General features: G+C 72.9%; 52 protein-coding genes, 1 tRNA gene and 2 pseudogenes (2 of these 55 cut by a window edge). 26 read left to right on the top strand and 29 right to left on the bottom strand.

Annotation, left to right across the window (positions count from 1 at the left end; all coding sequences use genetic code 11):
* On the bottom strand, window positions 1-1,227 hold the 5' portion of the coding sequence (locus tag EV384_RS03285; RefSeq protein WP_130329988.1) for a sugar transferase. 279 nt of this gene lie to the left of the window's left edge; the window shows 1,227 of its 1,506 coding nt (coding positions 1-1,227); its start codon is at window positions 1,225-1,227; its stop codon lies beyond the left edge, outside the window.
* Between the two features lie 327 nt (window positions 1,228-1,554).
* A complete protein-coding gene (locus EV384_RS03280) occupies window positions 1,555-2,415 on the bottom strand; it encodes an Fpg/Nei family DNA glycosylase (protein ID WP_130329986.1) in 861 nt (286 codons plus the stop codon).
* Between the two features lie 133 nt (window positions 2,416-2,548).
* On the opposite strand from EV384_RS03280, the gene EV384_RS03275 reads away from it, so the two are divergent.
* Entirely contained in the window at window positions 2,549-3,817 is a 1,269-nt protein-coding gene (locus tag EV384_RS03275; RefSeq protein ID WP_130329984.1) for a glycosyltransferase family 4 protein, read from the top strand.
* A gap of 55 nt (window positions 3,818-3,872) precedes the next feature.
* Here the strand turns inward: EV384_RS03275 and EV384_RS03270 are convergent, their stop codons facing one another.
* From EV384_RS03270 to EV384_RS03250, 5 genes are all read right to left on the bottom strand, one after another.
* The gene (locus EV384_RS03270) at window positions 3,873-4,595 is read right to left on the bottom strand and encodes a CDP-alcohol phosphatidyltransferase family protein (protein ID WP_130329982.1); all 723 of its coding nucleotides are present in this window, start codon (window positions 4,593-4,595) and stop codon (window positions 3,873-3,875) included.
* On the bottom strand, window positions 4,573-5,637 hold the full coding sequence (locus EV384_RS03265; RefSeq protein WP_130329980.1) for an iron-containing alcohol dehydrogenase family protein: 1,065 nt from the start codon (window positions 5,635-5,637) through the stop codon (window positions 4,573-4,575). The genes EV384_RS03270 and EV384_RS03265 overlap by 23 nt, the downstream gene beginning before the upstream one ends.
* The gene (locus tag EV384_RS03260; RefSeq protein WP_130340189.1) at window positions 5,625-6,356 is read right to left on the bottom strand and encodes a phosphocholine cytidylyltransferase family protein; all 732 of its coding nucleotides are present in this window, start codon (window positions 6,354-6,356) and stop codon (window positions 5,625-5,627) included. The genes EV384_RS03265 and EV384_RS03260 overlap by 13 nt, the downstream gene beginning before the upstream one ends.
* An 80-nt stretch (window positions 6,357-6,436) precedes the next feature.
* Window positions 6,437-7,207, bottom strand: coding sequence for a hypothetical protein (locus tag EV384_RS03255; RefSeq protein WP_130329978.1), 771 nt, complete (start codon window positions 7,205-7,207; stop codon window positions 6,437-6,439).
* Window positions 7,204-7,653 (bottom strand): NUDIX hydrolase, encoded by a 450-nt coding sequence (locus tag EV384_RS03250; RefSeq protein WP_165439865.1) that lies wholly within the window; start codon window positions 7,651-7,653, stop codon window positions 7,204-7,206. The genes EV384_RS03255 and EV384_RS03250 overlap by 4 nt, the downstream gene beginning before the upstream one ends.
* A 111-nt stretch (window positions 7,654-7,764) precedes the next feature.
* Here EV384_RS03250 and EV384_RS03245 point away from each other — a divergent pair, with 111 nt between their 5' ends.
* On the top strand, window positions 7,765-8,157 hold the full coding sequence (locus EV384_RS03245) for a CBS domain-containing protein (protein WP_089012004.1): 393 nt from the start codon (window positions 7,765-7,767) through the stop codon (window positions 8,155-8,157).
* Between the two features lie 76 nt (window positions 8,158-8,233).
* On the opposite strand, the gene EV384_RS03240 is transcribed toward EV384_RS03245, so the two are convergent.
* The 8 genes from EV384_RS03240 to EV384_RS03205 form a co-directional block, all read right to left on the bottom strand.
* Window positions 8,234-11,230, bottom strand: coding sequence for a malectin domain-containing carbohydrate-binding protein (locus EV384_RS03240; protein WP_242623924.1), 2,997 nt, complete (start codon window positions 11,228-11,230; stop codon window positions 8,234-8,236).
* A gap of 290 nt (window positions 11,231-11,520) precedes the next feature.
* On the bottom strand, window positions 11,521-12,564 hold the full coding sequence (locus EV384_RS03235) for a glycoside hydrolase family 26 protein (protein ID WP_242623923.1): 1,044 nt from the start codon (window positions 12,562-12,564) through the stop codon (window positions 11,521-11,523).
* A 68-nt stretch (window positions 12,565-12,632) separates the two neighbouring features.
* A complete protein-coding gene (locus EV384_RS03230; RefSeq protein ID WP_242623922.1) occupies window positions 12,633-14,177 on the bottom strand; it encodes a lipopolysaccharide biosynthesis protein in 1,545 nt (514 codons plus the stop codon).
* Window positions 14,165-15,025 carry a sulfotransferase family protein gene (locus EV384_RS03225; RefSeq protein ID WP_130329976.1) on the bottom strand — a complete coding sequence of 287 codons (861 nt, stop codon included), beginning with the start codon at window positions 15,023-15,025 and terminating at the stop codon, window positions 14,165-14,167. Before EV384_RS03225 ends, EV384_RS03230 begins: the two co-directional genes overlap by 13 nt.
* Window positions 15,022-16,248, bottom strand: coding sequence for a hypothetical protein (locus EV384_RS03220; protein ID WP_130329974.1), 1,227 nt, complete (start codon window positions 16,246-16,248; stop codon window positions 15,022-15,024). Before EV384_RS03220 ends, EV384_RS03225 begins: the two co-directional genes overlap by 4 nt.
* A complete protein-coding gene (locus EV384_RS03215; protein ID WP_165439864.1) occupies window positions 16,248-17,717 on the bottom strand; it encodes an O-antigen ligase family protein in 1,470 nt (489 codons plus the stop codon). Before EV384_RS03215 ends, EV384_RS03220 begins: the two co-directional genes overlap by 1 nt.
* Window positions 17,714-18,709, bottom strand: coding sequence for a DUF3048 domain-containing protein (locus EV384_RS03210; protein ID WP_130329970.1), 996 nt, complete (start codon window positions 18,707-18,709; stop codon window positions 17,714-17,716). Before EV384_RS03210 ends, EV384_RS03215 begins: the two co-directional genes overlap by 4 nt.
* Complete coding sequence (locus EV384_RS03205) at window positions 18,706-20,487, bottom strand: Wzz/FepE/Etk N-terminal domain-containing protein (protein WP_242623921.1); 1,782 nt, start codon at window positions 20,485-20,487, stop codon at window positions 18,706-18,708. Before EV384_RS03205 ends, EV384_RS03210 begins: the two co-directional genes overlap by 4 nt.
* A gap of 274 nt (window positions 20,488-20,761) precedes the next feature.
* Here EV384_RS03205 and EV384_RS03200 point away from each other — a divergent pair, with 274 nt between their 5' ends.
* Window positions 20,762-21,646, top strand: coding sequence for a core-2/I-branching beta-1,6-N-acetylglucosaminyltransferase family protein (locus EV384_RS03200; protein WP_130329966.1), 885 nt, complete (start codon window positions 20,762-20,764; stop codon window positions 21,644-21,646).
* On the opposite strand, the gene EV384_RS03195 is transcribed toward EV384_RS03200, so the two are convergent.
* Window positions 21,637-22,626: a sulfotransferase family protein gene (locus EV384_RS03195; protein WP_130329964.1), complete on the bottom strand. Its 990-nt coding sequence runs from the start codon at window positions 22,624-22,626 to the stop codon at window positions 21,637-21,639. The two genes, EV384_RS03200 and EV384_RS03195, sit on opposite strands and share 10 nt — an antisense overlap.
* Before the next feature lie 207 nt (window positions 22,627-22,833).
* Between EV384_RS03195 and EV384_RS03190 the strand changes: the two genes are divergently transcribed.
* The 4 genes from EV384_RS03190 to EV384_RS03175 are packed head-to-tail and all read left to right on the top strand — an operon-like array spanning window position 22,834 to window position 25,779.
* Window positions 22,834-23,322 carry a glycosyltransferase family 28 protein gene (locus EV384_RS03190; protein WP_130329962.1) on the top strand — a complete coding sequence of 163 codons (489 nt, stop codon included), beginning with the start codon at window positions 22,834-22,836 and terminating at the stop codon, window positions 23,320-23,322.
* 56 nt (window positions 23,323-23,378) lie between these two features.
* A complete protein-coding gene (locus EV384_RS03185; RefSeq protein WP_130340181.1) occupies window positions 23,379-23,909 on the top strand; it encodes a glycosyltransferase in 531 nt (176 codons plus the stop codon).
* Window positions 23,897-24,868: a sulfotransferase family protein gene (locus tag EV384_RS03180; protein WP_130329960.1), complete on the top strand. Its 972-nt coding sequence runs from the start codon at window positions 23,897-23,899 to the stop codon at window positions 24,866-24,868. The genes EV384_RS03185 and EV384_RS03180 overlap by 13 nt, the downstream gene beginning before the upstream one ends.
* Window positions 24,865-25,779 (top strand): glycosyltransferase family 2 protein, encoded by a 915-nt coding sequence (locus EV384_RS03175; RefSeq protein WP_130329958.1) that lies wholly within the window; start codon window positions 24,865-24,867, stop codon window positions 25,777-25,779. Before EV384_RS03180 ends, EV384_RS03175 begins: the two co-directional genes overlap by 4 nt.
* 9 nt (window positions 25,780-25,788) lie before the next feature.
* Here EV384_RS03175 and EV384_RS03170 read toward each other — a convergent pair whose 3' ends face one another.
* Both EV384_RS03170 and EV384_RS03165 read right to left on the bottom strand, forming a co-directional pair.
* Window positions 25,789-26,946 carry a glycoside hydrolase family 26 protein gene (locus tag EV384_RS03170; protein WP_130329956.1) on the bottom strand — a complete coding sequence of 386 codons (1,158 nt, stop codon included), beginning with the start codon at window positions 26,944-26,946 and terminating at the stop codon, window positions 25,789-25,791.
* A gap of 99 nt (window positions 26,947-27,045) precedes the next feature.
* Complete coding sequence (locus tag EV384_RS03165) at window positions 27,046-27,861, bottom strand: 3'(2'),5'-bisphosphate nucleotidase CysQ (protein ID WP_130329954.1); 816 nt, start codon at window positions 27,859-27,861, stop codon at window positions 27,046-27,048.
* 203 nt (window positions 27,862-28,064) lie between these two features.
* Between EV384_RS03165 and EV384_RS03160 the strand changes: the two genes are divergently transcribed.
* Both EV384_RS03160 and corA read left to right on the top strand, forming a co-directional pair.
* On the top strand, window positions 28,065-29,159 hold the full coding sequence (locus EV384_RS03160; RefSeq protein ID WP_130329952.1) for an aminotransferase-like domain-containing protein: 1,095 nt from the start codon (window positions 28,065-28,067) through the stop codon (window positions 29,157-29,159).
* A gap of 421 nt (window positions 29,160-29,580) precedes the next feature.
* Complete coding sequence (gene corA / locus EV384_RS03155) at window positions 29,581-30,729, top strand: magnesium/cobalt transporter CorA (RefSeq protein WP_130329950.1); 1,149 nt, start codon at window positions 29,581-29,583, stop codon at window positions 30,727-30,729.
* 91 nt (window positions 30,730-30,820) lie between these two features.
* On the opposite strand, the gene EV384_RS03150 is transcribed toward corA, so the two are convergent.
* Entirely contained in the window at window positions 30,821-31,627 is an 807-nt protein-coding gene (locus tag EV384_RS03150) for a hypothetical protein (RefSeq protein ID WP_130329948.1), read from the bottom strand.
* Window positions 31,628-31,711: 84 nt separating this feature from the next.
* Here EV384_RS03150 and EV384_RS03145 point away from each other — a divergent pair, with 84 nt between their 5' ends.
* Window positions 31,712-32,242, top strand: coding sequence for a peptidylprolyl isomerase (locus EV384_RS03145; protein ID WP_130329946.1), 531 nt, complete (start codon window positions 31,712-31,714; stop codon window positions 32,240-32,242).
* A gap of 25 nt (window positions 32,243-32,267) precedes the next feature.
* Window positions 32,268-33,218, top strand: a complete 951-nt coding sequence (locus EV384_RS03140; RefSeq protein ID WP_130329944.1) for a rhomboid family intramembrane serine protease — start codon at window positions 32,268-32,270, stop codon at window positions 33,216-33,218.
* Window positions 33,219-33,256: 38 nt separating this feature from the next.
* Here EV384_RS03140 and EV384_RS03135 read toward each other — a convergent pair whose 3' ends face one another.
* On the bottom strand, window positions 33,257-33,691 hold the full coding sequence (locus EV384_RS03135) for a PH domain-containing protein (protein WP_165439863.1): 435 nt from the start codon (window positions 33,689-33,691) through the stop codon (window positions 33,257-33,259).
* A gap of 117 nt (window positions 33,692-33,808) precedes the next feature.
* On the opposite strand from EV384_RS03135, the gene EV384_RS03130 reads away from it, so the two are divergent.
* The 7 genes and pseudogenes from EV384_RS03130 (at window position 33,809) to EV384_RS03105 (ending at window position 39,660) form a co-directional block, all read left to right on the top strand.
* Window positions 33,809-34,981 carry a thiolase family protein gene (locus EV384_RS03130; protein WP_130329942.1) on the top strand — a complete coding sequence of 391 codons (1,173 nt, stop codon included), beginning with the start codon at window positions 33,809-33,811 and terminating at the stop codon, window positions 34,979-34,981.
* Window positions 34,982-35,659: 678 nt separating this feature from the next.
* Window positions 35,660-35,716, top strand: a pseudogene (locus EV384_RS36995) (hypothetical protein); the annotation flags it as partial.
* 84 nt (window positions 35,717-35,800) lie between these two features.
* Window positions 35,801-36,055 carry a hypothetical protein gene (locus EV384_RS36990; protein WP_341273662.1) on the top strand — a complete coding sequence of 85 codons (255 nt, stop codon included), beginning with the start codon at window positions 35,801-35,803 and terminating at the stop codon, window positions 36,053-36,055.
* 129 nt (window positions 36,056-36,184) lie between these two features.
* Window positions 36,185-36,697 (top strand): hypothetical protein, encoded by a 513-nt coding sequence (locus tag EV384_RS03120; RefSeq protein ID WP_130329940.1) that lies wholly within the window; start codon window positions 36,185-36,187, stop codon window positions 36,695-36,697.
* Between the two features lie 69 nt (window positions 36,698-36,766).
* Window positions 36,767-37,459 (top strand): response regulator transcription factor, encoded by a 693-nt coding sequence (locus EV384_RS03115; RefSeq protein WP_130329938.1) that lies wholly within the window; start codon window positions 36,767-36,769, stop codon window positions 37,457-37,459.
* Entirely contained in the window at window positions 37,452-38,993 is a 1,542-nt protein-coding gene (locus EV384_RS03110; RefSeq protein ID WP_130329936.1) for a sensor histidine kinase, read from the top strand. Before EV384_RS03115 ends, EV384_RS03110 begins: the two co-directional genes overlap by 8 nt.
* Before the next feature lie 55 nt (window positions 38,994-39,048).
* A complete protein-coding gene (locus EV384_RS03105; protein WP_130329934.1) occupies window positions 39,049-39,660 on the top strand; it encodes a hypothetical protein in 612 nt (203 codons plus the stop codon).
* 45 nt (window positions 39,661-39,705) lie between these two features.
* Here the strand turns inward: EV384_RS03105 and EV384_RS03100 are convergent, their stop codons facing one another.
* The gene (locus EV384_RS03100; RefSeq protein WP_130329932.1) at window positions 39,706-41,304 is read right to left on the bottom strand and encodes a ricin-type beta-trefoil lectin domain protein; all 1,599 of its coding nucleotides are present in this window, start codon (window positions 41,302-41,304) and stop codon (window positions 39,706-39,708) included.
* Window positions 41,305-41,733: 429 nt separating this feature from the next.
* Here EV384_RS03100 and EV384_RS03095 point away from each other — a divergent pair, with 429 nt between their 5' ends.
* A complete protein-coding gene (locus tag EV384_RS03095; protein WP_130329930.1) occupies window positions 41,734-42,441 on the top strand; it encodes a glycosyltransferase family 2 protein in 708 nt (235 codons plus the stop codon).
* 95 nt (window positions 42,442-42,536) lie between these two features.
* Here the strand turns inward: EV384_RS03095 and EV384_RS03090 are convergent, their stop codons facing one another.
* Together EV384_RS03090 and EV384_RS03085 are read right to left on the bottom strand one after the other, a co-directional pair.
* Complete coding sequence (locus EV384_RS03090; RefSeq protein ID WP_130329928.1) at window positions 42,537-43,433, bottom strand: transketolase family protein; 897 nt, start codon at window positions 43,431-43,433, stop codon at window positions 42,537-42,539.
* A 2-nt stretch (window positions 43,434-43,435) separates the two neighbouring features.
* Window positions 43,436-44,128 carry a transketolase gene (locus tag EV384_RS03085; protein WP_130329926.1) on the bottom strand — a complete coding sequence of 231 codons (693 nt, stop codon included), beginning with the start codon at window positions 44,126-44,128 and terminating at the stop codon, window positions 43,436-43,438.
* Between the two features lie 46 nt (window positions 44,129-44,174).
* Here EV384_RS03085 and soxR point away from each other — a divergent pair.
* A pseudogene (soxR, locus tag EV384_RS03080) lies at window positions 44,175-44,609 on the top strand (redox-sensitive transcriptional activator SoxR); the annotation flags it as partial.
* A gap of 85 nt (window positions 44,610-44,694) precedes the next feature.
* Here soxR and EV384_RS03075 read toward each other — a convergent pair.
* The gene (locus EV384_RS03075) at window positions 44,695-45,672 is read right to left on the bottom strand and encodes an NAD(P)H-quinone oxidoreductase (protein WP_130329922.1); all 978 of its coding nucleotides are present in this window, start codon (window positions 45,670-45,672) and stop codon (window positions 44,695-44,697) included.
* A 326-nt stretch (window positions 45,673-45,998) separates the two neighbouring features.
* Between EV384_RS03075 and EV384_RS03060 the strand changes: the two genes are divergently transcribed.
* Window positions 45,999-46,087, top strand: a tRNA-Ser gene (locus EV384_RS03060).
* 187 nt (window positions 46,088-46,274) lie between these two features.
* On the opposite strand, the gene EV384_RS03055 is transcribed toward EV384_RS03060, so the two are convergent.
* Window positions 46,275-46,727 carry a VOC family protein gene (locus EV384_RS03055; RefSeq protein WP_130329920.1) on the bottom strand — a complete coding sequence of 151 codons (453 nt, stop codon included), beginning with the start codon at window positions 46,725-46,727 and terminating at the stop codon, window positions 46,275-46,277.
* A 61-nt stretch (window positions 46,728-46,788) separates the two neighbouring features.
* On the opposite strand from EV384_RS03055, the gene EV384_RS03050 reads away from it, so the two are divergent.
* Window positions 46,789-47,430, top strand: coding sequence for a TetR/AcrR family transcriptional regulator (locus tag EV384_RS03050; protein ID WP_165439862.1), 642 nt, complete (start codon window positions 46,789-46,791; stop codon window positions 47,428-47,430).
* Between the two features lie 110 nt (window positions 47,431-47,540).
* On the top strand, window positions 47,541-48,074 hold the full coding sequence (locus EV384_RS03045) for a YbhB/YbcL family Raf kinase inhibitor-like protein (protein WP_130329916.1): 534 nt from the start codon (window positions 47,541-47,543) through the stop codon (window positions 48,072-48,074).
* Window positions 48,075-48,185: 111 nt separating this feature from the next.
* Here EV384_RS03045 and EV384_RS03040 read toward each other — a convergent pair whose 3' ends face one another.
* Window positions 48,186-48,896, bottom strand: coding sequence for a class I SAM-dependent methyltransferase (locus tag EV384_RS03040; RefSeq protein ID WP_130329912.1), 711 nt, complete (start codon window positions 48,894-48,896; stop codon window positions 48,186-48,188).
* Window positions 48,897-49,107: 211 nt separating this feature from the next.
* Between EV384_RS03040 and EV384_RS03035 the strand changes: the two genes are divergently transcribed.
* On the top strand, window positions 49,108-50,910 hold the full coding sequence (locus EV384_RS03035; RefSeq protein WP_242623917.1) for a DUF6311 domain-containing protein: 1,803 nt from the start codon (window positions 49,108-49,110) through the stop codon (window positions 50,908-50,910).
* Between the two features lie 43 nt (window positions 50,911-50,953).
* On the opposite strand, the gene EV384_RS03030 is transcribed toward EV384_RS03035, so the two are convergent.
* On the bottom strand, window positions 50,954-51,736 hold the full coding sequence (locus EV384_RS03030; protein WP_130329910.1) for a ferric iron reductase: 783 nt from the start codon (window positions 51,734-51,736) through the stop codon (window positions 50,954-50,956).
* 346 nt (window positions 51,737-52,082) lie between these two features.
* Here EV384_RS03030 and EV384_RS03025 point away from each other — a divergent pair, with 346 nt between their 5' ends.
* The gene (locus tag EV384_RS03025; protein WP_130329908.1) at window positions 52,083-53,615 is read left to right on the top strand and encodes a peptide deformylase; all 1,533 of its coding nucleotides are present in this window, start codon (window positions 52,083-52,085) and stop codon (window positions 53,613-53,615) included.
* 112 nt (window positions 53,616-53,727) lie between these two features.
* Here EV384_RS03025 and EV384_RS03020 read toward each other — a convergent pair whose 3' ends face one another.
* Entirely contained in the window at window positions 53,728-54,849 is a 1,122-nt protein-coding gene (locus EV384_RS03020) for a globin domain-containing protein (RefSeq protein ID WP_130329906.1), read from the bottom strand.
* A gap of 144 nt (window positions 54,850-54,993) precedes the next feature.
* Between EV384_RS03020 and EV384_RS03015 the strand changes: the two genes are divergently transcribed.
* Window positions 54,994-55,767, top strand: coding sequence for a CPBP family intramembrane glutamic endopeptidase (locus EV384_RS03015; protein ID WP_130329904.1), 774 nt, complete (start codon window positions 54,994-54,996; stop codon window positions 55,765-55,767).
* A 79-nt stretch (window positions 55,768-55,846) separates the two neighbouring features.
* Here the strand turns inward: EV384_RS03015 and EV384_RS35730 are convergent, their stop codons facing one another.
* A protein-coding gene (locus EV384_RS35730) for a hypothetical protein (protein WP_242623916.1) crosses the window boundary here: on the bottom strand, window positions 55,847-56,267 show its final stretch. Its footprint extends 1,154 nt past the window's final position; only the last 421 of its 1,575 coding nucleotides appear in the window; its start codon lies beyond the right edge, outside the window — the gene reads right to left on this strand; its stop codon occupies window positions 55,847-55,849.

Here is a 56,267-nt window from a genome sequence, read left to right as displayed (position 1 = left end):
CTCGTCCAGCGAGGAGGCGCGCAGGAAGCGGCCCACCGGGAAGACCCGGGGGTCCTGCTTCATCTTGAACAGCATGCCGTCGGTCTCGTTCTGGTCGACCAGGCCGGCCAGCCGATCCTCGGCGTCGACGTACATGGTGCGGAACTTCCAGACCCGGAAGGTCCGCCCCTCGTGGCCGACCCGGGGCTGGCGGAAGAAGACCGGCCCGCGGTCGGAGACCCGGATCGCGACGGCGACGGCGATGAAGAGCGGGGCCAGCAGCAGCAGGCCCAGCCCGGCGGCGACCCGGTCCAGCAGGTTCTTGACCAGCAGCGCCGGGCCCGACAGGGTCGGCTCCTCGACGTGCAGCAGCGGCAGGCCCTCGATCGGCCGGATATGCACCCGGGGACCGGCGATGTCGGTGAGCTGGGGGGCGACCACCAGGTCGACGCCGGAGCCCTCCAGCTGCCAGGCGAGCCGGCGCAGCTCGCCCGGCTCCGCGCTCGCCGAGCCGCAGACCGCGATCGTGTCCCCGCCGACCTCGCGGACCAGGGCGAGCACGTCCCGGCCGGCGTAGACCGGCACCGGGGTCTCCATGCCGCGGGCGGCGGCGTACCCGTCGGTGATGTGGATGGCCACCGGCACCAGGCCGGCGCCCGGGTTGCGGGTGACCGCGGTGTAGACCTCCAGCGCCTCCGGCAGGGTGCCGACCAGCACCATCCGGTGCCCGGCGTGGCCGGCCCGGCGGCGCACCGCGTGCAGCACGAACCGGGCCAGGAACCGGCCCAGCAGGATCAGCAGCAGGGCCCCGAGCAGGGCGAAACCGACCGTCCACCGGGACAGCAGGGTCCTCGTGGCGAAGGCGATGAACGAGACCGTTGCGGCCACCGCCACCCCGGCCCGGATCACCCGCTTGAACTCGTCCGGCCCGAGGCCGAGGTACCGCCGGTCGTAGGCCCGGTTGCCCCACAGGATGATCAACCAACCGAGCGGGAGCAGCAGGAACGCCACCGTGTGGAACCAGGATTCCTTGGCGTCCTGGAAGCCCGAGGCGGCCTGGTCGAAGGTCTGGATGGCGATCCAACTGGCCAGCGCCGCCGAACCGTAGTCGAGCAGCAGCAGCACCGCGATGTAGGGGCGGTGCCAGCGGGAGACGCGGCGGCGGGCACGGGCCCACGCCGACCGGGGTACGCCGTTGTGCGACGGCGGAGTCGGCGGCTGGATCTCGAAGCTGTCGACGTGCCGCACGCTCTTGCTCCGGCCTGTGTTGGTTACCGGGCGCTGGAGGCTTGTCGTCACCTCAACCCATGTCCTCCCGCATGACACGCGCCCTCACTCGCCGTGAGGGCCCGGGTCGCCCACCGTTCCAGTCTCCCACGCGGGCTCCGGGTCGGACGGCGACCCTAAGGACAACCCGCCCGGTGGTGCCTGCTTGGGATCCGGCCGGCTCCGCACCAGTTTCGAAGCCGGGGACCGAGCCACTATACCGATGGATGGCGGCCCCGGAAGAGCCGCGGACCGGGAGGTTCGACGCGCGCGGGCCGATTCCTCTCCGTAACCGGGAAGTGTCGTTACTCACCGTACGAGCCGGGACAACCGACGGTCAGCGAGCGGCTTGCCCCCGGTCTGGCAGGTGGGGCAGTACTGGAGGCTGGAGTCGGCGAAGGAGACCTCCCGCACGGTGTCCCCGCAGACCGGACACGGCAGCCCGGTCCGGGCGTGCACCTTCAAGCCGGAGCGCTTCTCGCCCTTCAGCTCGGCGGCCCGCTGGCCCATCGAGCGCCGGACCGCGTCGCCGAGCACCGTCCGGGTCGCCGCGTGCAGGGTGGCCAACTGGTCGTCGGTCAGCCGGTCGGTGATCGCGAACGGGGACAGCTTCGCGGCGTGCAGGATCTCGTCCGAGTACGCGTTGCCGACCCCGGCCAGCACCGACTGGTCGGTCAGCACCCCCTTCACCTGGCCGCGCCGGCTGCGCAACCGCTCGGCGAAGGTGGCCAGGTCGGCGCGGAGCGCGTCCGGACCCAGCTTCGCCACCCCGGGCACCTGCGCCGGGTCGGTCATCAGGTACGCGGCCAGCTTCTTCTGCGTGCCGGCCTCGGTCAGGTCGAAGCCGGAGCCGTCGTCGAGGCGTACCCGCAGGGCGACCGGGCCCTTGCCGGGGCGCAGCGGCGCGGTGGACGGGAACGCCTCCCGGTAGTGCAGCCAGCCGGCCCGGGCCAGGTGCACCACCAGGTGCAGGCCGCCGTCGAAGATCACGTCGAGGAACTTGCCGTGCCGGCCGGCGTCGACCACCGGCCGGCCGGCGACCGCGCTCGGCGCCGGGTCGTACGTCTTCAGGGCGCTGATCGCGGCGACCTCGACCCGGTCGACCCTGCGCCCCACCGCACGCTCACGCAGATATCCGGCGAGCGCTTCCACCTCCGGTAGTTCGGGCATCAGACAACGGTAGCCTTCTTTCCGGTGAGCGCGAGGAATGAGCTTGCGAGTCCCTCCGCGAGCGCGAGGAGTGAGCTTGCGAGCCCCGCAGTCGCGAGCAGAGGCAGGCAGTCGCGAACGAAAGGCGAGCTCCGTGAGAATCGTGGTGGCGCACAACCGGTACCGGGAAGCCCAGCCCTCCGGCGAGAACACCATCGTCGACGCGGAGATCGCCCAGCTCGCCGCGGCCGGGGTGGAGGTGCTGCCGTTCATCCGCAGCTCCGATGAGATCCCGACGATGCCGAAGGCGGCGAAGGCGCTGCTGCCGATCTCGCCGATCTACGCCCCGAAGGCCCAGCAGGAGCTCAGCCGCCTGCTCACCGAGCGCCGGCCGGACGTGCTGCACCTGCACAACCCGTACCCGCTGCTCTCGCCCTGGGTGGTGCGGACCGCGCACAAGCACGGCGTGCCCGTGGTGCAGACGGTGCACAACTACCGCCAGGTCTGCTCCTCCGGGCTGTACTTCCGCGACGGCGTGATCTGCCAGGACTGCCGGGGCCGGGCGCTGGGCGTGCCGGCGATCGTGCACCGCTGCTACCGGGGGTCCCGGGCGCAGAGCGCGTTGATGGCCACCACGCTCGCCGTGCACCGCCCGACCTGGAAGTCCGTCGACCGGTTCATCGCGCTCACCACGGCGGTCGCCGACCACCTGCGTGACTACGGCATCCCGGACGAGCGGATCGTGGTCAAGCCGAACGCCATCCCCGACCCGGGCCCGCCCGCCCCGCTCGGGGAGGGCTTCCTCTTCCTCGGCCGGCTCTCCCCCGAGAAGGGGCTGGACCTGCTGCTGGAGGCGTGGCGACGGCACCCGGACGGGGCGCTCGGCCCGCTGCGGATCGCCGGGGACGGCGAGCTGCGCCCGCTGGTCGAGGCGGCGGCCGCCGAACGCGCCGACGTCACCTTCCTCGGTCCGCTGGACCGTGCCGGGGTACGCGCCGCGCTGGACGCCAGCGCGGTGGTGCTGGCGACCTCGACCTGGCACGACGTACTGCCGACCGTGATCATCGAGGCGCTGGCCAGCGGCCGTCCGGTGCTCGGCACCGCGCTCGGCGGCATCCCGTACCTGGTCGGCGCGGACACCCCCCGCGAGCCCGCCGGCACCGGCCCGGCCGCCGTCGCCTCCGCCGTCCCCGGGGACGGCCGGGTCGCCCCGCCGGCCGGGATCGAGGCGGGCGAGGCCGGCTGGGTGGTGGCCCCGGAGCCGGCCGCGCTGGCCGCCGCCCTGCCCGTGGCGCGGGCCGGCGCCGCCGCGCTGGCTCCCGCCGCCCGCGCCCGCTACGAGCGCACCTTCCACCCCGACGTGGTCACCAAGCAGCTCATCGACATCTACGCCGGCGTCGCCCGCACCCCGACTCCCGCCTGACCCACCCACACCCCGCCCCGGGCTGGTTGATCAACTCCGGGTCGGGCCGGGGGGCTCAGCGGAGCGAGGCGCGGGCGGAGAAGGCGATGCTGGCGAGGAGGAAGCCGCCGTTGACGACGGTGAAGGCGACGATCACCCAGACCATCAGGGCGGGGGCGAAGGTCAGCACCAGGCCGGCCAGGAAGATCACCGCGCCGTAGTCGCGGACCAGCTTCACCAGGCGTACCGGCAGCGAGGTCGAGGTGACCATGCTGGCCGCGTTCGGGCCGGCCTGCATCACCGAGGTGACCAGGTTGACCATCCAGGTGCCGGCGAAGACCGCCACCAGCCAGGCCGGCGTCGACGGGCGCTGCGCCACGGCGGTCGCGCCGAGGGCGGTGACCAGCGCGATCTGGGCCGCCACGTCGCAGAGCACGTCGACCCGCGCGCCGGCGGCGCTGCCCTGCCCGGTCACCCGGGCGAGCTGCCCGTCGGCGCAGTCCAGGGCGTACGCGACCTGCCAGCCGACCAGCGCGACCAGCCCGACGACCCAGGCCGGGACGGACCCGGCGGCGACCCGGTCGGCCAGCGCCACCACGGTCACCGAGGCGGCCAGGCCGAGCAGCAGGTTGGCGACGCTCAGCGCGGTGGGGCGCAGCCCCAGCCGCTGGGCGGCCAGCGCGAAGGCCGCGCCCAGCCACTGGCTGATCGACTCGCTGAACAGGCCGCCGCCCCGGTTGACCCGGTGGAAGTCGGCGACGGTGGGGCGGGACGGCTCAGCCGAGGTGGTCGAGTGCACCGGCGTAGTCTGCCAGCCGCTCCCGCGTCTCGGTAGGCGACATCGCGAGGTGTTCGAGGATGGTGTAGCGGTCCGGCCGGGTGGCCGGGGCGAACTGCACCGCCTCCACGAACCGGTCGTCGGTCAGCCCCACGTCGGCCGGGAGCCGGGGCAGGCCGTGCCGGGCCAGGCAGGCCGACATCTCCGCGAAGCGCCGCTGGTCGCCGCGGAGGAAGGTGCAGAAGAGCGCCCCGAGGCCGGCCAGCTCGCCGTGCGAGGCGGTGCCGGGGAAGAGCGCGTCGACCGCGTGCATGATCTCGTGGCAGCCGCCGCTGGACGGGCGGCTGGTACCGCAGACCGCCATCGCCAAACCGCTGGAGATCAGCGCCTCGGCGAGCACGGTGACGAACGCGTCGTCGGTCATGTCGCCGCGGTGGGCGAGGACCGCCTCGGCGCCCATCCGGGCCAGCGAGGCGGCCAGCCCGTCGACCGGCTCGCCGCGCACCTGCCGGGCCAGCTCCCAGTCGGCCAGCGCGCTGATGTTGCTCACCACGTCGCCGATGCCCGCCCGGTTGTGCCGCTCCGGGCCGGCCTCCACGAAGTCCAGGTCGACGATCACCGCGATCGGGATGTGCACCCCGTACGAGCCCTTGATCCCGTCGGTGATGAGGCTGGCCACCGGGGAGGCGATGCCGTCGTTGGCCAGGCTGGTCGCCATGGTCACCATCGGCAGACCGCGCCGGGTGGCGGCGTACTTCGCCACGTCGATGGTCTTGCCGCCGCCGATGCCCACCACGGCGTCGTACGAGCGGGCCCGCAGCTTCGCGCCCAGGTCATCGGCGGCCTCCAGGGTGCCGCCGGCCACGGTGAACACGTCCGCCGAGCGCAGCGACGGCCGGATCAGCTCGGCGATCTGCTCGCCCTGCCCCGGCCCGACCACCACCGCCACGTCGCCCCCCGCGGAGATCCGCCCGTCGACGAGGATCGCGGCCAGGTCGGCCACCGCGCCCCGCCGCACGTCGATGTGCAGCGGGGTGAGGATCGTCCGGGCTAGTAGCGGCACGCGATCTCCCACGCCCGGGCCAGGTCGGCGTGGTTGTCGACCTCGACCCAGGAGACGTCGCCGATCGGCGCCGCCCGCACCTCGCCGCCCCGGTCGGAGAACTCCTGGTAGCCGTCCTCGTAGTAGAGGTTCGGGTCGCGCCGCCAGGTCGTCTCCAGCGCGTCGGCGAGCGCGTCGGCCACCTGCGGCTCGATCAGCGTCGCGCCGATGTACTCCCCGTACGCCTCGCCCGGGTCCATCAGCTTGGTGATCCGGGTGAGCTGGCCGGCGGCGTCGAAGGTGGTCTTCATCTCCTCCTCGGCCAGCACCTTGAGGGTGTCGATGGCCAGCAGGATGCCCGGCCCGCGCTGGGCCAGCAGGGTCTTCTCCACGCTCACCGGGTGCACGGTGTCGCCGTTGACCAGCAGCACACCCCGGGCGAAGTGCTCCCGGGCCAGCCAGAGCGAGTAGGCGTTGTTCCACTCCTCGGCCTTGTCGTTGTGCACCAGCGTGATCGTCACGCCGTACTTCTCCTCCAGGGCGGCCTGCCGCTGGACGACCGCGTCCGCCGCGTAGCCGACCACGATCACCACCTCGGTCAGCCCGACCTCGGCGAGGTTGCGCAGCGCGATGTCCAGGATGGTGGTGTCACCGTCCACCGGCACCAACGCCTTGGGCAGGGTGTCGGTGTACGGGCGCAGTCGGCGCCCCGCACCGGCCGCGAGCACCATCCCGATCATGCCGGCATCCTCCTCCGTACGACTCCGGGTCACCGGTGGAGGATAGCGCCGGGCGACTTCGCCGCTGCCGCCAGCCGTGGTCAGCCGGGCAGGGCCGCCAGGTCGGCGAGCATCGCCAGCCGCTCCTCCGCGCTCAGCACGACGTACGGCCCGGCGGCCCGGCGGTCGGTCTCCAGCTCGATCGCCAGCCGTTCCGCCCCGGACGGCAGCTCCGCGATGCTCGCCGCGGTGTGCCCCGCCGCCCGCCACGCCGCCGCGTGCGCGTCCGCCCGGTGGTACCGCAGGGTGCCCAGCCGGTTGAGCAGCAGCACCCCCGGCGGGGTGCCCTCCGGCTCGTACGGCGGGGCCATCGCGGCGAAGGCCGAGCCCGCGACCGCCGGCTCCGAGTCCGCCAGCACCAGCGCGTACGCGAGCAGCCGGCCGAGCGCCTCCACGAGGCGGACCACCCGGTCGTCGTGGCCGGCCCACAACTCCTCGGTCACCTCGGCGTGCACCTGGTAGATCCCGGCGAGGAAGGCGAGCCCGCGCTCGGTGGCGCTGAAGCCCCCGTCCGGGGCCCGGTGCAGCATCCCGTGGGCGACCTGCTTGTCCAGCGCGCGCCGGCAGGAGGCCGGGTCCCGATAGCGGGTCACCGCCGTGAAGCCCGGCCCGTCCACCGCCCCGCCGGGCGCGGCCAGTCGGGTGCGGAACTCGACCAGGAAGCCGGTCGCGGCCGGCCCGCCGTACCGTGAGCTCAGCTCGGCGCCGCCGCCGTCGCGGCCGGCGAGCATGCCGGCGACGAAGGCCCGGTCGACCGCCGGGGCGACCAGCCCGGCGAACCGGTGCGGCGCCAGCTCGACGCCGTCGCTCACAGACCGATCGACCGCAGCGCGGCGAAGCCGTTCTCGGCGATCCGCCGGATCAGCCCGTCGTTGACGTGGCGGTGCTCGTCGAGCAGCGCGACGTCGTCCTCGCCCAGCCAGCGGAACTCGGTGTGCTTGCCCGCCTCCAGCCGGGGCCGGCTGAGATCGCCGTCCACCCGGACCAGGAAGTCGGTCTCCAGCCGCTCCAGCCCGTCGTCGCCGGCCCAGCGGTACTCCCCGACCAGCCCGAGGACGTGCGAGACGCTCCAGCCGGTCTCCTCGGTGACCTCGCGGCGCAGCGCCTCCTCCACCCCCTCGCCCGGTTCCAGATGACCGCCGACGATGTCCCAGCAGTTGGGGAAGATGGCCCGGTCCGGGGACCGGCGCTGGATGAAGATGCGGCCGTCGTCGTTCACGATCAGCGCGCCGGCGCAGCGGAGAGGCTCGGTGGGCACGTGATGACAGTAGCGAGCCGGAGCCGATTTCGGCGATGCCCGGCCTTGTCCCGGTACGCATCGATGGTCCACCATGTCCGTACCGGTGCCGTCCCACAGGGGTGATGCGTGATGCAGGTTCGGGAAGCGATGTCCAGTGAGGTTCTCGTGGTCGGCCCGGAGCACACGCTCCGGCAGGCGGCCCGGATGATGTCGGCCCGCGGTGTCGGGTCGGCGGTGGTGATCGATCCGGACTCCGAAGGAGTCGGGATCATGACGGAACGTGACGTGCTCAACGCGATCGGCGCGGGGTTGGACTGCGACGTCGAACGCACCGCGGCCCACCTGACCTGGGACGTGGTCTACGCCGGCCCGGACTGGACGGTGGAGGAGGCGGCGGCGGCCATGGCCCGCGGCGGCTTCCGGCACCTGGTGGTCCTCGACGGCCGGGAGGTCGCCGGGGTTATCTCGGTCCGGGACCTGATGCGGGTCTGGGCCCGGGAGCACGCCCCGACGAGGGTCTGAAGCCGGGCCGCCCGGTCCGGGAACGGGCGAGGGCCCGGCCGATACCGGCCGGGCCCTCGCGGGGTGGTGCCTCAGGTCACGGGCCGACGAACACGGCCGTGCCCCGCCAGTCGACCCCGTCCTTGCTGGGACCGCTGCGCACGGTCGCCGAGCCGGTCGGCGCGCCGCCCGACCAGGCCATCGAGGACAGGTCGCCGGTCCTCCGGGCGACGACGTACAGCGTGTCGCCGTTCAGGAAGATGGCGCCGGCGTCGGCGAAGGCGGTCGTCCCGGCGACGGTGTTCCGCTCTGCGCCGACCGTGCCGGTGTCCGGGGTGAACCAGCGCCAGAACAGGCTGCTCTGGCCGGCCAGGGTGTAGTAGACGCGGCCACCGCTGTAGAACATGCCGGTCACGTTCGGGATCTCGGAGTAGTAGTTCGTGGTGACCCCGGCGTACGTCTGCCCCTCCGGGGCGGAGCCCGTCAGGACCAGGTCCCACTTCGCGTCGTGGTACGGGTCCACCTTGCGTGGAGTACCGAAGGTGCTGCCGTCGAACGAGCGGCTGTAGAGCTGGCCGTTCATCCCGTAGAACAGGTCGCCGCCGACCCAGAACGCGCCCTTGGCCGTCGACCATGCGGTGTTGTCGGGGTTCGACACGGCGACCGTCCCGCCCACCGCGCCTGCGCCGTCGTACGACCGCTTGGTCACGGCGTTGGCGGCGGCGCCGGTCGGCACCGGCGGAAGCTTGACGATCTCGATGCCCTGGATCAGCGGGTTCTCCAGCACGCGGCCGAAGTCGATGTCGACGTTGCCGTCGCTGGTGATGGCGAAGGCCCGCATGGTGCCCCGGTTGGTGCCGCCGGTGGCGGCCACCGGGTCGAAGTCGTTCAGCTTCAGCACGCCGTCGATGCTGACGTCGAACTTCCGCTTGCCGGCCGTGGCGGTGCCGGCGTACCGGTTGGCCAGGTAGAGCCGGACCTGGACCTGCTGGCCCGCCGGGACCGGGAAGTCCCACTGCATGTCCGGGGTGGTGGACAGGTCCCAGCGCTCGGCGTTGAACAGTTGGATCGGCGTGCCCGCCGGCACGGTGGCGTCGACAATGGCGTTGGTGGTGTACGTGCTGACGTCATTGCCGGTGTTGTGGTAGGCGCTCGGCACCGTCTTGCTGTCGCCGAACCAGGCCGGCCCGCTGGCGGGGATGAGCTCCGGCCCGCCGGCGTTGACCCGGTAGACCACGTCGGACGCGGTGGGCGTCGGCGCGGTCTTGACGATCTCGATGCCCTGGATCAGCGGGTTCTCCAGCACACGGCCGAAGTCGACGTCGACGACGCCGTCGCTCACCGTCGAGAACGACCGCATGGTGCCCCGGTTGGTGCCGCCGGTGGCGGCCACCGGGTCGAAGTCGTTCAGCTTCAGCACGCCGTCGATGCTGACGTCGAACTTCCGCTTGCCCGCCGTGGCGGTGCCGGCGTACCGGTTGGCCAGGTAGAGCCGGACGTCCACGCGGGTGCCGGCAGCGACCGGGAAGTCCCACTGCATGTCCGGGGCGGTCGCCAGATCCCAGCGCTCGCTGTTGAACAGCGTGATCGGCGTGCTCGACGGCACGGTCGAGTCCACCGTCGCGTTGGTGGTGTACGTCGAGACGTCGTTGCCGCTGTTGTGCAGAGTGCTCGGCGCCGCCTTTGTGTCGCCGGCCCAGTTCGGGCCGCCGTCGGTCGCGTTGATGGCCGCACCACCGGCGTTGACCCGGTAGAGCACCTCGGTCTGCGCCGAGCGGCCGGCCTGGTAGACGTTGCCCGGCAGGCCCTTGGTGGCGGTGGAGTGCGGAGCGTTGCCGCCGGTGAGCGGGAAGAAGGCGATCTTCCCCCGCTTGTAGTTGTAGTTGCCGATCCAGTCCTGGTCGCTGCCCAGCCAGAGCCCTTGCGGGGTCACCAGCATCTCGGTGACGCCGTACCCACGGGGGTTGCGGCCCGGGTTCCAGGACAGCGGCAGGCCGCTGGCCGGGTCGAGGGCCGCGATGCTGGCCCGGCCGACCGCGCCCGGCCCCGCCATGTCGCGGGAGATCGGGTTGTTCGCCCAGCGGAAGTGGCCGCCGACATAGACGGCCTGCTCGCTGATGCCGGTGGACAGGAAGGTGTCCCCGCCGCTGTAGTTCACCCAGGTGGGCTGCCGCCCGGGGCCGGAGGCGTCGGCCTCCCAGCGGGCCGCCGAGTCGCAGAGCGTCCCGGCGTACGAGGCACCGGTGGTCACCACCACGAAGTACTTGCCGTTCGGGGCGAAGGCCACATCCCGGATGTACGAGTCGAACGCCGAGGACTTGCAGGCCGGCGAGTACCGGTCGGTGTTCCAGTCGGCGACGCTCACCGAGTCGGCACCGAGGTCGATTCTCACGATCTGGTCGTGCAGGACCCCGTTGGCCTTCTTGAAGTTGCCGATGACGACCAGCTGCTTCTCGTCGGGGGAGACAGCGAGCTTCTCCCCGCCCACCCCCGCCTTCGCTACGCCGGTGCTGCCCGCGGTCCAGTTGTGGTTCTCGGTCAGGTTGGTGGTCAGGTAGCTGTCCACCGCGCCGGTGCTGGCGTTCAGGGAGGCCAGGCCGCCGCGGTTGACCCCGGTGCCGGCGATGGTGAAGACGCCGGCCACCAGCAGCCGGTCACCGACCTTCTGGATGTCGTTGACCAGGCCGTTGAAGCCCGGACCCTTGAAGGTGGTGACCAGCGAGCCGTCGGCGACGTTGAGCAGCGCCACCTTGCGGCGGTTCTGCCCATTGACGGTGTTGAAGTCACCGGCGATGTAGACGGTGCCGGCGGTGGGGCCGGCGATGATGGCCGAGACGTCGCCGTCGAGCACGGGGGCGAACGCCGTGTCGACCGTGCCGGCGTCGTCGAAGGCGAGGAGGTACTTGCGGGGCAGGTCGGTGGTCGAGTCCTGGTTCCGTACCTGGGTGAAGGACCCGCCCGCGATGACCTTGCTGCCGGCGTCGTGGATGGCGAAGACCGTGCCGTCCACGATGTTCGGCGTGTTCTTGGCAGGGACGCTGCTGACCACGGTGTCGTGGCCGGGTGCGGCCAGCGCGGGGCTGGCGGACAGCACGCCACCGACGCCGACAAAGGCGGCGGTGACCAGCGCGAATGATCGGCGCGTAATCGCCGGAAGATGAACCACGGGCAGCTCCGAGGGAGTGACGGAGAAAAAGGTGGCCGGCCCGGCCGACCGGACATCGGTTGGTGGCGCTGCCGATCGGGGGCGTACGGCCGGGAACAGGGTGATGGGCACACACTTCCGTATTTCTGCGACGGCGTCCACCCTGGATGACCTTTATACCCGTCTACAGGACGGGGCGGATACCGGGAGAGGTGAATCGGTCGCACGAACGGTGGAGGTCAGCTCGGCGGACCTCCCGGCGTGGTCGTCGGCACCGGCGCCGAGAAGTACGGGTCCGAGGTGAGCTCGCGGTAGGCGGCCAGGCCCTCGGGGTCGTCGTCGAAGGTGCTGTCGTATTCCGGCCCCTTGGTCTGCTTGGCCGCGAAGTACACCACCGCCTTGATCTGCGGGTGCCGCTTCACGTAGGCGCGGGCCTCCCGCAACCACTCGCCGCGCTGGCCCGGCTGTCCGTCGTGGGTGACGCCGAACTCGCCGATCAGGACCGGCCGCGGCCGGTTCCGGGCGAAGGCCATGAAGGTGTCCATCTGCTCGGCGAAGCCGACGTAGTCCTTGCCCGGGTAGACGTCCGTGCACAGCCAGTCCACCTGGTCGTCGCCCGGGTAGTAGGCGGCGGCGTTCCGGTCCGACTCGACGAAGCCGAGCACGTGCGGGCACCAGACCCAGGCGGCGTTCGTCGCCCCCACCTCGGTGAAGATGGCCCGGATGTGCTTCCACGCCGCCACGTAGTCCTCGGGCGACCGGACGCTCTGGCGCAGGTTGGGCCGGTCCATCTCCCACCGCCAGCGCAGCAGCACCGGCACCCCGAAGTCCTTGATGCCCTCGGCCCGCTGCCGGATCAGCTGGTCGTACACGCCGGCCGTGATGGACCGGGTGTCGGTACCGGACCAGGAGATCATCTGCAGCATCCCGGCCGCCTGCATCGCGTGCTCGGTGGGGCCCGGGAAGTCCTCTTCCCACTCGTGGAACATGTGGGCCAGGGCCACCCTGCCGCCGGTCTGCTCGCCGAAGGTCGTCAGGGCGTTGACCCGTCCGTCGGGCGTCTGCCAGTCCGGCTTCACCCAGGCACCCAGCCACGCGCCCTTCGCCGGCATCTCCGGGCCCCGCCCGGTGGTCGCCAGGCCGTCCACCGACCGGGGCTGGACCGGGGCGGTCGCGCTGGCCGGTGGGGCCGGTGTGATGGGTGCCGGTGCCTCCTGCTGGCAGGCCGTCAGGGCCAGCACCGATCCCATCAGGATTGCCACCGTGCCTTGGACCCGTTTCATCGTTGCCGTGCCTCCCCGTGTTGATGCCACCGGTCATGCCGGTGATCGATGTCGTGTCGGGCCGCCGGTCATCGCCTCCGGCTGCGTCGCAGCGTCCGCAGGGCGTCGAGCTGGAGCACCCGACGCAGTCGCCAGGCCGCCGCCGCGTACCCGGCGGCACCCAGCACCGCGACCACCAGCAGGGCGACCAGCCCGGGGTCGGTGACCGTGTGCAGCACCAACGAGGGCACCCCGAAGCAGGCCAGCGCCAGCCCGGCCGCGGTGAGTGTGCCCGGCCCGAACGGATGCAGCCGGAACGCCCGGTGCAGCTGGACCAGCGGCACGAGATTGGTGATCAGAATGGACGCGGACCAGGCGACCGCCGCACCCATGATGCCGTAGCGGGGAATGAGCAGGACGTTCGCGACCACGTTGACCAGGGTGCCGGCGAGCGCGTTGTAGAACGTCCAGGCCGTCTTCCCGGCCATGTTCAGCACCGTGTCGACCATGCCGCAACCGGTGGCGACCAGCATCATCAGGGCCAGGTAGACCGTGACCGTCCGGCCGGCGCCGTAGCCGGAGCCGAACAGGGCCAGCATGGGCCCGGCGAACGAGGCGAAGAGCAGGTAGGCCGGCCAGGCCAGCAGCACCAGCCACCCGGTCGCGGCCTGGTAGAGCCGCCCGGCCGCGGCCCGGTCCTCGCGGGCCAGCTGCTCCGCCAGCCGGTGCTGGACGGCGGTCGACAGCGCCTGGCCGGAGAGCTGCCCGAGGGCAAGGAACCGGGTGGCCGCGGTGTAGAGCGCCGCCTCGGAGAGCCCGCGCAGCGCGCCCAGCAGGACGATGTCCAGCCGCTGCACCACCATCTGGGCGAGCCCGCTCAGCGCCCGCGGCCCGCTGTACCGCCAGTACGGGCCGAACTCCTCCCGCCAGCCGACCGGCTGCGGGCGGTCCGGTCCGGCGGCACGTTCCGCCCGCCGGATCAGCCGGGCCAGCCAGAACATGGCGGCCAGCGCGGCCGGCGCGTACGGCAGCGCCCAGGCCAGCGGCAACGCCGTGGTGGCGGAGAGACCGAGCACGGCGGCCAGCAGCACGCCGAGCAGTTGCAGCCCGTTGCGTCCCAGCCGCTCGATCAGCAGCAGCGGACGCATCTTGCCGAAGCCCCGGCAGGCGGCCAGCGCGAAGTCGCAGAGCGCGGCCACCGGCACGAAGAGCAGCAGCGCGCGGAGCGCCGGCACCGCGCCGGGGACCGGCTCGGCGAAGGTCAGCTCGACGAGCTGCGGGGTGAGCAGCCAGCCGGCCACCGCGAGCAGGACACCCACCAGCAGCACCGGCAGCAGCCCGACCAGCACCGAGGCCCGGATCCGTTCCGGCTGCCCGAGCGTCCGGTACCGGCTGATGAAGTAGACCGAGCCGATGCCCGTGCCGAGCCGGGCGGCCGCGTACGCGATCATGAACGCGCTGGTGGCGGCGAAGAACAGGCCCGCCTCCGCCATCGACCAGCCGCGGGTGACCACGATGTTCAGCCCGAAGCCGGCGATCGCCGCCACCGCCACGCCGAGCAGGTTCAGCACACCATGCCGGGCGGCACCGCCCAGTTCGGTGCCCTGTGCCCGGATGGGCGTTACCGTCGCCACGACGGTACGCGTCCCCACCAGGTGGCCAGCCGGTCGTCGTACGGTGCGAAGTGCGCCTCCAGCCGGGCCCGCAACGCCGGGTCCATCGGCGAGCGGGACCGCGAGTTGTGCTTGCCGAACGAGATGTCCGTCCGGTGCGGCAAGCCGAGGAAGTCGCAGACCGCGTCGAAGGCCGGCCGCGGGTCGGCGAAGAAGTCGTCGGCGTCGACCACGTGCAGCCTGTCCCGACCGAAGATCGACTCCAGTCGCTCCAGCTGCTCGACGTACTGCCCGCGGTTCAGGTACGCGTTGTGCTGGTAGTGGTGGCTGTGCGCGGTCGGGTCGGCCAGCAGCCGCTCCCGCTCGCCGGCGATCCGGCTCTGCTCCAGCTCGAGCGCCCGCTCGAACGGCTCGCTCTCGAAACCCCGGGCCGACTCGTGCGCGTGCGCCGAGTACGCCCGCTCCACCGGGTCGCGCAGCAGCACCAGCAGTCGGACCGAGGGCAGGTCGGCGGCGATCCGGTCCGCGGCCAGCGGGTGGAACATGTAGTACGGACTCGACTCGCCGGTCACCCCGCGCACCCCGAGCTGCTCCCGCACCGCCTCGGCCCGGCGGACCGTCGGGAAGTGCCCGAGGTACCAGTCCATGCCCCGGTCGTAGCCGGTGTCGAAGTAGTGAACGCCCTTGTGGTAGACCGCCGGTAGCACGGCCGGGTGCTGGGAGAGCGTCTTGAACAGCGACGTCGTGCCGCACCGCTGGGCGCCCACGATCAGGAAGTCTGGGGCCAGCCGCGAGCCGGCCGTCCACCGACCGACCGTCCGCGTCACCGAGCGAACCGCCCGTCGCGCCTGTGCCTTGACCAGCGTCACTTCGCCACTCCTCCCGCACCCGGCCGGGTGGCCAGGTGATCCTCCACCGCCGGCAACAGCCAGGCGGCCACGTGTCCCAACCGGGCGCCCGCCTCGGCCTGCCGGTCGCGCAGGTAGCGCGCGGCCAGCTCGACCAGGTACAGCACTACCACCAGGTCTTCGGTGCCGGCCGGCGGCCCGAACGGCGCCAGCGTCCCCGCCGCCCCGGCCAGCAGCTCGCGGGCCGCCGTCGTCGGCTCCACCCCGGCCTTGGTGATCGCGGTCTGGAGCCGTCGGTGCAGCGCGTCGTAGCCGACCGGCACGCCCGCCGCGAACCGCTCCCAGTCCCAGACGAGCATCCGACCGTCGGCCAGCGCCGCGCTGTTGCCACCATTCCAGTCGCCGTGCCAGGCGCCGAGGTCGAGGGTCGGGTCGAGCCCGCGCACGCCCGCCAGCGCCGCCCGCAGCCGAGCGGTCTCCGGCCGGTCACCCAGCGCCTCGACCTCGGCGGCGAGCCGCTCGGCGTACCCGCTGCCGGTGAAGGGCCGGCGGTCGACGCCCAGGCAGCGACTGACCGTGACCATCGCGGCCCGCTCCCGCTCGGCGGCCACCGTCGGCGCCGCCCGGGGCAGCTCGACGGGGAGCGCGCTCTGCACGAGCAGGGCGTGCCCGCCCCAGCCGCCGTGATACAGCACCTCGGCCACCGCGATCCCGGGCAGGTCGACGGCGGCCAGCCGGCGCAGGACCTCGGCCTCCGTGTCGACCAGGCCGCGGGTGAGCGGGTCCACGCCCAGCTTGGCGTAGCCCAGCGGCCGGCCCCGCTCGTCGAGCAGCTGGATCACCGGCTTGCGGTTGGCCCGCGCCGGACCGATGTGGATGCTCAGCAGCGCCGGGCCGCCGAGCACCTCGGCCAGGTGCTCCTCCAGCGTTCCCGCGGTCGCCCCGACCAGCAGGCGATCCCGGAAGGCGAGCCGACCGACGCCGGTGCGGAAGGCGGTGGCCAGCAACGACCGGCGCAGCCGGGCCTTCGTACCCACCGCCTCCGTCGAGTGCCGGACCGCGCTCGCCGCGGCCCGCCGGGAGCCGGCGGGCACCAGCAGCCGGGGCCGCGCGGCCGACGGCACCACGGCGTAGCCGGCGCCACCGCGGCGCAGGGTCGGGTCGGCCGGTTCCGGCCAGACCACGGCGGCCAGCTCGGGCAGGTACGCGGCGCGGGCGTCACCGACGCGCGGGGTTGCGGTCATCAGCGGGTCCGCCGTTCCGGCCGGTCGGTCGATTCGCCGGACGCCGCCGCGGCCAGCGCGTCCCGGCGCAGCGACCTTAGATGCCGGTCGTTGCGGGCGAGCACCGCCACGCTGATCAGGCCGTACGCCAGCGTGGTGTTGAGCGCGCCGTAGAGGAACTGGAAGAACAGCATCAGGATCAGCACCAGGCTGCCGGCGATGCCGATGGGGGTATGGTCGCGCCGGAACCGCCACAGGCACCAGAGGAAGAACGCGCTGTAACAGAAGGCGCCGACCCAGCCCTGCCCCACCAGCAGGTTCCAGACCTGCCCGTTGCTGCCCAGCTCCCGGTTGCCGCACTGCTTGCAGTCGGCCGACTTGCCGATCGCGATCGACCGGTTGCTGCCGATGAGCGCCCGGTTGGCGCCGTAGCCCAGCACCGGGGAGTGCGTGGCCGCCTCGAGGGCCCCGCTGGACAGGGTGGCCCGGATCTCGTCGCTGTGCCCGTTCTGCATCCGCTCGTCGAGCAGGCCGCCCAGCGGGGAGGCCAGCACCAGGACCCCGGCCAGCGCGGTGGCCAGCGCCATGCCCGCGAGGACGGCGATCCGGCCGCGCAGCGCCAGCCGCAGGGCGACGTAGACGGCGGCGATCACCAGTCCGATCCAGAGACCACGGTTGAGCGAGAAGACGATCGGGAAGATCGCGGCGCCCACCAGCAGGTACCCGGCGAGCCGGCGCCACCCCCGGCCGTACACCACCCAGCCGACGATGAACCAGATGAGCAGGATGCCCATGTTCTCGCCCCAGGTGTTCGTGTACTCGAAGGGGGCGGCCGGCCGCGGCGAGCTGGCCTCGCCCTCGAGCACCTCCTGCACCTGGGCGACCTCCACGTGCATCAGCCGGTTGACGAATGGCTCCTTGGCGATGACGTCGGGCAGGATGTAGTTGAGCGGGGCGGTGAACTTCAGGTCGGGCATCAGCGCGCCGACGTACCCGCCGATCACGGTGACCACGGCCAGGAACCCGAAGAGCTGCAGCATCCGGATCCGGGGCAGCTCCTTCTCGGTCAGGTTGAGCACGTAGAGCATCGCCACGGTCAGCGCGGTGTAGTTCATCACCCGGATGCCCCAGCCGATGTACCGGCCGAAGCCGTCCGGGGCCAGGGTGTTCGGTGCGGTGATGTCCAGCATCAGCCCGGAGAGCACCACCCAGGCGAGCAGGATCAGCCAGAACCCGAACCCGGGGGGTACCCGGATGCGGTCGCGCTTGCGTAGCTGGAGCGCCATCGGCACGGCAAGGATGGCGAAGATGAACGAGGGCAGGCCGAGCGCCCACCACAGCGGGTAGAGCACGAAGAGCGCGGTCAGCGGCCACGCCGGGGGGAGCCACCGGCGCCGGGCGGCGCGGGCACCGGCGATCGTGCCCGTCGGAACCTGATCCGTCGGCACCGGCTCCGGCCGCGTGGACCGGAGCGGGGCGAGCGTCTTCATGTCACCGCTACCCGAGCCGTCGTCGGGGCGTAGATCACCCATGCGGTGCCCGGCTGCGGCCGGATCTGGTACCCGGCCAGGTCGGTAACGTTGCAGACGAGCTTCTGTCCCGGCTTGCTCCATCCCGCCTTTGCGCTCGACGGCCCGGACACCACCAGAGCCTTGCCCTTGCCGTAGACGTTGGCGCTCGGCAGCGAGCGGGGGCTGGGCTTACGGACGGTCAGCGTCCGGTACTCCATGGTGAGCACGATGACCGAGGCGGCCTTCACCGTGGTCCTGCCGACCCGCCCCACCCACTGCTGGCTCGCCTCGTCGTACGTCCAGGTCTGGGTGGGGTGGCCGGATGCGGAGACGGTGAGCTTGCCGGCAGGCGTGACGTCCTGGGTGGCCAGCGGCGTGCCCGGGGTCGCGTAGTCGAAGAGCGGCGCCGGGGCGGTGCCGCCCTTCGGCGCGGCCGCACGCAGTGCTGCGGTCGAGGTGTACCCGCTCGGGAACGCGGCCCTGCGTTGTGCCGGCGTCACGCCGGCGAGGTCGGCGGCGGACAGCTGGTTGACGAAGCCGGTGGGGCCGCCCGCGTAGCCGAGCCAGGGGCGGAGCACCCCGACGCTGCGGATGTCGACCGGGCGGACCTCGGCGACCGGGCCGATCTTCGTCGCGTCCCGGGACTGGTAGACCGCACTGAGGTGCAGACTGCCCGACTCGGCGAACTCCTGGTAGACCAGGTCCGCCGCGTCGAGCCCGGTCGGGGTGCCGGTCTCGCTCGCCCGGATCGGCACCGCGATCGCCTGTCGGGTGACCGCGGCCGTCTGGGTGAGTGGCTGTCCGGAGAGCGGCCCCGCCAGCAGGCTGGGCGTCGGGGTGGGCTTCGGCACCGGCGTACCCGGATCGACCAGGTCGCTCGCGCCCGGCGGCGGCGGCTCGGAGCAGGCGGCACCGAGCGCGGCGATGAGAACTCCCGCGGCCGACGCCACGACAGCCCGCCGAAGCCTCACTCCTGGTCCTCGACCGGGTCGAAGGCCATCGATAGCCGGCTCCTGCTGTCGACGCCATCGGTGTCGCGCTTCGACCGGTAGACGGTGGACTGCCGGACGGCGCCGGCGGCCTTGACCGACGCGGGCGAGCCGGGCTGGGCCGCGGGGGCCGTGGTCGGGGCCGGCTTGGGCGGGGTGGAGGTGCCCGCAGGCCGGTCGACCGGCCGGGGCAGGATCATGGTGCTGTCACTGGACTGCTGCGCCCCCGGGCGGAAGACGGGCTCCGGGCGCTGCCGGGGTGACGGCGACTTCTCGTCCCGCTTGGCACCCCCGGTGGCCTGAACGCCGGCCTGCTCCGGCAGGCGGGGAGCCAGCACGCTACCGAGCACCGGCGCGTTCACCTGCTCGAACTGCTGCAGGGCAGCGGTGATCTCGCTGCTCCGGGTCCGCCCGCTCTCGATCACGAGGATCACGCCGTCGACGTGCCGGGCCAGGGCCTGTGCCTCGACGGCCTGGGTGGGCCGGGCGGTCTCGATCAGCACGTGGTCGAAGCGGTCAGCGAGCTCGTTGAGGATCTCCAGCATGCTGGCGACCGGCAGCTCGAGGTCGGTGTCCAGGTCACCGGGCAGCAGGACGCGCAGCGTGTTGAGACCGGGTGCGGGAGTGAGCGCGGCGAGCGCGCCGACGTCGTGCCGCAGCACGTCGGCGAGGGTGCGCCGAGGTTTCACCCCGCCGAACATGGCGGTCAGCGGCGAGTCGGCCCTGGTGGTGACGACCGCGACCTGAGCGCCGGTGCGGGCGTACGCGGCGGCCAGGTTGCCGGCGATGAAACCGGCTGCTGGGCCGGGCGAGGTGTCCGTGAGGAGCAGTTGCCGACCGCGCCCCGGCCGGGGTTCCGGCATGATCGAGAGCAGCACGTTGCGCAGCCGGCCGAGCTCACGGGAGACCCGGTGGGCGGGCGGCAGGACGGTCAGCGACGGTGCGCGGACCGGCAGCTCCAGCAGCGTCGACAGGCCCGTGCGGGCGGCCACGTCCCGGCCCCGTCGGACGCGGGTGTCGAGCCGGTCCAGGACCAGGGCGAGCACGATGCCGAAGAGCACTCCGGCGCCCATCCCGCTGGCCAGGTTCAGCGTGCGGTTCGGCGAGCTGGGCTGCCGGGGCAGGGCCGCGTCGGAGATGATCTGGCCCGGGTCGGGCGTGTTGTCCTGCAGCGGGCTGAGCCGCTCGTTGAGCCGGGTGAGCTGGTTGGTGAGGACCTGCCGGTCGGCCTCGGCCTGAGCCCGGGCGGCGGAGTTCGCCGGGGCCGCGGCTATCTTGCCCGCGGTCGCGGCCAGCTGCTTCTTGACCTCGGTGATCTGCTGGTTGATCGAGGTGGTCTCGTTCTCCAGCGCCTTGGTCGCCGTATCGAGCCGCAGGTCGAGGTACGCCTGCGCGAAGGAGTGCGACCCGTTCTGCGCCGCCTGCGGCGTGGTGCCCTCGTACGCGATCTGGAGAACCTGGCTGTTCGGTGGGACGGTGACCGTCAGCGACCGGACCAGGTCCTCGCCGATGGTGCCGGTCTTCAACAGGGTGCGGGCCCGCTCGGCCACCACCAGGGAGCGGACCACCTGCGCCTCGGTGTCGAGATTGACCTTGGTGCCCGGGATCGCGTCCGGACCCACCTGGCGCACCAGCACCGACGTGGTGGAGGTGTAGGCGGGCGTCTGCAGGTGGGTGACGAGCAGGCCGGATCCGATGCCGAGCAGGGCCGCGACCGCGAGGATCCACCACCGGCGGCGGAGCCACTCGAGGTAGGACATCAGCGTGGGACCGTCCGCGTCGTGCTGCAGATCGGGGTGGTGAGGCGAGGGCATCGAAGTATGTCGCTCCCTTTCGACCGGACCGGCCAGTCAGCCGTGGGGCGTCCGCGCCACGGTGAACCCTGAGTCTCCCTGATCGGAGCGGAGAGTGGAAGTCGCCGAAAGTCCGCCACTTCTGCCCGGAGGGTGCCGGGACGATAATGCACGGGTGCGCTTCTGCTATCACCTTCAGAGTCACCGTTCCCCTGACCAGCTGACCAGGCTGGTTCACGCGGTGAAGCGGTACAGTCCGGACAGTATCGTGCACATCAGCCACGATGTGAACGGGGCTCCGCTCGACCTTGCTGAGCTGCGCACACTACCGGACGTAGTGGTCCAGTACCACGAGGGTGGTTACGGCGACTTCAGTCACGTCGATCGCTACATGGCGGCGGTGGACTGGCTGAACGGCGAGGGTGTCCAGGTCGACTGGCTGGTGAACATCACCGGACAGGACTATCCAATCCGTCCGCTCGACCAGGCGGAGGCCGAGCTGATCGACTCCGGCGCCGACGGGTTCATGGAGTACTGGGACGCGTTCGGTCCGGAGAGCCACTGGCCGCGCAGTCGGGTCCGCTCCCGCTACCACTTTCAGCACCGTCGGCTGGGCGGGCTCAGCCCCCGGGCCAAGAAGCTGCTCCGCCCGGTTCAGGCGGTCAACCGGCTTCAGCCGTTGATGCGGGTGCACGTGTCGTACGGGCTGGTGGTGGGTCGACGGGCCCGCACCCCGTTCGGGCCCGACCTGCGGCTGCACGGCGGGTCGGCGTTCTCGTCGCTGACCTGGCCGGTGGTGGCCTACCTGCGGGAGTACTTCGACCGGCGGCCGGACGTGGTCGACTACTTCCGGCACTGCCTCTCGCCGGTGGAGGCGGTCTTCCAGACCATCGTGTGCAGCGCGGACCGGTTCAACCTGGTGCCGGACTGCAAGCGCTACTTCGACTTCCGGAACAGCGCGTTCAACCACCCGAAGTCCCTGACCGCGGACGATCTACCCCGGGTCCTGGCCAGCGGCGCACACTTCGCCCGCAAGTTCGACTACGAGCGCCACCCGGAACTGCTCGATGTCCTGGACGCCCACCTGGCCGCCGCAGCGACCCCGGGGCAACCCGGTCAGCGGTAGTCGTATCGGCGACGCAACGGCCAGGTCATCGCGCCGACCATCCGGCGGCGGCCCGGCGCGTACTCCCGGCGCCACTTCTCGTCGAGGCTGAGCGCGATGGGCCCGCTGCGCATGCGGATCCGGCCGCCGGCCACCGCGTGGGAGCCGGCCTGCTCGAACTCGGTGCCGTGCAGGAACGACAGCGGGTCGACCTGCCCGGTCACGTCGGCCGTGAGTGCGGCGATCCGGCCCAGCTCACCCCGCGGGTCGCGGACCAGGTCCTCGTACCGGACGACCACCCGGGGCACGCCGGACCGGGCGAGCGCCGAGATCATCGCGTTGACGGTGACCCAGCGCCGGGCGGTCAGCCGGGCCGAGCGCTGGTTCATCCGGCCCTTGGCGGAGGTGCCCTCGGGCAGCTCAACGACCTGGCTCCAGGAGTAGGCCACCCCGCGCGGGTCGCGGAGGATGTGCACCAGGCGCAGGTCGATCTCCGGAGCGCGGGCCAGGATGTACGCCAGCGAGGGGCGCTTGGTCGAGTCGACCACCACCGTGGCGCCGGACACCTCGGCGATCGCGCGGTAGAGCTTGCTGATCAGCGCCGTGTAGCGCGCCAGGTCCTGCCGGAAGCCCGACGCGACCCGGGAGCCCACGATCAGCGGTACCTTGCCGGTGGCGTCGACCCGGCGCTGCAGCGCCCGCACCTGCCGCACGTCGATGTTCGACCAGCCGCCGTACGCCCGCCGGCCGACCTCACCCCAGAACGGGCACTGGTCGAAGTGCTCCCCGCAGGCGCAGCGGAAGTTCCGCTCCACCCCGGACTGCCAGAGGTAGAACAGCTCGCCGACGTCGCAGTGGTCGACGAACTGCCCCAGCATCAGGTCGAGCAGGGTGGAACCGCTGCGCGGCATCCCGCAGACGTAGAGCACCGTCACCCGGTCGGTGCCGGACGGAGCACCAGCCCCTGAACTGTCCCCTGCCAGCGGCTGCTGGGCCGTCATCGATCACGTCTCCTCGTCCCCGGTGGATGTCAAGCGGCAGTGTAGGCGCGATCGGAGGAGCGGGGGATTGGCGGAATGCTCGAAAAGGTCCGTCCGACAGGACCGTGAATCGTGGGTGCCACTTCTGTTCCTCGGGCCCGAGCCGTTAGATTGTCCCGGCGCTTCGTAGCTCGGATGACCGTCCCACGTGGGTGTCACGGGTGTGCGATGGACGGACGCGGGGAGGCGGTGGGGGACGTGGAGCCCGGTGAAGTCATGCTCGTGGGTTCCAGCGGTGGGCACCTCGCCCAACTGCTGGCGCTTGCGCCCTGGTACCGCGACCGGGCTCGGTCGTGGGTGACCTTCGACACCCCGGATGCACGCTCGCTGCTCGAGGGGGAGCGGGTGGTGTGGGCGCACCATCCCACCACCCGCAACCTGAAGAACCTGGCCCGCAACCTGCTGCTCGCGGTCCGGACGCTCAAGCGGGCAAACGTCGCCGCGGTGGTCACCACCGGCGCCGGGGTCGCGCTGCCGTTCGTCGTGGTGGCCCGGCTGCGTGGCGTCCCCACCGTCTACATCGAGGTGTACGACCGGATCGACAGCCCCACGCTCACCGCCCGGCTCTGCCGCCCGTTCCTCTCGGCGATGCTGGTGCAGTGGGAGGAGCAGCGCCGCTTCTACCCCGACGCCACCGTGGTGGGGAACCTCCTGTGACCTCGTTCATCCCCCGGCAGCGGGCGACCGGGCCGGGTCCGGCCACCGTGCTGGCCATGGTCGGCACCGACGTGCACCGTTTCGACCGACTGGTCGGCTGGCTGGAGCGCTGGTGGACCGCGCGCGCCGGCGGTGCTTGGGAGGTCCGGCTCGTCCTGCAGTACGGCAGCAGCACCCCGCCGAACCTGCCTCACGCGGTGCCGTTCCTGGCCCACGAGGAGTTGCAGCGGGCGATCGCCGAGGCCAGCGTCGTGGTCTGCCACGGCGGTCCGGCCACCATCACCGAGGCCCGGCGCACCGGTCACCTGCCGATCGTGGTTCCGCGCGACCCGACCCACCACGAGCACGTCGACAACCACCAGCAGCTCTTCGCCCGACGCCTCGGCGCGGCCGGGATGGTGCGGCTGGTCGAGACGGAGGCCGACCTGGTCGAGTCGCTCGACAAGGCGCTCGTCGACCCGGGGGCCTTCCGGTTGTCCGCCGACCCCGACCTGCCCGACCCGCGGGCCGCCGCAGCCGCGCGAGTCGGTCGGATCGTCGAGGACCTGGTACGCCAACGCACGTCGAGACGGCGGTGGTGGCGGTGACCGGGCCGGTCCGCGTGCTCTTCGTGGGTGGCCTGGGGCGCAGCGGCTCCACCCTGCTCGAGCTGATCCTCGCCCAGCATCCCGACGTCTGTGCCGTCGGCGAGGTCGTGCACCTCTGGGAGCGGGCCCTCGGCGGCGACGAACGCTGCGGCTGCGGCGAGCGCTTCACGGCCTGCGACTTCTGGCAGCGGATCGGCGACCACGCCTTCGGCGGTTGGGACGCGGTGGACCGGGACGAGGCGCTCGCGCTCAAGGCCGAGGTCGACCGGACCCGCCACATTCCCCGGCTGGCCCGGGGGGACCTGCCGGCCGAGCAGTTGGCGGCGGTGCGCCGCTACGCCGACCTCTACACCCGGATCTACCGGGCGGCGACGGAGGTCACCGGTGCCGAGGTGGTGGTGGACTCCAGCAAGCACGCCTCATTGGCGTTCGCCCTGCGCTGGGCGCCGGATCTCGACCTGCGGGTGGTTCACCTGGTCCGGGACAGCCGGGCGGTCGCCTACTCCTGGGCCAAGCAGGTCCGCCGGCCCGAGGTGGTGGACAGTGAGGCGTACATGCCAACCTTCTCCCCGTTCACGGTGAGCGGCCTGTGGACCGCACAGAACGCCGCGTTCCACCTGCTCGCCGCCCGGGTGCCGGTGGTCCGGCTGCGCTACGAGGACTTCACCGCCGACCCGCGCGGCACCGTCGCCCGGGTGCGCCGGTTCGCCGGCCTCGCCGACACCGCGGACGCGCTGCGGGTGCTCGACGAGCCGCCCGTGCCGCTGGTCCGGGCGCACAGCATCGCCGGCAACCCGCTGCGGTTCAGCGCGGGTCCGCTGAAGGTGCGACAGGACAACGTCTGGCGGGAGAACCTGCCGGCGCGCAGCCGGGCCGTGGTCAGCGCCGCGACGTTGCCGCTGCGGCTGCGGTACGGATATCTCGGCGGCGGCCGAACCGACAGCACGGAGGCGTCGTGACGGGGACCAACGCACCGCAGGTGACCGCCGTGGTCCCGACCCGGGACCGGCCGGTGCTGCTGCGCGCCGCCCTCGACGCGATCCTGGGCCAGGACTACCCCGGCGGAATCGACGTGGTGGTCGTCTACGACCAGTCCGAGCCGGACTTCACCCTTGCCGAGGACCCGCGGATCCGGGTGGTCACCAACAGCCGCACGCCCGGCCTGGCCGGCGCCCGCAACACCGGCATTTTGGCCGCCACCGGCGAGCTGGTGGCGTTCTGCGACGACGACGACGAGTGGCTGCCCGGCAAGCTGGCGGCCCAGGTGGCCGCGCTGCGCGCGGCGCCGGACGGTGCCTTCGTCAGCTGCGGCATCCGAGTGGACTACGACGGTCGCAGCGTGGACCGCTCGTTGCCGATGGACCGGGTGCCGCTGGCGGCGCTGCTGCGGGACCGGCACACCGAGCTGCACCCGTCCACCTTCCTGATCCGGCGGGACGCGCTGGTCGACGCGATCGGGCTGGTCGACGAGGAGATCCCGGGCAGCTACGCGGAGGACTACGAGTTCCTGCTCCGGGCGGCCCGGCACGCCCCGCTGGTCAACCTGGCGGAGCCGTACGTCACGGTGCGCTGGCACAAGCGGTCGTACTTCGCCCAGCGCTGGGAGACCATCTCCACCGCGTTGCAGTGGCTGCTCACCCGCTACCCCGAGTTCGCCACCGTGCCGGCGGGGGAGGCCCGGGTCGCCGGGCAGATCGCCTTCGCCCAGGCCGCGATGGGTAATCGCCGGGAGGCCGTCCGCTGGGCCCGCCGGACGCTGGCCGGCAACCCGAGGGAGCCCCGCGCCTACCTGGCGCTCGCCGTGGCCAGCAAGGCCGTGCACCCCGACCGCGTCCTGCGTACGCTGCACAAACGCGGTCGGGGCATCTGACCCGGACGGTCAGCGGGGCGCCGAGCACCAGGCGCGCCAGGCGTCCCGGCTGGGATCGTCGGTGAGCCGGAAGTCTCCCCCGGACACCTGGTAGTCGTAGTACGCCACCCAGACCGGTCGCTGGTCGTTCAGGTAGCTGCTCATCGAGCGGATCCAGGCGGCCCGTCCGGTGCCGCTGTCCCCGGCGATCCGGACGCTGCCGGTCTCGGCGAGCCCCCAGGGCTTACCGAGCGCCTTCGACTTGCTGATCATCGGCCCGAAGACCTTGGCCGGGTCGGTGTAACGGTTGAACTTGCCGCCGCTGTTGTAGCAGTCCCAGCCGAGCACGTCGACCACGTCGCCGCCCGGGTAGTAGTCGGTGAAGCTCCGTCCCGAGTTCGGGTTCAGCGTCCAGCACATCAGGATCAGCGTGGCCCGCAGCTGCGGGTTCCGGGCGCGGTCGGCGAGGCCGGCGATCCGGCGCCAGGCGGCGCGGAACTGGGCGGTGGTGTAATTGCCCGACTCCACGTCGTTCTCCGGCTCGTGGAAGTACGACCAGTAGACGTCGTGGTCACGCGGGATCGAGGCGAACCACGTCGCCAACCGGGCGTCGTGCTTGCCGGCGGCGACCTCGGCCGGCGGCGCCTTGAAGGAGACCACCACCGTCCGGTCGGCGACGTCGGCGCGGCTGCCCGACCAGGCGGGCGGCAGGCCCGGATAGAACACCCGGACCATCCGCAGCGGTCCGTAGGTGCGGTCGGAGCGGGCCAGCCCGTCGGCGAAGCTCTCGCCGTTCAGCAGGTGGATGCTCGCCCCGGGCAGGGTGGTCCGCGGCGCGGGGAACGGCACGAAGCCGGCGCCGGGCGTGGCGGACGGCGAGCTGCTGGGTGCGAGGCTCGGATTCGTGCCGATGCCCGCCACGCCGTCCGGCGGGTCGGTCGGCAGGGACGCGGCCGGGCCGGGCGCCGGCGCGGTGGTCTCGGGACCGGTCGTCCCGGTCGCGGCCGGCTGGGCGGGATCGCGGTCCTGGGTGGCCGCGACGGCGACCGTCGTGCCGAGCAGGCCGACGGCGACGATGACGGCGAGGAGCGAGCCGCGCCGGAGCCGCCAGCGGGGCCCCGGGCCCGGCGGCGGGGCCGGGGCCGGGCGGGCGTCGAGAACGGGGGCGATTGACGGGCCGGGTCCCATGGCCCTCCTCTGGATCGGCGTGTCAGCAGCTTCCCGGTTGAGCACCGGCGTCACCTCTAGTCCAACGAGCAAGGCGACGGGTCGGCGCGGGGACTCGTCTCACAGGAACCGGTCGATGGCCTTGAGCAGCTGCTCGGCGTGCTCCGGCCGGCAGACGAGCAGGTCGGGCAGGCGTGGGTTGGCGGCGTTGTAGCGCAGCGGCGAACCGTCGATGCGGGACGCGTGCATCCCCGCACCGAGCGCGACGGCCACCGGCGCAGCGGAGTCCCACTCGTACTGGCCGCCGGCGTGCACGTACGCGTCGGCCTGGCCGGTCACCACGGCGCAGACCTTGACGCCCGCCGAGCCCATCGGCACCGCCTCCGCGCCCAGCTCCTGGATCAGCTCGGGGACGAACGCCGGCGGCCGGCTGCGGCTGACCGCGATCCGCAGCGGACCGTCGGACGCCGGGGCGGTGGGTTCGTTCGTACCCAGGACCAGGGGGTTGCCGTCCGCACCGGTCCGGGCGGGCAGGCCGACGGCGCCGGCGGTCAACCCGCCGGCGGGGCCGGCCGAGCGGTCCCAGAGGGCCACGTGGACCGCCCAGTCGGTCCGCCCCTCCTCCGAGAACTCCCGGGTGCCGTCCAACGGGTCGATGATCCAGACCCGGTCGGCGTCGAGGCGGGCCGGCCGGTCCCCGGTGGAGAAGTCCTGCCGGGAGTCCGCCTGTTCCTCGGAGAGCACCTCGTCGGCCGGCCGGTAGCGGGCCAGCGCCGCCAGCATCAGCTCGTGCGAAGCGCGGTCGCCGGCGTCCTTGAGGGCGCGCGGGTCGGCGAAGCCCCGGTTGGCGCGTAACGCGGTCAGCGCCGCCCCGGCGTGGCCGGCCAGCCACCGCGCGAAGGCCTGATCGTCGAGCCGGTCGATGTCGTCGGACACCTGGCATGCACCACCTTGTCTGGCGTCGGCGGGCGGCCGACGGGTGCCCGCCGCCCGGACCGCACCATATTGGCCGGTGGGGCGGGCGGACAACAAGGGCGACGGCCGGAATGGGTACGCCCGGCTCACCGTGTTCTGCCCGCATGTTGAACTTCGCGTGTATGCGGGTCGGACCGGCGGGAGCAGGCCCTAGGCTCGTGCGCATGACCGCCGAGCAGCTGATCTCCTTCGCCCGTGGCGCTCCCTCACTGGACATCGTCGATGTCGAGGGGCTCAAGGCCGCCGCCGTCCGCGCCTTCGACGCCGACCCCGCCGGGATCACGGCGTACGGCACCTCCGTCGGCTACCCGCCCCTGCGCAAATGGATCGCGGAGAAGCACGGGGTCGAGGCCGACCAGGTGCTGATCACCAACGGCTCGCTCCAGGCCGACGCCTTCCTCTTCGACCACCTGGTCCGGCGGGGCGACGCGGTGGTGGTCGAGCGCCCCACGTACGACCGGACACTGCTCAACCTGCAGAAGATGGGTGGCGAGATCCACGGTGTGACGGTCCAGCCGGACGGCCTGGACACCGCCGAGCTGCGCAAGCTGCTGGAGTCGGGGGTGCGGCCGCGGCTCGCGCACGTCATCCCGAACTACCAGAACCCGGCCGGCGTCACCCTCTCCCTGGACAAGCGCCGCGAGCTGCTCGACCTGGCGGCCGAGTACGAGTTCACGATCTTCGAGGACGACCCGTACGCGGACATCCGGTTCCGGGGCGAGCCGCTGCCGTCGATGCTCTCGATGGACACCCGCGGCCTGGTGGTGCACGCCTCCAGCTTCACCAAGACGGTCTGCCCGGGCGTCCGGGTCGGCTACCTGGTCGGCCCGGCGGAGTTGATCGCCGCCATCGCGAAGAGGGCCACCAGCCTCTACATCTCGCCCGGCATGGTCTCTGAGGCGATCGTGCACCAGTTCTGCGTCTCGGGGGACATCGACCGCTCGATCGAGAAGGTGTCGACCGCGCTCGGCGAGCGGGCCCGGGTGCTCGCCGAGTCGCTGCGCCGGCACATCCCGGAGGCCCGGTTCGTGGAGCCGGACGGCGGCTACTTCCTCTGGGTGGAGCTGCCGGAGGACGTCGAGGTGGACCGGTTGGCGCCGGCCGCGGCCGAGCGGGGCGTGGCGGTGGTGAAGGGGAGCGACTTCGTGCTCGAGGGTGGCCGGCACGCGCTGCGGCTGGCCTTCTCCGCGGTGACCGCGGACCGGATCGACGAGGGTGTCCGCCGGCTGGCGGAGGCGATGGAGGCCGTTCGCGGCTGATTTTCTGTCGGGTTCCCGACAGTTGAGCGATGCCGGCCGGCTCGGGTCTCGCCCTGGGCCGGCCGGCGGCTCACAATGCTGCGAGCGTCGTTCACCTTTTCGGTGGCCGGTCCGACGTCCGGAAAGCGGCACCTCCGCCCCCCGCCCGGACCGCCGACGCGCGCAGCACAACTCCCGCCCCCAAGGTGCCGGGTGGGCCGTGTCGCCCCTCACCCCCCTGACGCGGCCGGCCCACCCGGCGCCCCACCGACGCCGATCGGTGACGCGGGCGCCCGGAACCGGCCGGGAAGGCGGGTCCGACCGTGAGCCAGGTCGCACTCCGTCGGGCCCGGCCCGCGTGGACGGGCCTCCGCTCCCGCTGCGGATCGCCACCGGCGGCGTAACCTGCAAGCCGCAGCAGCACCGGTGGGAGGGGGCGAGGATGACCGATCGGATCGAGCGCGGCCGACCGGCGGCGCAGAAGGGCGGCCCGGGGCTCCGGCCCCGCGCCTGGGCCGCGCCGGTACGCGCCATGACCCGCATCCTCAACGCCGACGGCTCTCCCCGTACCGCGGCGCCGGCCGGACCGGGCCGCAGCGGGATCGTGGACTGCGGCCTCTACGTAGACGGCAAGCGCCAGCCCGGCGAGTGGAACTACGCCGACGCGCTGGCGGCGGCCCGCCGGGAGCGGCACGGGTTCGTCTGGTTGGGGCTGCACGAGCCCGGACTGGACGAGATGACCGCCATCGCCGCCACCTTCGGGCTGCACGAGCTGGCGGTCGAGGACGCGGTCAAGGCCCAGCAGCGCCCCAAGCTGGAGCGCTTCGGCGAGGTCACCTTCCTGGTGCTGCGGACCGCCCGCTACTGCGAGCACACGGAGCTGACCGAGAACTCCGAGGTGGTCGAGACCGGTCAGGTGATGCTCTTCATCGGGCCGAACTTCCTGATCAGCGTCCGGCACGGCGACGCCTGCCGGCTCGCACCGGTCCGGGCCGACCTGGAGGCGAAGCGGGACCTGCTGCTGCACGGGCCGTGGGCGGTCGCGTACGCGATCACCGACCGGGTGGTGGACCTCTACCTGGAGGTGGCCGACCAGCTTGAGGACGACCTGGACGTGCTGGAGGCGGACGTCTTCGACCGGCAGGGCACCGGGCGGATCCAGCGGATCTACCAGATGAAGCGGGAGCTGGTGGAGTTCAAGCGGGCGGTGATGCCGTTGCAGCGGCCGCTGCTCACCCTCACCTCGCAGGTCAACCGGGAGGTGCCGCAGGAGGTGCGGCGCTACTTCCGGGACGTCCAGGACCACCTCAGCCGCACCGTCGAGCAGGTCAACTCCTACGACGACCTGCTCAACTCGATCCTCCAGGCGCGGCTGGCCCAGGTCACCGTCGACCAGAACAACGACATGCGCAAGATCGCCGCGTGGGCCGCGATAGGCGCGGTGTGGACCGCGATCGCCGGCATCTACGGCATGAACTTCAAGTACATGCCCGAGCTGGGGTGGACGTACGGCTATCCGGGCGTCTGGGCCCTGATGCTGGTGTCGTCGTTCACGCTGTACCGCCTGTTCCGCCGCAACGGCTGGCTCTGACCGGCCGGCGGCCTCATCCGGCGGCCCGGCATACGGAAGCGCCGGCCACGCGGGGTGACCCCGCGCGCCGGCGCTTTCCGTGACCCCGCGGTCAGCGGCGACCGCTGGCCTTGGCGGTGTTCTTCCCGTTGTTCATGGCCCTGGTGACGTCGTCGGCCGGCCGGCCGGAGACGTCCCGGGCGCCCTCGGCGACCGAGGGAGCCTTGTCGGTCGGCTGGATCACCGGCGGGGGGCCAGGGGTGGTGGTGGAGGCGCTGTCGCCCTTCGCCACCGCCGAGCTGCCGGCGCCCGTCGTCGAGGCGTCGGTCACCTTGGCGCTGGCATCCGGCGTCTCCACCACGATGGTGTCCACGTCCTCCCGCATCGGGTCCAGCTTGCCGGCCGGGTCGTACTCGGCCCACTCCTGCTGCTCCCGGCGACGGCGCATGGCCATCGCGCCGGCCAGGCCGGCGACGGTGCCGGCGGCCAGCAGGCCGGTCATCATCCCGCCCCGGGACTTCTTCTGCTTCTTCTTCGCGGCCTTCATGTTCTTCGCCTTCACCTTCTTGCTCACCGCGGCCTGTTTGGCGGCGGCGGCCTTCCTACCGGCGACTGCCTTCCCCGCCGTCTCGGCCCGCGCGTTGCGCGCGGCCAGGACCAGCGGCGCGAGCGCCGCGACCGTCGAGGCGACACCGCTCGATGCGCGGTCCCGCACGACGACCGCGGTGGGCGCGACGGCACCCCGGGCTGCCTGGACCCGCGGGCCCACCGTGGCGCCGGCACCCTTCGCCGCGTACGTGGCAGCCTGCCTCAGGTGACCGATGCCCTGGTTCAGCTCGGCCTTGGCCAGCTGCCCCTGGGTCTTTCGTCGCCCGATTCCAAACACGGTCCCACCTCCTGGGAGTTGTTCCTTCGTCATCCTCCACCTTCGGATGCCTCCGCACTGCCAGATCGGGCACATGGGAGGATCCGCATGGAACTGACCAACGAGTGAGGAGTACCCGTGGCCGAGGCTGTCTACGCCACCTTGCACACCAACGCTGGCCCGATCCGGCTGGAGCTCTTCCCCAACCACGCGCCGAAGACCGTCCGTAACTTCGTCGACCTGGCCGAGGGCAACCGTGAGTACACCGACCCGCGCACCGGTCAGCCGGGCAGCGGGCCGTACTACGACGGCACCATCTCGCACCGCGTGATCAGCGGTTTCATGGTCCAGATGGGTGACCCGACCGGCACCGGTCGCGGTGGCCCGGGCTACACGTTCGCCGACGAGTTCCACCCGGAGCTGCGCTTCGACCGGCCGTACCTGCTGGCGATGGCGAACGCCGGGCCGGGCACCAACGGCTCGCAGTTCTTCATCACGGTCTCGCCGACGCCGCACCTGAACAACCGGCACACCATCTTCGGCCAGGTGGCCGACGAGCAGTCGGCGAAGGTCGTGGACTCGATCGCGAACACCCCGACCGGGCCGAGCGACCGGCCGCTGCAGGACGTGGTCATCGAGCGCGTCGAGGTCGAGCGCAAGCCGGTCTGAGCACCGCCCGGGTACCTTTGCGGGCATGACTGAGCGCTCCGGGCAGGCGGGTGACGGGACCGGCGGGTCGGTGCCGACCACCCCGGTCTGCTACCGCCACCCCGACCGGGAGACGTACATCCGGTGCACTCGGTGCGACCGGCCGATCTGCCCGGAGTGCATGCGGGAGGCCTCGGTCGGGCACCAGTGCCCGGAGTGCGTCAACGAGGGACGCCGCAGCGTGCGGCCGGCGCGCACCGCCTTCGGTGGCGGTGCCGCCGGCCGCCACGGCTACGTGACGAAGACGCTGATCGCGCTGAACGTGCTGGTCATGCTGCTCTCCATCGCCTGGGACCGGGGCGGGGACGCGGCGGCCGGCGGCGCCGGCTTCGGCGGCCTGATGGGCGGCGGCACCCCGCTGACCGAGTGGGGTGGGGTGCTCGGCTACGCCTCGTACGTCAACTTCGGCCCGGCCCACGGCATCGCCGCCGGCGAGTGGTACCGGCTGGTCACCGCGATGTTCCTGCACTACGGCCTGGTGCACCTGCTGCTGAACATGTGGGCGCTGTGGGTGCTCGGCCGGACGCTGGAGGCGGTGCTCGGCCCGCTGCGCTTCCTGGCGCTCTACCTGATCGCCGGGCTCGGCGGCAACGTGGCGGTCTACCTCTTCAGCGCGCCCAACAGCACGGCGGTCGGCGCGTCCACCGCCATCTTCGGTCTCTTCGCGGCGATCTTCGTGATCATGCGGCGGCTCGGCCGGGACACCTCGGCCATCGTGCCGATCCTGGTGATCAATCTGATCTTCACGTTCACCGTGCCGGGCATCTCCATCGCCGGCCACCTGGGCGGTCTGGTCGCCGGCGCGCTGATGGCGCTGGTCCTGGCGTACGCGCCGCGGATGCGGCGGACCGTCTTCCAGGCCGCCGGCGGCGCGATCCTGCTGGTGGCGCTCCTCGGGCTGGCCCTGGTCCGCACCGGCATGCTGCTCGGCGGCTGATCCGCCGCTCAGGGCGCGGCGGCGGGGGCGCGAGCGGCTCAGCGGGCGGCGGCCTGCGCCGCCCGGAGCGTCTCGGCCACCTCGGCCGGCGGCGCGTTCAGGTCGTACCGGCCGAAGAGGTGCAGCGACTCCCCCGCGTCGATCTCCAGGGTCTCCGCGGTGAGTCCTCGGCGGGTACGCCGGTCCACCGTGATCGCCTCGACCTCCCGCCAGGGCAGCCGACGGTGCCCGGCGAAGCCCTGGGCCACCGTGATCCCGTCCCGGTCCGCGGCCAGCCGGACCGGCGCCACCAGGTCGCGCAGCCCCCAGCCGGCCAGCGCGGCGGCGGCCAGCCCGGCCAGCACCGGCTGGACCCGGTCGTCACCGGCGAGGAGCAGCCCGAGCCCGACCACGACGACCGCGCCGATCAGCTTCGCCACCGGCAGGATCACCGGCACCCGCCACTGGTGGACGGGGGAGGACTGTGACTGCATCGTCCCAGCATGCCAGTCCCGGTATGGTCGGCCCGGCGCCGCGGCGGGAGCCGGGGGCGGACGACCGGCCGGTGACGACGTAGGATCGGGAGCAGCCCAGGTTACCGGGGAGTAAACATGAGTGACGCGGTCATCGTCGGTGCGGTACGAACCCCGGTCGGGCGGCGCAAGGGCAGCCTCGCCGGCGTCCATCCGGTGGACCTTTCGGCGCACGTGCTGCGCGCCCTCGCCGAGCGCACCGGCATCGAGCCCGGCCAGGTCGACGACGTGGTGTGGGGCTGCGTCTCGCAGGTCGGTGAGCAGTCGTGGAACGTCGCCCGCAACGCGGTGCTCGCCGCGGGCTGGCCGGAGTCGGTGCCCGGCACCACGGTCGACCGGCAGTGCGGGTCGAGCCAGCAGGCGCTGCACTTCGCCGCCGCCACCGTCCTCTCCGGTCAGGCCGACCTGGTGGTCGCCGGTGGCGTGGAGTCGATGACCCGGGTGCCGATGGGTTCCAGCGTGGCCGGCGGGATGCCGTTCAGCGGCCAGATCCTGGAGCGCTACCGGGGCGTCGAGGGCGTCGCCCAGGACTCCCCGCTCCCGTTCAACCAGGGCGTCGGCGCCGAGCTGATCGCCGAGCGCTGGCGCTTCTCCCGCACCCAGCTCGACGAGTTCGCGCTGGCCAGCCACGAGAAGGCCGCCGCCGCGCAGGACGCCGGCGCGTTCGACCCGGAGCTGGCCCCGGTGGCGCTCGCCGACGGCGGGAAGTTCGCCGCCGACGAGGGCATCCGCCGGGACACCTCGCTGGCCAAGCTCGGCGAGCTGGCCACCCCGTTCCGGGCCGACGGCGTGGTCACCGCCGGGTCCGCGTCCCAGATCTCCGACGGCGCCGCGGCGCTCGCCGTCACCACCAGCGAGTGGGCCAGCCGGCACGGGCTGCGCCCGCTGGCCCGGGTGCACACCGCCGTGGTCGCCGGCGACGACCCGGTCGCCATGCTCACCGCCCCCATTCCGGCCACCGCGAAGGCGCTGCGCCGCGCGGGGCTGGGCATCGAGGAGATCGGGGTGTACGAGGTGAACGAGGCGTTCGCCCCGGTCCCGCTGGCCTGGTTGGCGGAGACCGAGGCGGACCCGGAGCGGCTCAACCCGCGCGGCGGCGCCATCGCCCTCGGTCACCCGCTCGGCGGGTCCGGCGCCCGGATCATGACGACGATGCTCCAGCACATGCGGGACAACGGCATCCGCTACGGCCTGCAGACCATGTGCGAGGGCGGCGGCATGGCCAACGCCACCATCGTCGAGCTGCTCTGACGGGTCCCCACCAGGGCGGCCGGCGGCCGGGGGAGGAATTGGCCTCGCCGCCGGGCCGGCCGGCACCTACTCTGCGGAGCGTGACGACGCCCCGCATCGAAGGAACCGACTGGTCGACCGACCGGTGGCGCGACGACGCGCTCGGATGGGTCGGTGACTCGCTCGCCGCCCGGGGCCATCGGATGACCGGTCCGGTCGATCCCCGGGTCCGGCCCTGGTCGCTGGTCTGGCGGGTGCCCACCGAGGCCGGCCCAGTCTGGTTCAAGGCCAACAACCCCGGCACCCGGTACGAGGCCGCCCTGCTGGCCGAGCTGCCCCGGCTCGCTCCGGGCGCGGTGCTCGACCCGATCGCGGTGGACGTCGAGCGGGGCTGGTCGCTGCTGCCCGACGGGGGTCCGAGCCTGCGCGACACGCTGGCCGGGAAGCAGGACGTCGCACACTGGGAAAGGCTGCTGCCCGCGTACGCGGCACTGCAGGTCGCGGTCGCTCCGCACGCGGAGCGGCTGGTGGCCCGGGGGGTGCCGGACCAGCGGCCGGAGCTGATGCCCGAGCTGTTCGACCGGCTGCTCGACGACGAGGAGGCCCTGCTGCTCGGCGAGCCGGACGGCCTCACCCCCGAGCTGCACCAGCGGCTGCGCGCGTACCGGCCGGAGTTCGCCGTGCCGCCGACTGGCCGAGGTGGACCTGCCGGCCACCATCCAGCACGACGACCTGCACGACGGCAACGTCTTCGTCGCCGACGACGGGTACCGCTTCTTCGACTGGGGCGACGCCTCGGTCGCCCACCCCTTCGGCACCCTGCTGGTGACGTTGCGTTCGGTGGCGTACGCCGGGGAGCTGAAGCCCGGTGACCCGGCACTGGCCCGGCTGCGCGACGCGTACCTGGAGGCCTGGACCGACCGGCACGACCGGGCGACGCTGCGCGAGGTGGCCGGCCTGGCGATGCGGGTGGCCACGGTGAGCCGGTCGCTCTCCTGGCGGCGGGCGCTGCGGTCGACCGACCCGGCCCGCGCCGAGTACGCCTCGGCCGTCCCCGGCTGGCTCGAAGAGCTCTTCGCCGACGGGCCGGTCTGACCCCGGGCTGCGCGCGCCCCGGGTGGCGGTGGTCCCGATGTCGGACACCACGTGCGATTTGCACGGATGGAAGTTCCAGAAATTTGCTGTGACCCATATCACGCCTGGTGAGCGGTCGTTGCACATTGCATGGACGTCTTCTCCCGAACGTTCCTTCCGGCCGCCGCCGAGACCGGCCTGGCGACCCAGACGGTCAGCCGGCACATGCCGATCTTCCGCCGGTGCGTCGGCTCCGGCGACGCCACCATCCTGGTCACCCGGTGCAGCCGCCCGGACCACCCGGTCGGCGGCGACTACCTGATGCTCCTCACCCACCGCCGCCTGGTGATCACCCAGCAGACCCGGGTGCTGCACCGGCTGCGGCTGCACCTCAACACCGAGCTGCGCGAGTTGAGCAACGTCACCTGGAGCCCGGACCCGCGCCTGCACAGCGTCGAGCTGGCCGCCACGGCGATCGACGGGGCCCGCGAGCGGTTCCTCATCCGGACCCACCACCCGAAGCAGGTCTGGCAGCTCGACGCGCTGCTCAACCACGCCTTCCGCACCCGCCTCAGGACGCCCGCGGAGCGGCTGGTCGCCACCATCGGCGAGCCCCCGCTCGGCACCCGGCCGGTCGCGTTCCGCCCGGCGCCGGTGCGCTGACCGGCTCCTTACCGAACCCGAACGTTCCCCGGACGTCCCGCACGGCCACCGGTCGGTAATCATGGGCCGGTGACCGCCGACACCGCGCAGCGCGGGCTCGTCCTCGTGGTGGAGGACGAGCCGGCCATCGCCGACCTGGTCCGGCTCTATCTCAGCCGGGACGGCTTCGGCGTACACCTGGAACGGGACGGCGTCGGAGGCCTCGCCGCGGCGCGGCGGCTGCGCCCGGTGGCCTGCGTGCTGGACATCGCGCTGCCCGGCCTGGCCGGGACGGAGATCTGCCGGCGGCTCCGCGAGGCCGGCGACTGGACGCCGGTCATCTTCCTCACCGCCCGGGACGACGAGGTCGACCGGATCGTCGGCCTGGAGCTGGGCGCGGACGACTACGTGACCAAGCCGTTCAGCCCCCGGGAGCTGGTCGCCCGGGTCCGGGCGGTGCTGCGTCGGGCCGCCGGAGCCCCGGCCGGGGCGGAGCAGCCCCGGGTGGTCGGCCCGGTCGTCCTCGACCCGGCCCGCCGGACGGTCACCGCCGCCGGCGCCCCGGTCCAGCTCACCTCCACCGAGTTCGACCTGCTCGCCCACCTGATGGCCCGGCCGGGCCGGGTCTTCACCCGGGAGGAGCTGCTCGCCGGGGTGTGGGGGTACGCCGCGCACGCCGGCACCCGGACCGTCGACGTGCACGTGGCGCAGGTCCGCGCGAAGCTCGGCCCGGCCAGCGTGATCCGCACCCACCGCGGCGTCGGGTACGCGGCCGATGCCTGACCCCACCGGCTCACCACCGCCCCCGGGCCCGCCGCCGCCCGGCTCATGGCCGCCGCCCGGCCCGCAGTCCGCCACGGGGCCGCACCGACCGCAGCAGCCGACCGTCGCCCTGCCGGTGATCGGGCCGCGTACCCCGCCGACGGCCCCGCGCCGGCGGTTCGCCAGCACGCTGACCACCCGCGCGGTGCTGGTCACCTGTGCGGTGGCACTGGTGTCGGTGCTGGTGACCGCGCTGGTCGCGGTCCCTCTCGCGGCACGCGGCGCGGAGCGGCGCGACCAGGCGGCGCTCGCCGCCCAGGCCCGCCTCGCCGCCGACGTGCTGCGGGTCCGCCCCGCCCGGCAGCGGGACAACGCCGGGGACCGGCTGATCCGCCAGCTCCGGCAGCAGGAGATCGACGTGTACGTCATCCGCGCCGGTCAGGTGGACCGCCCGGGCCTGCCCCGGCAGGTGGTGACCCGGGTGTCGACCGGCCGGGACGTCTCCGGACGACGGCTGGTGAACGGCGAGCGGGCCCTGGTCGAGGGGCGGGCGCTGCCCGCCGGCGACGGCGTGGTGCTGACCCGGGCCACCAGCAACGGTCCGTGGCGGCAGGTGCTGCTCAGCCTCTGGCTGCCGCTGCTGGCCGGGCTCGCCGCCGGGGTGGCGGCCGGGCTGCTGCTCGCCCGCCGACTGGCCCGGCCGATCCGGACCGCGGCCACCGCCGCCGCCCGGCTGCGCGCCGGAGACCGGGCGGTACGCGTACCGGTCGAGCCGCCGGACGAGGTGGCCGACCTGGCGTACGCGCTGAACGGGCTCGCCGCCGCGCTGTCCACCAGCGAGGGACGGCAACGCGAGTTCCTGCTCTCGGTCTCGCACGAGCTGCGCACCCCGTTGACCGCGATCCGCGGCTACGCCGAGGCGCTCGCCGACGGGGTGATCGACGCGGACGGCGTGCCCGACACCGGCCGGACGATGCTCGCCGAGGCCGAGCACCTGGACCGGCTGGTCAGCGACCTGCTGTCGCTGGCCCGGCTGGAGGCCGCCGACTTCCCGCTCGAACCGGTCCAGGTCGACCTGGCCCGGCTGGCGGCCGAGGCGGAACGGACCTGGTCCGACCGGTGCGCGGCGCTCGGGGTGGCGTTCCGGGTGGAGGTGCCGCCGGGACCGGTGCCGGCGTACACCGATCCGGGGCGGATCCGGCAGGTGCTCGACGGCCTGCTGGAGAACGCGCTGCGGGTCGTACCGCCGGGGGCGCCGGTGGTGCTCGCGGCCCGGCCGGCCGGCGCGGACCCGGCCGCTGGCGGGATCGTGGAGGTCCGCGACGGCGGACCCGGCTTCACCGACGACGACCTGGCGGTGGCGTTCGAGCGCGGCGCGCTGCACCAGCGGTACCGGGGGGTGCGCAAGGTGGGCAGCGGGCTCGGGCTGGCGCTCGCCGCCGGGCTGGTCCGCCGGCTCGGCGGCGACATCGCGGCCGGGCACGCGCCGGAGGGCGGGGCGGCCTTCACCGTCCGGCTGCCCGGTGATCCTTACCTGACCCGAACACGGGGCTGACGGTCCGCTCGCCGACGCGGGGGATGCTGGTGCTCCACGGACGAGAGGAACACTGATGGCACGTCAGGGAATCGTCACCGGCGTCACCGCGCTGCTCGCGGCGGCCGCGCTCGGCCTCGCCGGCTGCGGCCCGGCCCAGCTGGCCCAGGATTCGGCGAAGGAGACCGCGGTCGAGGTCGCCGCCGCGATGGGCGCGGACGGTCAGGCGCTCGCCGCGATGGGCTTCGACGCCGCCGACCTGGACGTGGAGCCGGTCGCGGCCCCGGCGGCGTCGACGTCGGCCGAGCCGGGCTCCACCGAGGCCGGCCCGAAGGACAGGCAGGGGGCGCGCGGGCAGGAGTGGCGCAAGCGGCACCGGGCCCGGGTGCTGCTGCGCAAGAACACCCTGCACGGCGAGGTCGTGGTCCAGACCAAGGATGGCGGTACGAAGACCGTCGCCGTCCAGCGCGGCCAGGTGACCGCGATCGACGGGAAGTCGATGACCGTCAAGTCCACCGACGGCTTCACCATGACCTGGAGGTTCGGCGAGGACCTCCGGGTGGTCGAGCGGCGTACCACGATCCAGTCGACGGAGATCAAGGTCGGCACCACGGTCGGCGTGGCCGGCGCCAAGGACGGCGACGGCGGCGTGGCCCGGCTGGTCGTGGTCCCGTTCAAGCAGGGCTGACCGCGGACCGGGCCCCCTCCGCTCGGAGGGGGCCCGATCGTCGGGTCAGTACACCCGCGAGCCGATGAAGTCGTCGTGGCCGTAGCCCACCGGGTTGGCGAACGACCGCGACTCGAAGGACCACTGCTGGCGGGTGCTGGTGGAGCAGCTGGCCAGCCGCAGCCGCGGGGTGCCCAGCCACGGGTTGTCGAACGCCACGCAGAGGTTGGTCGCGCCGGCCGGCTTGAGCTGGCTGCCGGCGAAGACGAACTTCTGGTTGAGCCCGCCGTGGCAGTCGTAGATGTTGACTGTGGTGCCCGAGGTCAGCGACCCGCCCGAGACGTCCAGGCAGCGGTCGTGGGAGAGCTCCGAGTGCAGCGACTGGCGGGTCGGGTCGTACCAGAAGCCCTGGTTGCGGCCGCCGTGGCAGGCGTACGACTGCTGGACGGTGCCGTTGCGCGAGTCGTACCCCCTGCCGTCCACACAGGTGCCGGTGGCGGCGTTGCGGAGCTGCCTGAACTCCATCAGCCCCGGGTGGAGCACGCCCTGCCCGGTGCTGGCCGGGTCGACGCAGGTCGCCTTCTCCTGCCCCGAGTTCCAGAACTGGGTGATGCACTGGGCGAACATGCCGTGCCCCCGGTAGTTGGGGTGGAACGACTGCCGGGCGGCGTTCTCGTCCCAGATCCCCACCTCGATGTAGAGACCTCGGACCGAGGTGTTGTCGGTGCAGACCTCGTGGCCGTGGAAGAGCCGGCTGGCGTCCAGGTAGCGGGTGCCGGTCTCCGCTGCCGCCGCACGCAGGGCCGACTCGAAGAGCGGCACCGCCTTGTTCCGGGCGAACGCGGCGTCGGCCAGGTAGAGCAGGCAGCCGCCGGCGTACCAGCCGGGGAAGTCCGGGTTGTCCTCCACGTCCGGGCTGCCCGGGCTCGGGTACGACATCAGCACCAGTTCGTAGTCCGAGCGCAGGTAGCCGGCCCCGGTCATGGTCTGCCGGATCGAGGTGATCGCCTCGGCGACCGCGCGCCGGCTGCCGTCGGTGCGGATCGTCCACTGGTCCGTGTACGTGGGGTAGCACGGGCCCTGGAAGAAGACCCGGCGGACCGCGCAGTCGGTGGCCACCGGTCCGAACTGGATGGTGCCGTCGCCGTTGGCCCCGGCGACCACCCAGATCAGCTTGACGTGCGTGTTGCGGGCCTTGATCGCCAGGTAGTCACCCTGGTTGAGCTCGTTGTGCTGGGTGGGCCCGCCGGCGACGAGGTTCCACGGGGTGGCGCCGGAGCAGGCCAGGTTGTACCGCTCGTCGGCCGGGATGCCGGTACGGAAGACGGCCTGGTCGTAGGAGCGGTCGCACCAGTTGCCGTCCTGGTGGGTGCCGGGGACGTAGTTGCCGACCCCCTCACCGGAGATCTCGCTGTCGCCCATGGTGACCAGCGCGCTGCGGCGCTGCTCCAGCGGGCGGATGTCGGGGGAGCCGTAGAGCGCGGTGGCCTCGGCGGCGCGGACGGTTTCGAGGGCGGTCGGGAGCGGCTGGATGGTGGGACGGTCGGCGGCGGCCGCGGGGGAGGCCGGTCCGCCGATCATCGGCAGGGCGAGGGCGGCGGCGGAGAGGACGGCCAGGGCACGCCGTCGGGTCGTCCGTTCGCGCCTGGCGGGGGTACCAAGCATCGACGCACTCCTTTCGGCTCAATCGTGGGACGTCGATTGAGTTACCAGAAGGTAACCGTCCGGGGAAGAGATGTGAATGCGTCTCGGAAACCTTGCGGCCCGGTGCGGAAGGGAACTCTTCCGGCAGATCGGGCGGCTCGGGAGTCCGGGTCGGTACCCGAGGTCGGCCGAGGCTGACCGGACGGACCGGCGCGGTACGGCCGAGTGGCCCGCGTCGAGCGGCCGGCGCCGGGTGGATCGGCGACGCCTGTGGTCCGCCGCCTCCGCCGCTTCGGGCCGTGAGCAGGGCGGTTCCGAATCCCTCGCTGACGATCATCGAGGTCGCGCCGCCCGGCGCCCGCCGCCCGACGGGGAGGTGGCGGGCTGCACCGCGACGAAGAGTCAGGCTACGCTAGGGCCGATTTGCCGTCCCCACCGTGGAGATCCCCCGTGAAGCTCTCGATCCTCATGCCGGTCTACAACGAGGAAGAACGAATCGCGGATGCCCTCAAGCAGGCATTGGCGGTTGACTACCCGTGCGAGATCGAGCTCGTCGTCGTCGATGACGGCAGCCGGGACGGCACCTCCGAGGTCCTCGGCCGGGTGGACGACGCGCGGCTGCGGGTGATCACCCACCAGCGCAACGCCGGCAAGGGCGCGGCCATCAAGACCGCCGTCGACAACGCCGACGGTGAGTACATGGTCATCCTCGACGCCGACCTCGAGTACGACCCGCAGGACATCCCGCGCCTGCTCGAGCCGGTCCTCGACGGCCACGCCACGGTCGTCTACGGCAATCGCACCTTCGGCAGCCACAGCTCCTACAGCTTCTGGTACGTGGTGGGCAACAAGGGCGTCACCCTGGCGGCCAACGTGCTCTACAACTCCTACATCGGCGACCTGGAGACCTGCTTCAAGCTGATGCCGGTCGAGCTCTACCGCTCGCTCCAGATCAAGTCGCGTGGCTTCGGCATGGAGGCCGAGGTCACCGGCAAGCTGCTGCGCCAGAAGATCCGCCCCTACGAGGTGCCGATCAGCTACCGCGCCCGCGGCCGCGAGGAGGGCAAGAAGATCACCTGGAAGGACGGCGTCGAGGCGATCTGGATCCTGAGCCGGGAGCGCGCCCGCCGCCGCCCGGTCGGTGCCGTCAAGCGCTGACGCCGGGCCCCCGCCCGCACGAACATCGCAGGACCCCGTCGCCCCGGCATGGCCGAGGCGCGGGGTCCCGCTGCTTTCGAGCCCTCCGCCGGCCCTCAGGCGAGCGCCGGCACCGCGGCGAGGAACGCGTCGACCGACCGGCGCAGGCCGGCGGCGTCCAGGCCGTGCCAGCGGCTGTGGTCCTCGGCCGAGCCGTAGCGGCGCAGCTCCTCGCGGCCCACGCCGAGGGCGAGCAGCCGGTGCGGCCGGTCGGCCAGGGCGGCGCCGACCACCCGGGCGGACGTGCCGGCCAGGTAGGGCTCGACGAGGATCACCTCGGTGCCGGCCAGCGCCCGCAGACCGGCGGTGTCGAACGGCCGCGGCCGGTGGGTGTACGCCACGGTGACCGGCAGCCCGGCGACCGCCGCCAGCGCCGGGTCCAGCAGCGGCCCGACCGCCACCAGCAGCGGCGCGCCCGGGCCGGCGTCCCGGACCACCTGGAGCGCGCCGTCGTTGCTCCGGGCCCGGTCGTTGTGCTGCGTCGAGAGCCGCAGGTACGCCGGTCCGTCCGCCGCCACCGTCGCGCGGAGCAGGGCGGGCACCTCGTCCCGGTGACCCGGCACGTGCACGGTCCAGCCGGGCAGGGTGTCGAGCAGCGCCACGTCGGCGGGCCCGAGGTGGGTGCGCCCGGCGGCCGCCCGGTCGTACGAGGCGCCGACGCTGACCAGCACCGCCGAGACGCCCTGGTGGCCCAGGTCCAGCTTGATCTGCTCGTACGCCCGCTCGACGAGGAACGGCGCGTAGCTGTGCGCCACCGGCCGCAGCCCGGTCAGCGCGAGCCCGCCCGCCACGCCGACCAGCAGCTGCTCGCGGATCCCCACGTTGAGCACCCGGTCCGGGTGCCGGCGCGCGGCCGGGGCGAACGACGCGGCGGAGATGTCCGCAAGCACCACCGCGGTACGCGGATCCTCCGCCAGCAGCTCGGTCATGGTGTCGATGAATGCTTCGCGCACGGTCACTCCCCGTCCGTGACGACCGCGACGACGACGTGCGGTCGGTGGTTGTCATGCCCGGTGAGGGCGGTGTGCAGGGCCTCGTGGTCCCGCCCGTCGACGGTCGCGGCGGTCCACCCGTTGACGGTGAACCGGCTGGCGGCGCCGCCCGGCCAGCCGTGGCTCGCGGAGCGATTGTCCAGCACGATCGCGGTGAGGCCGGCCAGCTCGGTCGCCCCGGCGTACGCGATCGCCTCGTGGTTGGAGCCCTCGTCCAGCTCGGCGTCGCCGAGCAGCACGTACACCCGGGGGGTGAGCCGGCCCTGGGCCCGCAGCCCGAGCGCGGTGCCCACGCCGAGGCCCAGCCCGTGGCCGAGCGAGCCGGAACCGATCTCCACCCCGGGCACCAGCAGCCGGTCCGGGTGGTCGCCGAGGCGGCTCTCCGGGCCGCCCTGGTCGTCCAGCCACGCCACGGGGATGAACCCCTTCGCGGCGAGCAGCGCGTAGTAGCCGGCGACCGCGTGCCCCTTGGAGAGCAGGAAGCGGTCCCGGTCCGGGTCGTCGACCGTCTCCGGGGTGATCCGCAGCACCCGGTCGTAGAGCACCTGGAGCACGTCCAGCGTCGAGTACACGTTGGGGCCGAACTCACGGCCGGCCCGGGTCCGGTCCAGCAACGCCCCGAGCACGGCGGGGTCGGTGGCGGTCGTCGTCGTCATGCGGCTAGCCTGCGACCTGAAGCTCACTTCAACTCAAGGTCGTGTGATGCACGAATCACTCACCATCGGGCAACTCTCCGCCCGCAGCGGGGTCGCCCCCTCGGCGCTGCGCTACTATGAGCGGCTCGGCCTGATCCGGGCCGAGCGCACCGGCGGCAACCAGCGCCGGTACGCGCGCACCGAGCTGCGCCGGGTGGCGTTCGTCCGGATCTCCCAGCAGGTCGGTGTCTCACTGGAGGAGATCCGGGCGGCGCTGGACTCGCTGCCGTCGTCGCGTACCCCGACGCCCGACGACTGGGCCACCCTCTCCCGCACCTGGCGGGACCGGCTGGACGAGAGGATCCGGCTGCTCGGCAAGCTCCGCGACGACCTGGACGGCTGCATCGGCTGCGGCTGCCTGTCACTGCAGCGCTGCACCCTCTACAACCCCGGTGACTCGCTGGGCGAGGAGGGCCCGGGCGCCCGGCTGATGCTGCCGCGCCCGGAGTCGGGCGCCGAGCCGTCCCCGGCGGGCGGGACGGGGTCCGCCGGGCCGGCCGCCCCGCCGCCCCGGGCCGGATCCGCCGTCAGCCGGTCGTGAGCAGCACCTTGCCCAGGTGGTCGCTGGTCTCCACCAGGCGGTGCGCCTCGGCCGCGTCGGCCATCGGCAGCCGGCGGTCCACGATCGGGCGGACCGCCCCGGACTCGACGAGCGGCCACACCTGCTCCCGGACCCCCCGGACGATCTCCGCCTTCTCCGCCAGCGGGCGGGAGCGCAGCGCGGTCGCCGCCACCGAGGCCCGCTTGGCCAGCAGCGCCCCCAGGTCCAGCTCGCCCTTGCGGCCGCCCTGCATGCCGATCACCACCAGCCGGCCGCCGGTGGCCAGCGCCGCCACGTTCCGGGGCAGGTAGGCGGCGCCGATGATGTCGAGGATCACGTCCGCTCCCCGGCCGTCGGTCACCCGGCGGACCTCCTCGACGAAGTCCTGCTCGCGGTAGTCGATCGGGTGCGCGGCACCCAGCTCGCGCAGCCGTTCGTGCTTGGCCGCCCGCGCGGTCACCACCACGGTCGCGCCGAGGGCCACCCCGAGCTGGATGGCGAAGGTGCCGATGCCGCTGCCGCCGCCGTGCACGAGCAGCGCCTCGCCCTTCGCGAGTCGGGCCAGCGCGACGACGTTCGACCAGACCGTGCAGGCCACCTCGGGCAGGGCCGCCGCGTCGACCAGGTCGACGCCGGCCGGGACCGGCAGCAGCTGCCCGGCCGGCACGGCCACCCGCTCGGCGTACCCGCCGCCGGCCAGCAGCGCGCAGACCTCCTGGCCCACCGTCCAGCCGGTCACCTCGGGACCGACCGCCCCGATCACCCCGGAGCACTCCAACCCCGGGTACGCGGGCGCGCCCGGCGGCGGCGGGTAGTGCCCCTGCCGCTGCAGCAGGTCCGCCCGGTTCACCGCGCTCGCCCGCACGTCGACGACCACCTCGCCGGGGCCGGGCTCCGGATCCGGCACCTCCGCCCAGACGAGTGCCTCGGGTCCGCCGGGTTCCGGGATCGTGATCGCGCGCATGGCCCAGTCTTACCCGATCCGGCCCTCCGTCCACGCCCGGGCCAGGATCTCGTCCACCGTCTGCGCCGAGCTGTCCAACCAGAGCCCGCGCGCCCGTTCACCACCATCCGGCGGAGCATCCACCCGCAGGTGCAGCGAGCGGGTAGTCGCCGGGCCAGCAGCTCGGCCACGGTGGACCTGCCGGCCACCATGATTCCGGTGATCAGCACAACCGCCGGGATCTCCCTGGACGGCACATCCCTGCAGCGAGGTGGGACGCCGGCTCGCCCGGTACGGGGTCCGTGGCAGACTAGGCACGGTCGCGTACCCCTGGCGGGACGTGTCCGGGAGGGTTCGCCTAGTGGCCGATGGCGCTGGTCTTGAAAACCGGTAAGGGCAGCGATGTCCTTCGTGGGTTCGAATCCCACACCCTCCGCCTGTGATCCCGCAAAACGCCCCCTGGCCAGCGCAGACGCCAGTCAGGGGGCGGTTGGCCGTACACCCGGCGAGGCCGAGGGTCTGGGCGGTCCTGCGCCGGCGCCTGCGCGTACCGGGTGGCCGAGCGTGACCAGCCCGAGGTCGGCGGCGTAGATGATCAGGTTGACCGGGCCGGCGTGGTTGGTTCAGGAAGTGCTGGCGGCGGCTCGTCCGTAGCCAGGACGGTCGGTCTGGTCGATGCCGTGCTTGGCCCACGAGTAGAGGTGCAGCTCGAGCCCGTCCGGGTCGTTGAAGACCAACAGCCAGCCGACGGTCGCGTCGATCACCGGCGAGTGTCTGATCCCGAGACTGTCCAGATGAGACGCCCAGGCCTCGATGTCGGCGCGGTCCTGGACGCCGAAGCTCACCGGGTCGAAGCCCCGGCAGCCCTCGGCCGCCTGCTGATTGACCCGAAGGGCGACGAGTGTCTCACCGAGACCCGGCAGCGGGCCGGCGACTCCACGGACGACGCCGTCCGGGTCGGGGAACTCAATGGTGGCCCGGAAGCCGAACACGCGCTCGTACCATGCCGCCGAACGGGCCAGATCGGTTACCGGGATCTTGATGTGGTGAATTCCAACGAGGCTGACCTGCGACATGGCGTTCCCTCCTCATATTCACCGCAGTGTGGCTGCGGCGAATAACGCTAGGATGAGCTTCATGGCTGATCCAGTCAAGAGGCCGTACCGATCCGCGGCTCGGGTCGCGGCCGCGGCCGCGACCCGGCTGCGCATCAGAGCGGCCGCCGCGAGCCTGTTCACCCGGAAGGGCTATGTGGCCACGACGATGCGCGAGGTTGCGGCCGAAGCCGGGGTCGGTGAGCGGACGCTCTATGACGCGTTCCCGAGTAAGGCTGCCCTGTTCCGGCACACCCTCGGGGTGGCCACCGTCGGCGATGAACAACCCGTCCGCGTCGCGGACCGGGCTGAGATCCGTGCCGCGCAACAGCAGCTCGATGCCCGGGCAGCCATCGGGCGGACCATCGAGTACACGGCGGCACTGCTCGACCGGGCCGGCGATCTCATCATGGTCAGCGTCGAGGCGGCGGGCGCGGATGCCGACATGCGGGCCGCCGCCGATGCCGGCGCCAGCGCCACACACCAGGTTTACCTGGCTCTCACCGAGGAGCTCGCCCGCCGCCGGGCGCTGCGTGCGGGGCTTGACGCCACCGCCGCGGCCGACATCCTCTACGCCCTCGGCTCACCGCAGGTGCATCAGCTGCTGTGCCGGCACCGCGGCTGGAGCCCTGAGCGTTACCGACGGTGGCTCGAAGACGTCGTGGCGCAGCAGCTTCTCGCATGAGGAAATCGACGGTGCCCAGCGCGAGGCCACGACGCGCTTTCGGTTCGCTCGGGCTGGAAAAGGGGGTATGAAGGGGCGCAGGAATTCGCGCACCCGGAAGGACCGTTTCGATGAGCCTGGAACGACCGATCGCCCCGGACCCGTACGAGCTGCTGCCGACCGTGTCGTCGTTCAACCTCACCAGCGACGACGTGCACAACGGCGAGCCGATGGAGGCGCGGTACGCGCACGGCAGCGCCGGCGGCGAGAACGTCTCCCCGCAGCTCGCCTGGTCGGGCTTTCCCGACGCGACGAAGAGCTTCGTGGTGACCTGCTTCGACCCGGACGCCCCCACCGGCAGCGGCTTCTGGCACTGGGTGTTGGTGGACGTCCCCGCGTCGGTGACCGAGCTGCCCACCGGCGTCAAGGAGAGCGACCTCGGCGGAGCGTTCAGCATCCGCAACGACTACGGCGACACCGGCTACGGCGGCGCCGCCCCGCCGCCCGGTGACCGCCCGCACCGCTACGTCTTCGCGGTGCACGCCGTCGACGTGGAGCGCCTCGACGTCGGCAAGGAGGCGAGCCCCGCCTTCGTCGGCTTCAACCTCGCCTTCCACACCCTGGCCCGCGCCGTCATCCGCCCCACGTACCAGATCAAGGAGTAACCCCCCTGCGGCCCCGCGATCTTGCACTTACGGCCCGGGCAGAGCGGACATGAGTCGCGGATTGCGGGCCCAAAGTGCAAGATCGCGGGCGGAGGGCGGGGCCGGGCGGGGTCAGGCGGGGACGCGGGCCACGGCGAAGACGGACTGGCCGAACGGGGGGCGGAGGCGCTGCTCGGCGGCCTTGGTCGCCGGGAGGACCAGGGTGTCGTAGACCTTGACCATGGGGCCCTCCTTCGGCATCAGCCGGAAGACCTTGGTGGCCATGAAGTAGCCGATCAGCCCGAGCGCGTTCGCGTAGTGGATCTTCTCCACCGTGAGGCCCGCCTCGGTCATGGCCGCGGCGAGGGTCTTCTTCGTGTACCGCCGGACGTGGCCGGTGGCGATGTCCGCCGGGCTCATCGCGAACTGGAACGCCGGCACGATGATCACCACGGCGCCGCCGGGCCGGACCAGGTCACGCATGCTGCGCAGCGCGCCCACGTGGTCCTCGATGTGCTCCAGCACGTTGTACGACACGGCGGCGCTGTAGTCGCCGCGCTCCGAGTGCGGCAGCAGCATCTGCCGGACCTCGATGGTCGGATGCTCGGTGAGCCGCTCCTTGAGCTGGACGAGTCGGTCCGGATCCGCCTCGGTGGCGGTGATCCGGGGCAGGTGCTCGGACCACTCCAGGGCGTAGTCGCCCAGCCCGCTGCCGATCTCGATGGGGTTGTCACCGAGGTAGGGCACCGCCAGCTCGACGAACCACCTGCGGTGGTTGACCGCCGTCGCCAAGCCTTCGAGCACCTCCGACTGGACGCGCTGATCCCCAGTGATTTCTGCCATGCGTCGATTCCTCACGATATGAACTGACCCGCGCCTGGACCGACAGAGTCAACCATCCGGATGGATGGCGTGGGAATCGGGGCACCGGGGGTGGCCGAAATGCGGTCGGGGGTGGGCACGTGATCGGCGGTCGGCGAACCCGGCACATAGTACGCCAGTACCCCGAAACATGTCACCTCCCTGCCATACCCTGACTACGCTCCGAATTGTTATGACTACTCCTCAATCGGACGGCGGCACGGTTGAAGGTGAGCCCGACCGGGGCGTACGGGACGGGCGGGGCCGGTGGATCGACGTCGCCGCCGTGCTCAGCTTCGTGCTGCTCGCCTTCTGGGTGACCGCGCGGTTCTGGGTGAACCCCGGCGACGGGGTGCGGGACAACCGCTCCGATCAGGCGCAGTTCGAGTGGATGATGGCGCACGGTGCGCGGGTGGTGACCGATTTTGCCTATCCGTTCGTCTCGGACAAGATGAATGTCCCGGACGGCGTCAATCTGATGGCTAATACGTCCGTATTATCCATTTCACTGCCAATGGCGCCCGTCACCGTCCTCTTCGGGCCGCGTACGGCCTTCCTGGTCTTTCTCACCGCCGGAATGATCGCCACCGGCGTGGCCTGGTACTTCGTCCTGTCCCGGGTGTTGATCGGGGCGCGGGGACCGGCCTGGCTCGGCGCGGGCTTCTGCGCCTTCGCGCCGGCGATGGTGTCGCACGCCAACGCCCACCCCAACATCGTCTCCCAGTTCGTGGTGCCGCTGATCGTCTGGCGGACTCTGCGGCTGGCCGAACCCGGGCGCTGGCTGCGCAACGGCGTGCTGCTCGGCCTGGTGATCGTCTGGCAGGCCTTCCTCAACCTGGAGATCCTGCTGATGACCGCGATCGGCCTCGCCGTCGTCGTCGGCGCGCTCGCGCTCGGCCGACCGGAGCTGCGGCGCGCGGTCCGGCCCTTCGCCGCCGGGCTGGGCGTGGCCGCCGCCGTCGCCGGGGCGCTGCTCGCGTACCCGCTGTACGTGCAGTTCTTCGGGCCGGGGGCGTACCAGGGGCTGTCCCGGCTGATCCGCGGCTACCGCACGGATCTCGCCTCGTTTGTGGCCTGGTCGCGCGAGTCGGTCGCGGGCGATGCCCGCGGCAGCGTCTGGTTGGCCAAGAACGCCACCGAGGAGAACGCCTTCTTCGGCTGGCCGCTGGTCGTACTGGTGATCGCGCTGGTCTGGTGGCTGCGCCGCAACGCCGTCGTGCTCGGCCTGGCCGCGCTCGGCCTGCTCTTCGCCCTCTTCTCGCTGGGCCGGGAGATCCGCTTCGATGGGCGGGACACCGGCGTGCCCGGGCCGTGGGCGCTGCTGGAGGACCTGCCGATCCTGCACTCGGTGGTGCCGACCCGCTGGTCGCTCGCGCTGACCCCGATCGTCGGGGTGCTGCTCGCGTTCGGCGCGGACCAGGCGCGGCGGCTGGCCCGACGGCACCCCGAGGCCCGCCCGCAGATCCGGCTCGTCACCGGCACCGTGCTGGCGATGGCCCTGCTGCCGATCCTGCCGACCCCGCTCCCCTCGGTACGCCTCGACCCCACGCCGGAGTTCGTCCGCTCGGGGGCCTGGCGGACGTACGTGGCCGGCGGGCACAGCGTCGTCACCCTGCCGCTGCCGGACACCACCTACGCCGACCCGTTGCGCTGGTCCGCCGAGACCCGGCTGGAGATGCCGCTCGCCCGGGGCTACTTCCTCGCGCCGGACACCCGGCCCGGGGCCGGCCGGGTCGCCCTCTTCACCGCCACGCCCCGCCCCACCAGCACCTTCTTCGCCGTGATCCGGGATACCGACGCGGTGCCGCCGATCACGCCGCAGGACCGGGTGGCCGCCGTGGACGACCTGCGGTACTGGCGGGCCGGGGCGGTGCTCCTCGACCCCCGGCAGAAGCAGTCGGGCGCGCTGCACCGGGGGATGACCGAGCTGACCGGGATCGATCCGGTGTTCACCGGCGGGGTGTGGCTCTGGGACGTCCGCCCGCTGGTCGACTGAGCGCCGGGCCGGCAGGCGGCCCGGAAGCGGGCGGGAACCGGGCTCAGGAGGGTCGGACGCAGCAGCCCTGGCAGATCTTCGGCCGGGGCAGCGTGAAGGCCAGGCAGCAGGTCCGCCGCTGGACGGTCGGCTCGCCGGCCGGGCCGGGCACCAACTCCACCAGGTCGGCCAGGTCGAGCGCGTCGAGCAGCGTCTCGATGCTCCGGGTGGACGATCCGGGCAGCGTGTCGGCGGCCCGCAGGATGCCGTGCGCGATGCCGGAGGCGACCGAGCCGAGCAGCGTACGGGTCCCGATCCGGACCTCGGCCTGGATGGCCGCGATCATCGGGGCGAGGTGCGCGTCGAGCAGCGAGGCGCGCAGCGCGCCGAGCAGCTCGGCCTCGTCGGCGACGACCCGGACCTCCGGCGCGCCGGTCAGCGCCAGCGGGTCGCCCGGCAGCACCGCGACCGTGGTCGAGCGGCGCAGGCCCAGGGTGAGCAGCGGGCGGTGGTCCTCGAAGTGGATCAGCACGTCGGCCGGGTCGAGCAGCGGCACCCGCCGGGCGGAGGCCCAGCCGAGCACCGCCGGCAGCGCTGTCCAGTAGCTGTACGACTTCCAGGCCAGCGCGGCGCAGGCGTGCGGGGTGCCGCCCCAGCGCACCGTCGCGGCGTGCAGGAACTCGGGCAGCAGCGTCCCGTCGACCAGCCGGGTCGCCGGGGCCCAGCGCGCCTTGTCGGAGGTGACCAGCAGGCCGGGCGCGAGCCCGGGCAGGTCGTCCGTGCCGAACATGGCGCGGAGGGTCGCGGTCACCGGTGCGAGCGGCGCGGCGACGTCCCGCCTCGGCATCACCGCTGTCACCTGACGCGTCCCCTGTCTGGTCGCCCCGCCGGTCGGTATGGGTAGGCCCATCTGAGCTAAGGCTAGCCTAACCACAGGCTTCGGGCCGGGGGAAGCGGGGCCAAGGGGCTGATGGAGAGGTCCCGGTCACTCCGCCGACCGGTCGCCGCGTGCCGGCGTACTACCCGCGGGGCGGGGGCGGAAACGCCCGGAAACGCCGCCGAGCTGGTCGAGAGGCGGCGCAAGCATCGACGTGCATGGCTGAATTGTCAAGGTGAGTGTCGAATACGAGCCAGTTTCTGTGCACGTTCGGCCACTGAGCGTGAAACTGGTACTCCCGGTCACGAGGAAGCCGATGACGACCTCCCCCATCGAACGGGCCGCCGACTCGTTCGCAGCCGAACTCGCCCGGCACCGCACCGACCGGGGGCTGTCCAAGAAACAGCTCGCCACCCTGATGGGCTTCGACCCGTCCTACGTCAGCCACGTCGAGGGCCGCCGGCACCGCCCGACCGAGGACTTCGCCCGCCGGGCCGAGGCCGTCCTGGAGGCCAGCGGCGCGATCTGGCAGCGCTTCCGGGAGTACGACGAGCTGCGGCACGCCCGCTCCGGCGGGGGGCGCCGCGAGCCGCCCGTCCCGGGCCAGTGGCTGCCCCCCGGCACCGGCCTGGTGGTCGAGCGGGAGTTGGCCACCCTGAGCCACACCGACGACGGCTACCGCTGCGTGATCCGCCGGGAGCTCTACAACGCCGGCACCGAGCCGGTCACCCGTTACCTGGTCCGCGTCGCCGTCGACCGCTACCCCAACGACCCGGGCCGCTCCAACCGGCACCACCGCGAACACCCGCTCACCTTCGCCGAGCTGCAACTGCGGGCGTACCGGGACGACGGCGGCGGGCAGCCCGAGCCGATGCACTGGCGGGCCAAGCACGACCGGGACGCGTTCAAGGAGATCTGGCTGCTCTTCGAGAACACCCAGGGCCGCTTCCCGCTCTACCCCGGCGACCGGGTCACCATCGAGTACGCGTACCGGGTGGGACGGGAGAAGTGGGGGCCCTGGTTCCAGCGGGCGGTCCGCCTCCCCACCCGGCACCTGGCCGTCCGGCTGGACCTCCCCGTGGAGCTGGACCCGCAGGTCTGGGGGGTGGAGACCTCCCTCTCCTCTGAGGAGGGGCCGCTGCGTACCCAGATCCAGCGGCACGACCGGGGCGGCCGGGCGCTCTTCGACTGGTCCACCGACGACCCGCCCCTCAACGCCCGCTACCGGCTGCAGTGGCGCTTCCGCAACCAGCCCCCGGACGCCGAGCCGGACGGCCCGGCGACCGGCGTGCGGGTCCGGGCCAGCGACCGGATGCGCGGCATCGGCATCCTGCAGCGCGGCGACGACCTGCTCCGCCAGCCCGCCCGCCAGTTCGACCTGCCCCGCCAGGAACGCACCGCCCGGGACGTGGTCGACCGGCTCTGCGCCACCCTGGCCCGCCTCGACGAACTGCACCCGTTCAGCAAGGGGGTCGGCATCGCCGCCCCGCAGCTCGGGCTCGGCTGGGCCGCCGCCGTGGTCCGCCCGCCCGACCGGGCGGCCGAGCCGGTCGTCCTGCTCAACCCCCGGATCGTCGACTCGGCCCCGGACACCGACGAGCAGTACGAGGGCTGCCTCTCCTTCTTCGACCACCGCGGCCTGGTGCCCCGACCGCTGCGGATCGACGTGGAGCACGCCCAGTGGGACGGCAGCCGGATCATCACGTCGTTCGAGTACGCGATGGCGCGCCTGGTCGCGCACGAGATCGACCACCTGGAGGGGTGGCTCTACGTCGACCGGATGGCGCCCGGGGTGCCCGTGGTGCCGGTCGAGGAGTACCGGGAGTCGGGCACCCCCTGGCGCTACTGACCGCCCCGGTACGCGGGCCGGTTGCCGGCCCGGCCCGCGCACCGGCGGACGGGGGCCGGGTCGCGTGCCCCAGCGGGGAGGGGCACGCGACCCGGCTCGGGGGGAGGAACGCCTACAGGTTGCCGAAGGTGTCGTACCGGATGTGCTCCGGCGGGACCTCGTCGGCGGCGAGCGCGCGCAGGGTGGCCCGGACCATCGGGGCCGAGCCGGAGACATAGCAGTCGTGCGTCGTCCAGGGCCCGTACCGGGTGACCACGTCGGAGATGTCGCCCAGCTCGCCGTCGAAGTTCAGGTCCTCGCTGCACGCGGGCGTCACCGACAGCCACGGGTGCGCGCTCACCAGGTCCTCCAGGCCGGCGAGGCCGTAGAGCTCCTCCGGCCGGCGGGCGCCGTAGAAGACGTGCACCCAGCGGGTCCGGTTGAAGCTGATCAGCTCCTCCACCAGCGCCTTGATCGGGGCCAGCCCGACCCCGCCGGCGACGCAGAGAATGTCCCGGGCCGACGAGCGGTCCAGCGTCATCGAGCCCATCGGGGCGGCCACCCGGAGCAGGTCGCCCGGCTTCGTCCGGCGGACCAGCGCTCCGGACAGCCAGCCGGCCGCGCCACCGGGCGTACGCACGTGGAACTCCAGCACGTTGTCGTCGTTCGGGGCGTTCGCCACCGAGTACGTCCGCCACACCCGCGGGTGGTACCGGGGGGCCTCGACGCTGACGTACTGGCCGGCCTTCCAGGGCAGTGGGTGCTGGAGGGCGCGGACGGTCAGCACGGCCGTGTCCGGGCCGTGCCGCTCGTGGGTGAGCACCTCGGCGTGCCAGAACGGCGGGTTCTCGTCCGCCTCCGCCCCGGCCAGCATCTTCTCGCAGATGCTCGCGTACGCCTCCCGCCAGGCCTGGTCGTACTCGAGGTTCCAGCCGTCGCCGGCGGTGCTGCGCAGCGCGTCCAGCAGGGCGACGCCCATGGTCTCGTAGTGGGTGGCCTCGACGTGGTACTTGCGGTGGTCCCGGCCCAGCGCGCGCAGGTACTCGTCGAAGCTCTCCGGGTCGCCGACCGTCTGGGTGGCGGTGACGATCGCCTCCAGGATCCGGTTGCCCTGCCCGCTCATCTGGACCGGGAAGAGCTTGCGCAGCTCGGGGTCGAGCAGGAAGAGCCGGGCGTAGAAGTGGGCGCTCAGCCGTTCCCGGTCCTCCTCGACCAGGGTCCAGCTCTCCTTCAGCAGCCGCGCGAAGTTCTCCACGGGGGCACGCTCCTTCTCCTGACGGCGGATCGGGCCCCCATAGAATCTCCACGGAGCGTGCTCACCGGTCGCACACGATGTGCGACCGCCGCACTCCGCCCGGCCGAGGTGTCGAGCGGCCCCGCCGTGCGGCACAGTGGTCCGGTGACGGTTGACGAACTCACCCGCCCGGTGTCCCGCCGGACCCTGAGCACCGAGACGCTGCTGGTGCTCGGGCTCTCCCTCGGGCAGTCCGCGGTCTACGCCGTGGTGTCGCTGGCCGCCAAGCTGACCGCCGCGGGCCCGCTGTCGAAGCAGACCGCGTCGCTGAACAACTCCCAGTCGGCCCGGCCCTACCTCGACCTGACGTACCAGCTCGTCGGGATCTTCTTCGCGCTGCTGCCGGTGCTGCTCGCCGTACACCTGCTGGCCCGCGACCCGGGCGACCCGGCGCGGACGCTCGGGGTGGACCTGCGGCGACCCGGGTTCGACCTGGGCTGGGGTGCCGGCCTGGCGGCGCTGATCGGCCTGCCCGGGCTGGCGCTGTTCTGGGCGGCGGCGCAGCTCGGCGTCAACGCCACCCTGGTCCCGGCCGCGCTGCCGCACCTGTGGTGGGCGGTGCCGGTGCTGATCCTCGCCGCCGTGCAGAACGCGGTGCTGGAGGAGGTGATCGTGGTCGGCTACCTGGTCAACCGGCTCTGGCAGTTCCGGTGGCGGCTCGGCGCGGTGGTCGCGACGAGCGCGGTGCTGCGCGGCTCGTACCACCTCTACCAGGGCTTCGGCGCGTTCCTCGGCAACGCGGTGATGGGCGTCGTCTTCAGCCTCTTCTTCCTGCGTACCCGTCGGGTGGCGCCGCTGATCGTGGCGCACACCCTGCTCGACGTGGTCGCCTTCGTCGGCTACGCGCTGCTGCCGAAATCGTGGTTCGGCTGGCTCTGACCCGCGCCGGCCGGGCCGGCCGCGGCATCCCCCGCTCTCCAGGACGAATCAAGCCCCGACCTGGCGCACCGCGCGACGATCACCGCCCCGGCACCCGCGGCCCGCGGTAGGTGGCGATCGCGCGGGCGGCCAGCCGCTCGGCGGCCGCCGCATCCCCCGCCGCCGCGGCGAGCATCGCCGCCCCCGGCAGCAGCCGCGACGCCAGCCGCAGGCCCAGCCAGCCGCCGGCCTGCGCGGCCAGCGGCGTCGCCAGCCGCCAGGCCGCCTCCGCGGCCCGCGGCCAGGGCCGATCCCCCGGCCCGTCGGCCGCCCGGGCCGCGTCCAGCGCCAGGCGGGCGGTGCCGGCGTCCGGGTGGACCTGGGTGAGCACCAGCAGCTCCGCCGCCCGGTCCGGATGGGCCGGGTCGCGGTCGTACGCCGCCGCCAGGTGCAGCACCAGGTTGGCCTGCGTCCAGAGCACCGCCGCCAGCTCGGCCACCGGCGCGAAGAGCCCGGCCCCC

The sequence above is a fragment of the Micromonospora kangleipakensis genome, from assembly GCF_004217615.1.
In the GTDB taxonomy this organism is placed as follows: domain Bacteria; phylum Actinomycetota; class Actinomycetes; order Mycobacteriales; family Micromonosporaceae; genus Micromonospora; species Micromonospora kangleipakensis.
Note: the sequence above shows the minus strand (reverse complement) of the source record. Positions and strands in the feature narration are given on the sequence as shown.

Excerpts from the sequence above, each read along its gene's own strand:
- EV384_RS03105 (WP_130329934.1), top strand. The coding sequence starts at position 39,049 with ATGGCACGTCAGGGAATCGTCACCGGCGTCACCGCGCTGCTCGCGGCG.
- EV384_RS03055 (WP_130329920.1), bottom strand. The coding sequence starts at position 46,727 with ATGTCGCAGGTCAGCCTCGTTGGAATTCACCACATCAAGATCCCGGTA.
- EV384_RS03030 (WP_130329910.1), bottom strand. The coding sequence starts at position 51,736 with ATGCCGAGGCGGGACGTCGCCGCGCCGCTCGCACCGGTGACCGCGACC.
- EV384_RS03185 (WP_130340181.1), top strand. The coding sequence starts at position 23,379 with ATGGTCGGCACCGACGTGCACCGTTTCGACCGACTGGTCGGCTGGCTG.
- EV384_RS03040 (WP_130329912.1), bottom strand. The coding sequence starts at position 48,896 with ATGGCAGAAATCACTGGGGATCAGCGCGTCCAGTCGGAGGTGCTCGAA.
- EV384_RS03260 (WP_130340189.1), bottom strand. The coding sequence starts at position 6,356 with ATGATCGGGATGGTGCTCGCGGCCGGTGCGGGGCGCCGACTGCGCCCG.
- EV384_RS03215 (WP_165439864.1), bottom strand. The coding sequence starts at position 17,717 with ATGAAGACGCTCGCCCCGCTCCGGTCCACGCGGCCGGAGCCGGTGCCG.
- EV384_RS03220 (WP_130329974.1), bottom strand. The coding sequence starts at position 16,248 with ATGACCGCAACCCCGCGCGTCGGTGACGCCCGCGCCGCGTACCTGCCC.
- EV384_RS03100 (WP_130329932.1), bottom strand. The coding sequence starts at position 41,304 with ATGCTTGGTACCCCCGCCAGGCGCGAACGGACGACCCGACGGCGTGCC.
- EV384_RS03085 (WP_130329926.1), bottom strand. The coding sequence starts at position 44,128 with ATGACGACGACGACCGCCACCGACCCCGCCGTGCTCGGGGCGTTGCTG.
- EV384_RS03075 (WP_130329922.1), bottom strand. The coding sequence starts at position 45,672 with ATGCGCGCGATCACGATCCCGGAACCCGGCGGACCCGAGGCACTCGTC.
- EV384_RS03245 (WP_089012004.1), top strand. The coding sequence starts at position 7,765 with ATGCAGGTTCGGGAAGCGATGTCCAGTGAGGTTCTCGTGGTCGGCCCG.
- EV384_RS03025 (WP_130329908.1), top strand. The coding sequence starts at position 52,083 with ATGACGACCTCCCCCATCGAACGGGCCGCCGACTCGTTCGCAGCCGAA.
- corA (WP_130329950.1), top strand. The coding sequence starts at position 29,581 with ATGACCGATCGGATCGAGCGCGGCCGACCGGCGGCGCAGAAGGGCGGC.
- EV384_RS03280 (WP_130329986.1), bottom strand. The coding sequence starts at position 2,415 with ATGCCCGAACTACCGGAGGTGGAAGCGCTCGCCGGATATCTGCGTGAG.
- EV384_RS03150 (WP_130329948.1), bottom strand. The coding sequence starts at position 31,627 with ATGACGAAGGAACAACTCCCAGGAGGTGGGACCGTGTTTGGAATCGGG.
- EV384_RS03135 (WP_165439863.1), bottom strand. The coding sequence starts at position 33,691 with ATGCAGTCACAGTCCTCCCCCGTCCACCAGTGGCGGGTGCCGGTGATC.
- EV384_RS03235 (WP_242623923.1), bottom strand. The coding sequence starts at position 12,564 with ATGAAACGGGTCCAAGGCACGGTGGCAATCCTGATGGGATCGGTGCTG.
- EV384_RS03170 (WP_130329956.1), bottom strand. The coding sequence starts at position 26,946 with ATGGGACCCGGCCCGTCAATCGCCCCCGTTCTCGACGCCCGCCCGGCC.
- EV384_RS03050 (WP_165439862.1), top strand. The coding sequence starts at position 46,789 with ATGGCTGATCCAGTCAAGAGGCCGTACCGATCCGCGGCTCGGGTCGCG.
- EV384_RS03035 (WP_242623917.1), top strand. The coding sequence starts at position 49,108 with ATGACTACTCCTCAATCGGACGGCGGCACGGTTGAAGGTGAGCCCGAC.
- EV384_RS03110 (WP_130329936.1), top strand. The coding sequence starts at position 37,452 with ATGCCTGACCCCACCGGCTCACCACCGCCCCCGGGCCCGCCGCCGCCC.
- EV384_RS03190 (WP_130329962.1), top strand. The coding sequence starts at position 22,834 with ATGGACGGACGCGGGGAGGCGGTGGGGGACGTGGAGCCCGGTGAAGTC.
- EV384_RS03130 (WP_130329942.1), top strand. The coding sequence starts at position 33,809 with ATGAGTGACGCGGTCATCGTCGGTGCGGTACGAACCCCGGTCGGGCGG.
- EV384_RS03160 (WP_130329952.1), top strand. The coding sequence starts at position 28,065 with ATGACCGCCGAGCAGCTGATCTCCTTCGCCCGTGGCGCTCCCTCACTG.
- EV384_RS03140 (WP_130329944.1), top strand. The coding sequence starts at position 32,268 with ATGACTGAGCGCTCCGGGCAGGCGGGTGACGGGACCGGCGGGTCGGTG.
- EV384_RS03205 (WP_242623921.1), bottom strand. The coding sequence starts at position 20,487 with ATGTCCTACCTCGAGTGGCTCCGCCGCCGGTGGTGGATCCTCGCGGTC.
- EV384_RS03120 (WP_130329940.1), top strand. The coding sequence starts at position 36,185 with ATGGACGTCTTCTCCCGAACGTTCCTTCCGGCCGCCGCCGAGACCGGC.
- EV384_RS03045 (WP_130329916.1), top strand. The coding sequence starts at position 47,541 with ATGAGCCTGGAACGACCGATCGCCCCGGACCCGTACGAGCTGCTGCCG.
- EV384_RS03195 (WP_130329964.1), bottom strand. The coding sequence starts at position 22,626 with ATGACGGCCCAGCAGCCGCTGGCAGGGGACAGTTCAGGGGCTGGTGCT.